51 protein-coding genes and 1 tRNA gene (2 of these 52 only partly in view) are annotated in these 57,671 nt (G+C 40.0%); 24 read left to right on the top strand and 28 right to left on the bottom strand.

Features of this window, described 5'->3' with window-relative positions:
- The 5 genes in view from OXIME_RS06985 to OXIME_RS06965 are tightly spaced (at most 20 nt apart) and all read right to left on the bottom strand, a layout consistent with a single transcriptional unit that may run on beyond the window.
- Positions 1-130: the beginning of a CBS domain-containing protein gene (locus OXIME_RS06985; RefSeq protein WP_393971129.1), read on the bottom strand. The gene continues 971 nt to the left of window position 1, outside the view; 130 of the gene's 1,101 nt are visible here — the first part of the coding sequence; the start codon lies at positions 128-130; its stop codon lies off the left edge, out of view.
- Entirely contained in the window at positions 127-255 is a 129-nt protein-coding gene (locus OXIME_RS06980) for a hypothetical protein (protein ID WP_393971128.1), read from the bottom strand. The genes OXIME_RS06985 and OXIME_RS06980 overlap by 4 nt, the downstream gene beginning before the upstream one ends.
- Before the next feature lie 20 nt (positions 256-275).
- Positions 276-1,043: a PmbA/TldA family metallopeptidase gene (locus OXIME_RS06975; protein ID WP_393971127.1), complete on the bottom strand. Its 768-nt coding sequence runs from the start codon at positions 1,041-1,043 to the stop codon at positions 276-278.
- A complete protein-coding gene (locus OXIME_RS06970) occupies positions 1,044-2,213 on the bottom strand; it encodes a CBS domain-containing protein (protein ID WP_393971126.1) in 1,170 nt (389 codons plus the stop codon).
- Entirely contained in the window at positions 2,210-3,391 is a 1,182-nt protein-coding gene (locus OXIME_RS06965; RefSeq protein WP_393971125.1) for a beta-eliminating lyase-related protein, read from the bottom strand. The genes OXIME_RS06970 and OXIME_RS06965 overlap by 4 nt, the downstream gene beginning before the upstream one ends.
- 400 nt (positions 3,392-3,791) lie before the next feature.
- Between OXIME_RS06965 and OXIME_RS06960 the strand changes: the two genes are divergently transcribed.
- Together OXIME_RS06960 and OXIME_RS06955 are read left to right on the top strand one after the other, a co-directional pair.
- The gene (locus OXIME_RS06960; RefSeq protein WP_393971124.1) at positions 3,792-3,929 is read left to right on the top strand and encodes a hypothetical protein; all 138 of its coding nucleotides are present in this window, start codon (positions 3,792-3,794) and stop codon (positions 3,927-3,929) included.
- A gap of 31 nt (positions 3,930-3,960) precedes the next feature.
- Complete coding sequence (locus OXIME_RS06955) at positions 3,961-6,330, top strand: DNA-directed DNA polymerase (protein WP_393971123.1); 2,370 nt, start codon at positions 3,961-3,963, stop codon at positions 6,328-6,330.
- 205 nt (positions 6,331-6,535) lie between these two features.
- Here the strand turns inward: OXIME_RS06955 and OXIME_RS06950 are convergent, their stop codons facing one another.
- Positions 6,536-8,008, bottom strand: coding sequence for an APC family permease (locus OXIME_RS06950; protein ID WP_393971122.1), 1,473 nt, complete (start codon positions 8,006-8,008; stop codon positions 6,536-6,538).
- Positions 8,009-8,127: 119 nt separating this feature from the next.
- Positions 8,128-9,003, bottom strand: coding sequence for a 2-hydroxyacid dehydrogenase (locus tag OXIME_RS06945; protein ID WP_393971121.1), 876 nt, complete (start codon positions 9,001-9,003; stop codon positions 8,128-8,130).
- 578 nt (positions 9,004-9,581) lie between these two features.
- On the opposite strand from OXIME_RS06945, the gene OXIME_RS06940 reads away from it, so the two are divergent.
- Together OXIME_RS06940 and OXIME_RS06935 are read left to right on the top strand one after the other, a co-directional pair.
- Positions 9,582-10,715 carry a geranylgeranyl reductase family protein gene (locus tag OXIME_RS06940; RefSeq protein ID WP_393971120.1) on the top strand — a complete coding sequence of 378 codons (1,134 nt, stop codon included), beginning with the start codon at positions 9,582-9,584 and terminating at the stop codon, positions 10,713-10,715.
- On the top strand, positions 10,715-11,632 hold the full coding sequence (locus OXIME_RS06935; RefSeq protein ID WP_393971119.1) for a DMT family transporter: 918 nt from the start codon (positions 10,715-10,717) through the stop codon (positions 11,630-11,632). Before OXIME_RS06940 ends, OXIME_RS06935 begins: the two co-directional genes overlap by 1 nt.
- Here OXIME_RS06935 and tgtA read toward each other — a convergent pair.
- The 3 genes from tgtA to OXIME_RS06920 form a co-directional block, all read right to left on the bottom strand.
- Positions 11,607-13,535: a tRNA guanosine(15) transglycosylase TgtA gene (tgtA, locus tag OXIME_RS06930; RefSeq protein WP_393971118.1), complete on the bottom strand. Its 1,929-nt coding sequence runs from the start codon at positions 13,533-13,535 to the stop codon at positions 11,607-11,609. The two genes, OXIME_RS06935 and tgtA, sit on opposite strands and share 26 nt — an antisense overlap.
- Before the next feature lie 80 nt (positions 13,536-13,615).
- Positions 13,616-14,545 carry an LD-carboxypeptidase gene (locus OXIME_RS06925; RefSeq protein ID WP_393971117.1) on the bottom strand — a complete coding sequence of 310 codons (930 nt, stop codon included), beginning with the start codon at positions 14,543-14,545 and terminating at the stop codon, positions 13,616-13,618.
- Positions 14,532-15,728 carry a M20 family metallopeptidase gene (locus OXIME_RS06920; RefSeq protein WP_393971116.1) on the bottom strand — a complete coding sequence of 399 codons (1,197 nt, stop codon included), beginning with the start codon at positions 15,726-15,728 and terminating at the stop codon, positions 14,532-14,534. Before OXIME_RS06920 ends, OXIME_RS06925 begins: the two co-directional genes overlap by 14 nt.
- Before the next feature lie 241 nt (positions 15,729-15,969).
- Here OXIME_RS06920 and OXIME_RS06915 point away from each other — a divergent pair, with 241 nt between their 5' ends.
- Complete coding sequence (locus OXIME_RS06915) at positions 15,970-17,046, top strand: MFS transporter (protein WP_393971115.1); 1,077 nt, start codon at positions 15,970-15,972, stop codon at positions 17,044-17,046.
- Between the two features lie 242 nt (positions 17,047-17,288).
- Here OXIME_RS06915 and OXIME_RS06910 read toward each other — a convergent pair whose 3' ends face one another.
- The gene (locus OXIME_RS06910; RefSeq protein ID WP_393971114.1) at positions 17,289-19,061 is read right to left on the bottom strand and encodes a ribosome biogenesis/translation initiation ATPase RLI; all 1,773 of its coding nucleotides are present in this window, start codon (positions 19,059-19,061) and stop codon (positions 17,289-17,291) included.
- A gap of 9 nt (positions 19,062-19,070) precedes the next feature.
- Entirely contained in the window at positions 19,071-19,499 is a 429-nt protein-coding gene (locus OXIME_RS06905; protein ID WP_393971113.1) for a DUF6015 family protein, read from the bottom strand.
- A gap of 369 nt (positions 19,500-19,868) precedes the next feature.
- On the opposite strand from OXIME_RS06905, the gene folP reads away from it, so the two are divergent.
- Entirely contained in the window at positions 19,869-20,849 is a 981-nt protein-coding gene (folP, locus tag OXIME_RS06900; RefSeq protein ID WP_393971112.1) for a dihydropteroate synthase, read from the top strand.
- 33 nt (positions 20,850-20,882) lie between these two features.
- Here the strand turns inward: folP and OXIME_RS06895 are convergent, their stop codons facing one another.
- The gene (locus OXIME_RS06895) at positions 20,883-21,311 is read right to left on the bottom strand and encodes a Fur family transcriptional regulator (RefSeq protein WP_393971111.1); all 429 of its coding nucleotides are present in this window, start codon (positions 21,309-21,311) and stop codon (positions 20,883-20,885) included.
- A gap of 227 nt (positions 21,312-21,538) precedes the next feature.
- Between OXIME_RS06895 and OXIME_RS06890 the strand changes: the two genes are divergently transcribed.
- Both OXIME_RS06890 and OXIME_RS06885 read left to right on the top strand, forming a co-directional pair.
- Positions 21,539-22,117, top strand: coding sequence for a DUF981 family protein (locus OXIME_RS06890; protein ID WP_393971110.1), 579 nt, complete (start codon positions 21,539-21,541; stop codon positions 22,115-22,117).
- A 109-nt stretch (positions 22,118-22,226) separates the two neighbouring features.
- Entirely contained in the window at positions 22,227-23,504 is a 1,278-nt protein-coding gene (locus tag OXIME_RS06885; protein ID WP_393971109.1) for a cobyrinate a,c-diamide synthase, read from the top strand.
- Positions 23,505-23,543: 39 nt separating this feature from the next.
- On the opposite strand, the gene OXIME_RS06880 is transcribed toward OXIME_RS06885, so the two are convergent.
- Positions 23,544-24,725, bottom strand: a complete 1,182-nt coding sequence (locus OXIME_RS06880; RefSeq protein ID WP_393971108.1) for an MFS transporter — start codon at positions 24,723-24,725, stop codon at positions 23,544-23,546.
- 272 nt (positions 24,726-24,997) lie between these two features.
- Between OXIME_RS06880 and OXIME_RS06875 the strand changes: the two genes are divergently transcribed.
- Entirely contained in the window at positions 24,998-25,552 is a 555-nt protein-coding gene (locus tag OXIME_RS06875) for a TATA-box-binding protein (RefSeq protein ID WP_393971107.1), read from the top strand.
- On the opposite strand, the gene truD is transcribed toward OXIME_RS06875, so the two are convergent.
- Positions 25,544-26,794 (bottom strand): tRNA pseudouridine(13) synthase TruD, encoded by a 1,251-nt coding sequence (gene truD, locus OXIME_RS06870; RefSeq protein ID WP_393971106.1) that lies wholly within the window; start codon positions 26,792-26,794, stop codon positions 25,544-25,546. The two genes, OXIME_RS06875 and truD, sit on opposite strands and share 9 nt — an antisense overlap.
- Positions 26,795-26,796: 2 nt before the next feature.
- A complete protein-coding gene (gene mqnC, locus OXIME_RS06865; protein ID WP_393971105.1) occupies positions 26,797-27,900 on the bottom strand; it encodes a cyclic dehypoxanthinyl futalosine synthase in 1,104 nt (367 codons plus the stop codon).
- A 260-nt stretch (positions 27,901-28,160) separates the two neighbouring features.
- On the opposite strand from mqnC, the gene OXIME_RS06860 reads away from it, so the two are divergent.
- The 3 genes from OXIME_RS06860 to guaB are packed head-to-tail and all read left to right on the top strand — an operon-like array spanning position 28,161 to position 31,539.
- Positions 28,161-29,276, top strand: coding sequence for a radical SAM protein (locus OXIME_RS06860; protein ID WP_393971104.1), 1,116 nt, complete (start codon positions 28,161-28,163; stop codon positions 29,274-29,276).
- A gap of 14 nt (positions 29,277-29,290) precedes the next feature.
- On the top strand, positions 29,291-30,031 hold the full coding sequence (locus OXIME_RS06855) for an MqnA/MqnD/SBP family protein (protein WP_393971103.1): 741 nt from the start codon (positions 29,291-29,293) through the stop codon (positions 30,029-30,031).
- Between the two features lie 41 nt (positions 30,032-30,072).
- The gene (gene guaB / locus OXIME_RS06850) at positions 30,073-31,539 is read left to right on the top strand and encodes an IMP dehydrogenase (protein WP_393971102.1); all 1,467 of its coding nucleotides are present in this window, start codon (positions 30,073-30,075) and stop codon (positions 31,537-31,539) included.
- A gap of 260 nt (positions 31,540-31,799) precedes the next feature.
- Here guaB and acs read toward each other — a convergent pair whose 3' ends face one another.
- Positions 31,800-33,737 carry an acetate--CoA ligase gene (acs, locus tag OXIME_RS06845; protein WP_393971101.1) on the bottom strand — a complete coding sequence of 646 codons (1,938 nt, stop codon included), beginning with the start codon at positions 33,735-33,737 and terminating at the stop codon, positions 31,800-31,802.
- A 505-nt stretch (positions 33,738-34,242) separates the two neighbouring features.
- Between acs and OXIME_RS06840 the strand changes: the two genes are divergently transcribed.
- The gene (locus tag OXIME_RS06840; RefSeq protein ID WP_393971100.1) at positions 34,243-35,130 is read left to right on the top strand and encodes a hypothetical protein; all 888 of its coding nucleotides are present in this window, start codon (positions 34,243-34,245) and stop codon (positions 35,128-35,130) included.
- Here OXIME_RS06840 and OXIME_RS06835 read toward each other — a convergent pair.
- The 4 genes from OXIME_RS06835 to OXIME_RS06820 form a co-directional block, all read right to left on the bottom strand.
- The gene (locus OXIME_RS06835) at positions 35,123-35,743 is read right to left on the bottom strand and encodes a uracil-DNA glycosylase (protein ID WP_393971099.1); all 621 of its coding nucleotides are present in this window, start codon (positions 35,741-35,743) and stop codon (positions 35,123-35,125) included. The two genes, OXIME_RS06840 and OXIME_RS06835, sit on opposite strands and share 8 nt — an antisense overlap.
- 51 nt (positions 35,744-35,794) lie before the next feature.
- The gene (locus OXIME_RS06830; protein ID WP_393971098.1) at positions 35,795-36,697 is read right to left on the bottom strand and encodes a DMT family transporter; all 903 of its coding nucleotides are present in this window, start codon (positions 36,695-36,697) and stop codon (positions 35,795-35,797) included.
- A 137-nt stretch (positions 36,698-36,834) separates the two neighbouring features.
- Entirely contained in the window at positions 36,835-37,068 is a 234-nt protein-coding gene (locus OXIME_RS06825) for a hypothetical protein (RefSeq protein WP_393971097.1), read from the bottom strand.
- Between the two features lie 153 nt (positions 37,069-37,221).
- Positions 37,222-37,404: a hypothetical protein gene (locus OXIME_RS06820; protein ID WP_393971096.1), complete on the bottom strand. Its 183-nt coding sequence runs from the start codon at positions 37,402-37,404 to the stop codon at positions 37,222-37,224.
- 595 nt (positions 37,405-37,999) lie between these two features.
- Between OXIME_RS06820 and OXIME_RS06815 the strand changes: the two genes are divergently transcribed.
- On the top strand, positions 38,000-39,403 hold the full coding sequence (locus OXIME_RS06815; RefSeq protein ID WP_393971095.1) for a DNA-directed DNA polymerase II small subunit: 1,404 nt from the start codon (positions 38,000-38,002) through the stop codon (positions 39,401-39,403).
- A 7-nt stretch (positions 39,404-39,410) separates the two neighbouring features.
- Here the strand turns inward: OXIME_RS06815 and OXIME_RS06810 are convergent, their stop codons facing one another.
- Positions 39,411-39,752: a nitrite reductase gene (locus tag OXIME_RS06810; RefSeq protein ID WP_393971094.1), complete on the bottom strand. Its 342-nt coding sequence runs from the start codon at positions 39,750-39,752 to the stop codon at positions 39,411-39,413.
- Positions 39,753-41,089: 1,337 nt separating this feature from the next.
- Between OXIME_RS06810 and OXIME_RS06805 the strand changes: the two genes are divergently transcribed.
- Both OXIME_RS06805 and OXIME_RS06800 read left to right on the top strand, forming a co-directional pair.
- Positions 41,090-41,893, top strand: a complete 804-nt coding sequence (locus OXIME_RS06805) for a hypothetical protein (RefSeq protein WP_393971093.1) — start codon at positions 41,090-41,092, stop codon at positions 41,891-41,893.
- A gap of 85 nt (positions 41,894-41,978) precedes the next feature.
- Positions 41,979-42,118 (top strand) — tRNA-Trp (locus OXIME_RS06800).
- Between the two features lie 1,117 nt (positions 42,119-43,235).
- Here the strand turns inward: OXIME_RS06800 and OXIME_RS06795 are convergent.
- From OXIME_RS06795 to istA, 4 genes are all read right to left on the bottom strand, one after another.
- Positions 43,236-44,228: a transposase gene (locus OXIME_RS06795; protein WP_393971092.1), complete on the bottom strand. Its 993-nt coding sequence runs from the start codon at positions 44,226-44,228 to the stop codon at positions 43,236-43,238.
- Positions 44,229-44,346: 118 nt separating this feature from the next.
- Entirely contained in the window at positions 44,347-45,108 is a 762-nt protein-coding gene (istB, locus tag OXIME_RS06790; protein ID WP_393971091.1) for an IS21-like element helper ATPase IstB, read from the bottom strand.
- Positions 45,108-45,398: a Mu transposase domain-containing protein gene (locus OXIME_RS06785; protein WP_393972262.1), complete on the bottom strand. Its 291-nt coding sequence runs from the start codon at positions 45,396-45,398 to the stop codon at positions 45,108-45,110. The genes istB and OXIME_RS06785 overlap by 1 nt, the downstream gene beginning before the upstream one ends.
- The gene (gene istA, locus OXIME_RS06780) at positions 45,399-46,277 is read right to left on the bottom strand and encodes an IS21 family transposase (protein WP_393971090.1); all 879 of its coding nucleotides are present in this window, start codon (positions 46,275-46,277) and stop codon (positions 45,399-45,401) included.
- Positions 46,278-46,356: 79 nt separating this feature from the next.
- Between istA and OXIME_RS06775 the strand changes: the two genes are divergently transcribed.
- From OXIME_RS06775 to OXIME_RS06750, 6 genes are all read left to right on the top strand, one after another.
- A complete protein-coding gene (locus tag OXIME_RS06775) occupies positions 46,357-46,626 on the top strand; it encodes a hypothetical protein (RefSeq protein ID WP_393971089.1) in 270 nt (89 codons plus the stop codon).
- A complete protein-coding gene (locus OXIME_RS06770) occupies positions 46,627-46,959 on the top strand; it encodes a hypothetical protein (RefSeq protein ID WP_393971088.1) in 333 nt (110 codons plus the stop codon).
- 873 nt (positions 46,960-47,832) lie between these two features.
- Complete coding sequence (locus tag OXIME_RS06765; protein WP_393971087.1) at positions 47,833-52,107, top strand: PEGA domain-containing protein; 4,275 nt, start codon at positions 47,833-47,835, stop codon at positions 52,105-52,107.
- Between the two features lie 2 nt (positions 52,108-52,109).
- A complete protein-coding gene (locus OXIME_RS06760) occupies positions 52,110-52,289 on the top strand; it encodes a hypothetical protein (RefSeq protein WP_393971086.1) in 180 nt (59 codons plus the stop codon).
- A 66-nt stretch (positions 52,290-52,355) separates the two neighbouring features.
- Entirely contained in the window at positions 52,356-52,505 is a 150-nt protein-coding gene (locus OXIME_RS06755; RefSeq protein WP_393971085.1) for a hypothetical protein, read from the top strand.
- 733 nt (positions 52,506-53,238) lie between these two features.
- Positions 53,239-53,409, top strand: coding sequence for a hypothetical protein (locus OXIME_RS06750; protein WP_393971084.1), 171 nt, complete (start codon positions 53,239-53,241; stop codon positions 53,407-53,409).
- Positions 53,410-54,373: 964 nt separating this feature from the next.
- Here the strand turns inward: OXIME_RS06750 and OXIME_RS06745 are convergent.
- Positions 54,374-54,886, bottom strand: coding sequence for a hypothetical protein (locus OXIME_RS06745; RefSeq protein ID WP_393971083.1), 513 nt, complete (start codon positions 54,884-54,886; stop codon positions 54,374-54,376).
- 537 nt (positions 54,887-55,423) lie between these two features.
- On the opposite strand from OXIME_RS06745, the gene OXIME_RS06740 reads away from it, so the two are divergent.
- Positions 55,424-56,371: an ATP-binding cassette domain-containing protein gene (locus tag OXIME_RS06740; protein ID WP_393971082.1), complete on the top strand. Its 948-nt coding sequence runs from the start codon at positions 55,424-55,426 to the stop codon at positions 56,369-56,371.
- The gene (locus tag OXIME_RS06735) at positions 56,371-57,144 is read left to right on the top strand and encodes an ABC transporter permease (protein ID WP_393971081.1); all 774 of its coding nucleotides are present in this window, start codon (positions 56,371-56,373) and stop codon (positions 57,142-57,144) included. Before OXIME_RS06740 ends, OXIME_RS06735 begins: the two co-directional genes overlap by 1 nt.
- Before the next feature lie 488 nt (positions 57,145-57,632).
- On the opposite strand, the gene OXIME_RS06730 is transcribed toward OXIME_RS06735, so the two are convergent.
- Positions 57,633-57,671: the final stretch of a gamma-glutamyltransferase family protein gene (locus OXIME_RS06730; RefSeq protein ID WP_393972261.1), read on the bottom strand. 1,569 nt of this gene lie beyond the right edge of the window; the window shows 39 of its 1,608 coding nt (coding positions 1,570-1,608); the start codon falls outside the window, past its right edge — the gene reads right to left on this strand; it ends in the stop codon at positions 57,633-57,635.

Below are 57,671 nucleotides of genomic sequence, written 5' to 3'. Positions count from 1 at the left end.
ATTTCCTGTTTTTTACAAGAGGAACCTGGTGGATTCCGGAATCCCTCATTTTTGACATTGCATCTGTCAATGTGGTATCTTCTGCTTCCATAACTATTGGATCAGCTGTCATTATGTCTTCTACTTTCATACATACCCCTTCCAATATCTCATTCTCAAATTCAAAGCTATGCTTTCCACATCTTTTCTGACCTTTTCACCTTCAAAAGCTTTGACTATGAGGTCTGCAAGTATTTCCATGTCATAAAGTCCCATTCTGGTTATTTCTGCTGTTCCTATCCTTCCCTCCCTATAATTCGATCGTATTCTGTTGGATGGCCGCAGGATTCATGTGCCACTATGCCAGATATCTCAGGACCTACAATCACGTCAAATTTTCCCGGTGTGATTCTTGGTGCAAGGCTGCTTTGCTTCAACGACTCCACATCGTTCTCTATCCTTTCAGGCAGGTGAAGAGTATCCAGATATTCATATCCCGACGTGGACCCGTACTCTTCAGTGGACTGTTCAAATTCACCATTTTCAGTAACACCCATCAGGTAGAAATAGAAGACTCTTGAGATGTCCCCTTCAATGTCAGATCCAACCGAATTCAGGTAATGTGATCTTATGTTCCTGTCGGCAACAACATTTATCCTTATTTTTGCCTCAAACCTCTCCATTATGCGGTCATAATCCCGAACTATGGCGATCTTTTCCTCCATGGGCATATCCTGTATTTTCTTTATTTGATCAGATTTCCATCTGTCCTTTATGGGCTTGCCTGTAAAAATCCTGTTCTTCCCCTCTACCATGGACCTCCTTACAGCAACGTCTATGTTTTCTTTTGCAGTATCCCAGGAATCATCATTGAAATATGCCATGCCTATTGATCTGTTTACCACTCTTACCGCATACCCAAGTTCGTGGGATGAAGATATCCCATCAAACTCCCCGTTCCTGTAGGATACCCGATTGTTCCTTATGTCCATGAACCTCGCTTCTGCAAAGCTGGATCTGGATTGTGCATAGTCCATGATCCTGTCAATAAGTTCTCCGGGCAACTATTTCACCGCCAACTTCCTCATTCTCTCCTCATAGGCATCAAATACCTCTAAAAGGGCTCTCTCGAAGTCCCAGCCAAAGTTGTTCACATTTAGATGGTAGTGATCGGTGGAGAGCCTGGTTCTTATGGAATATTTCACATTTCCTTCCGTCATGTACTTCGCAACGTGAATTCTCATTGAACCATGGGAAATTTTTCCATACATGGGAAGAAACATTGATACGAATATATCTGCATAGGGAGATGCCACATCATAAAGATCGTCATCCCAGGAATCGAGTCCCGATATCTTAACCAGAATGCCCTCTATCTCTTCTCCTGTATTTATGATATCAATTATATCAGAAATACCAACTATCCCAACAACTTTCTCATGTTCATCGACAATGGGTATTATGCGGGTATGATTTTTTATCAACTTCTCTGCAGAATCCAGTATGCTGGCTGTTTCAGTTGACATGACTGGATTTCCCATAACCGATCCGCATTTCACTTCGACTTTTTCTCTATTTCCGACAAGGTCCCCTTTAGCCATTTTCTGCTTTTCAGCAAGAATCATATTAAGGGTATATTCCTCACCCCTGAGCAACCCTTTCAGTTTGCCATTTTTGTCCACAACAGGGATTTCACTTTCATTAAGGCCTCTTACCTTCTCGGTTGCTGACTCCAGATCCTCATCTTCCTGCACTGTTATGGGTTCAGTGCTCATAATTGATATATTATTCACTGAATCTGCCTTTGTTAAATCTCTTATATGTGCAACAAGATCAGTCTCAGAGAGTATTCCAACTATTTTCTCCTTCTCTAAAACAGGAAGTGCAAAGAGTCCAGAATCCCTAAGAATTTCAACCGCTTCTAATACGTCCATGCCCTTATTCAGGTATGGAGTCAACACGGCGAAATGTCCAATTTTGGACTTCATCTGAAGGCTTCTTCTGCGGAGTATATCTCTGTAGTATTCTGATCTCTCCACTGTGATCACCTTAGGAGATACACTTCTTCTGCGGAGTATATCTCTGTAGTATACCATTCCATAATATTCCCTGTTTTTTACAAGAGGAACCTGGTGGATTCCGGAATCCCTCATTTTTGACATTGCATCTGTCAATGTGGTATCTTCTGCTTCCATAACTATTGGATCAGCTGTCATTATGTCTTCTACTTTCATACATACCCCTTCCAATATCTCATTCTCAAATTCAAAGCTATGCTTTCCACATCTTTTCTGACCTTTTCACCTTCAAAAGCTTTGACTATGAGGTCTGCAAGTATTTCCATGTCATAAAGTCCCATTCTGGTTATTTCTGCTGTTCCTATCCTTCCCTCCCTATCAATTATAATACCATTTTCCTCCAGTCTTTTACTCATCTGAAGAAATTCCTGAGGATTGTTTTTTTCCTTTTTTCCAATATGGATCTGATGTGAAAAGGAAAACCATGGATCATATAGCACTGGAAAGCCTCTTTCATGAAGAGATTTGCCAAGTTTTTGAGAATTTTCAACAACTGCATGGGCGTAATCTTTTCCAAAAGCCTTCATCTCTTCAAGCGCAGTTCCTATTGAGGCTACTCTTGATATATGATAATTGTCCATAGTTCTCCAAGTTACATTCTTCTCAATTTTTATGTAAATATCTTCATTATTTGTGAATATTAGACCTCCCTGTGGTCCGAAGAATGTCTTATGGGTTGAACCAAAGAAGATGTCTGAATATTTTGCTATATCTTCCTGGAATGCTTTTCCACCAACCAGCCCCAGTACATGAGAGGCATCGTATGCAACATGACTATCATTTTCATCGGCAATTTCCCTTACCATTTTCAGATTGTATGGTTTGAGGAAAAATGACTGGCCGAGCATTATTAGCTTTGGTTTGGTTGATTTCATCACCTTCTGAAGTTTTTCCAAGTCAATCTCTTGTTCTTCCTTATTATATGGGATTCTGTAGTTCTGAAAGCAGAACATTTCAGGCATGAAACCTGACTGGTAGCCGGTATACCCTCCATCGGACTCACTGATTGAAAGGATGTTCTCCTTCTTTTTCACTATTGACAGAAGGACCATCTGGGCTGCAATGTGACCTCCAAGTGGCCTTACCTCTGTGTACTTTGTTCCAAAAACCTCACGGGAAAGTTTTTCAGTTTCATGTAAAACATCTTCAGAATATCTCGTTCCACCGTAAGCATCTGAGTCTATTGTCGGTTCGTAGAGTGAATATCTGGATGCCATATCTGTTCCAAGGCATTTCAAAGCATCCGGGCTCATAATATTCTCAGATGCCTGAAGGTTGATACTCCTTTTCCGGTAAGCCTCATGCTGTTCTACAAGTTCCAAAAATTTACTCATTTTATGGGCACCTCAAAATTCTTATTGTTTTCAGATAAAAAGCACACATGGGACTATGAAATTAGAAATATTTAAGGTTTTCAGGTCAGTTTCACTAGTGATAATGAGCTTATTGATTTTTTGTCTCAGAAAATAAATTATTGAGAAAATTTGGAAAGGAAAAAATTCTCACTATCTTTCGCATAACTTTTACACTTTCCCTGTCAAGATCTGTTAACATTAACCAGGGGGTATAATACCAATGTCTGATAAAAATATGGCAAAATATTATTGTGCATTTACCCTCATTTCAACAGCAAACGGTAATTGCTAAACCGGCACTGGTTACAAAAGCTACTTAAAATGAAGGAATAATATTGTTTTCCTGCCCGAAACCGCATAACTCTTTATTGACCTTTTAATGATGAAGGCCATTCCAATAAAGAATGGCTTTCCCGAATATACGCCCATGGAGATTGGAGATCTGCCCAAAATTGGAACCTCCAGTCATACAAACGAGAAACCAACTGCGTTAGATGGGGGGATGGCGCTGAGATAGAGTTAATAAACCACGATGCATCTTGACATGAATGAAAATTGTAATGAGGCTTCTCACTGCATCATACAGAACATCGGATGTTACAGTTGAGCTTTACGGAAAGACTCAAGATGGGAAATCCGTAACCGCACTATATTCAGGCTTCAAACCGTATTTCGACATAGTTGAACCGACAGAATCATGTGTTATTAAATATAAAAGCAACCCTGAATTTTTAAAAATGGAAGATAAAACATTATGGGTTGAAGGGGAAAATAAAAAAATAAAGAGAATAACAGTCAAGTCACCATGGAAGGTACCGGAATTAAGACAGTTATGCGGTCCGGAAACGGTTGCAATGGCAGCAGACATACCTTTTCACCACAGATTCATTTACGATTTTGACCTGGGTTCCTGTGTTATGATTGAAGGGGAAGAATCCCCAGATGACAGGATGAAATACACCACAGATCTTATAATTAAAATTTCAAAAATAGAGAACGCTCCAGATTTCAACCCTGATCTAAAAATCTTAAGTTTCGACATTGAAAATGCAATAATGAAAGAAGATGGCGAGGACTACGGAAAAATTTTCGTTATAGGTTACACGATCTACAAGGGAGGTGAAATTCAAAAGGGATACATTGATGGTGAAGAGAAGGTTATTCTTCAGAACTTTTTGGACATCATGAAAAACCAAGATCCCGATGTGATCACAGGTTACAACATCGATGGTTATGATCTCCCAGTTATAGAATTCAGGATGAAGATCCATAAGATGTCTTTCAAGATTGGAAGAGATTTCTCAACCCCAACAAGAATTATGAACCAGTTCTGGAGAGTCCATGGAAGAATAATTTCAGATACCTGGTGGGGGGTTAAGAAGATTCTGCATCCCAAGCATGAAACATTAAATTATGTTTCAAAAGAGCTTCTGGGTGAGGGAAAGGACAACATAAACCGGCTTAAAATTGAAGAAGAATGGAAAAACCGAAGAGAAGAAGTCATCCAGTATTGCATAAAGGACTCCTATCTCACTCTTCTCATATACAACAGGTTGAGGGTTCTGGATAGGAACATGTTCATGTCGACAGTTACTAAACTTCCTCTTGAAGATGTTACAAACGGTGGGACAAGCAGCTATGTTGATTCTCTCCTCATAAGAAAAGCTGACAGGGAGAATATTGCTGTACCCATGACATTCAGGGTTAAAAAGTCAAATCCAATAGAAGGGGGATACGTTCATACACTTGGAGCTGGAATATATGATAACGTGATAGTGCTGGATTTCAAGAGTATGTATCCCTCCATGATCATGAAATATAACATATGTTTCACAACTCTGAGTCCTAAGGGAACAATAATCGCTCCCACTGGTATACGCTTTCTCGACAAATCAGTAAAGGAGGGGCTCGTCCCAAGGTTACTCAGACAGTTAATGGAGGAAAGAGATAAGGTAAAGAAAATCATGAGGGGTAGCAGCACCGAGGAAGAACATAACTATTACGACGGAGTTCAGGGAGCGTTGAAAATCCTTATGAACACATTTTACGGTGTTCTTGCCTCTTCATTTTACAGGTTTACAAACCTTGAGATCGGTGGAGCCATCACTTCATTTGCCAGGGAAACAATTACGAACCTTATATCAAGGCTGGAAAAGGAGGGCTACAAGGTTATTTATGGCGATACTGACAGCATCTTTATTGAATCTGGCCTTACCAAATACGAGGACATAGTTAAACTGGGAGAGGACCTGAGTAAGAAGATCTCTACTGAAGAAGGTGTCATTATTGAATTTGAAAAGGTAATCGATCCATTCTTCTCCCATGGTGCAAAGAAAAGATATGCCGGGAAAATAATATTCCCAGAGGATCAGGCAGGGGAAATCTTGGTAAGGGGATATGAGACCAGGAGAACTGATTCTTTTGACCTGCAAAGCGAGTCACTTACAAAAGTCTTTGATCTTATAATGGAAAGGAAAGTAGACGAAGCGGTTGAATATTCTAAGGAGATTGTAAAAAAAGTGCTTTCTGGAGACTCCAGCATACCTATGGAAAAACTTGTGATATCCAGGAGTGTGAAGCCTTTCAAGTCTTACGCTGATGAAAAATCTCTGGCTAATGTGAGGGTGGCAAAAAAATTGATGGAAATGGGAGAAACCTTTATTCCTGGAATGAAAGTCTCATGGATCGTCACCAATAGTAAGAAGACACCTCAGGAGGTGGAGCCATTTGTGGATGGATCCAGATTTGATCATGTTCCAGACTGGGAATACTATGCCAGAAGACTGGAAGAAACTCTGAACCGAGTGCTTGAAGGCATTAAATCAGAGATATCAATAACAGAGGAAAAATCAGGACAGGTTAAATTGGATTCCTACGAGTCTGGAAGGAAAAACCAGACACTAGACAGCTTCTTCTAAATTTAAACAATGCCATGAATTTTCCTTCGTGGAACAATATATGTACAGATTTAAAATTCCACATCTTAAGGAATTTAAAAGGTTTAATGTTAAAATGGAATTGGTGGCAGGCTGTCAAATGAATGAAATTTGATCAGATCTTTGTAAGTTTCGTTGATCCATCATATTATAAAATGCGAGATTTATATTTTTAGCATAAAATTATTCAATCCCATTTTATCTCAATGTGATCTGAATCATACGTACCGGCAGCAGTGGCAATCTTCGGTTTCCTCTTCACATAGTATACTGATAGAATCAACGCAAAGAGGGAAGACCAGATCAGACCGAACACTGCTGAAGACGCATATGCAAGGTTGCTGAAGGATGGTTTGACAAGCTCAGATAGAATATCCTGTTCAACTGTAAAGAAGATCACAACAAGTGCTATTGCCGACGAGACTATTGGCACAACTCCATGTACAATTGGCCTGAACACCTTTTGCGATCTTGTGTAAAGGGTAAGACTGATGTTAGCGTATACGTGGGTGAAAATGATCCCAATTCCGGCTCCGGTAAGAAGTATGAGTGCACCTGTCCTTGGTCCAAACAGAAATCCGAAGAGAAGGTTGATTATAAGCATAACAATCATGTACCCTCTTATTGCCTTATACGGGCTCTTGTATTTCTTATGCACCTCTGAGAAAGATTTTGGGAATATGATTTTGTCCCTGCTTGCAGAAAACCATACTCTGCTGACGGCATTTGTCTTGGCCACTCCATTTGAAAGGTAACTGTTTATAGTGAACACTATAAGCAGGATTGCACCTATTGGCCCCAGATAATGCGTGAAGACATAGAGTCCCGGATCTGGGGTGGTGGAGAAAGATCCAATGTTGGATATCCCGAATCCAACAGTGAGGGCATATGTTGCTGGTATGAGTGCAAGCCCTGAAAAAAGGTAGGAAAGGAGCAGTGAATTCTTTATCTTTTTCTTGGGTTCCTTAATCTCCTCTGAAATGGTGGTGGATATTCCTATGCCTGTAAAATCACTGATTGAGAATATCATGGAGAGGAAAAATATTGGCAGTATTCCCACTGGAAGTGTAAATGGAGCAAAGGAATTTCCTGGACCCACCTCAACGATAATTATCACGGCTGCAACAAAGAGGAAGAGAACCTCAGCAAGTCCAGTGATGAATGTGTATTGAACAGATGGCCTGATGCCAAGATAGGGGATCAGTGTAATGTAAACTATCATGCCAACTGCAAAGACCACCCACAAATACTTGAATGCAGATATCTGGGCAGAGAGCAGAAACAGGAAAGATGATATTCCCAGTATGGCGAAGGCTGAAGACGTTAGATTCTCGTAAAGCCATGAAAAAGCAGTTGCTGGACCATAAAACCCAGATTTTGTAGCTGCTGCGGCATAAGCATAATATCCCCCTGCATTCGATCTCAGTTTTGAGAACTCGTATGGGGTAATCATCCAGAGACCATAAATCAGCCATGCAACAATTATAGCGGTCACAGACCTGAAGCCAACATCAGCAAAAGTTCCTATCAGGAGTATGGCAATATCAGCAGCGGGGCCAACCTGAGCCAGTGAATAAAAGGCTCCCTGCCATGTTCCAACAGACCCTTTTTGCAGTTCATAAAGTTTTTTCCTTGGACCCTCAGTGGTTCCTTGGGGCATATACGCATTATTGGGTCATATTATTTAAGTGGTTCTGCGAACTTTTTTATACATCCGGTAATCTTTAAACATATTGGTCAGATGTCAACACTGACCAAAGTCATATTCTCATTCACAAATCATACATAATCTTCTCTTTTCACAATGTTTTCTGGATTGCCGTCCAGATACTTTCTGATGTTGTGACAGGCATGAATCATGGCTTCTTCAATTAAGTCAGGGGAAAGTCCGGCAACATGTGGCGTCAATACGACATTTTCCGGCAAATTTCCTTCTATCTTGGGTTCTCCCCACCAAACATCTGAAAGATACTCTTTTTCTGGATTTTTCTTGAGGAAATCAAGCATTGAAGCTTTATCCACTATATGGGATCTTGCAACATTAACAATTACACTTCCTCTGAAAAGAGAGAGAAGATGGGATCCAACATATCCTCTTGTCTCTTTTGTAAGTGGAAGGCCAATTATGACCACATCGCTTTCCCTGAATATTTCATCCGGGGTGTTCACAAACTTATCCACATTTGTTTTTTCACCTGGTGTTCTGGTAAATGCAAGAATCTTCATGCCAAATGCTTTGCCAAGTCTTGCACAGGACCTTCCAATGCCTCCGTAGCCAAGTATGCCCAAAGTTTTGTGTTTCAGTGAAGATACAGGAAGTTTCTTCCATGTCCCCTCTTTTGTCATTGAATCGAAAGTTGATATTTTCCTCATGTAGGATAGGATAAGGGCGAAGGCATGCTCTGCAACTGGATCGGAGAAAGCATCAGCATTACTGCAGAATGTAACATTTTTTGGAATTTCTGCTATTTTAACATGATCCACTCCGGCGGTTATTGTCTGAATCAGCTTTGTCTCAGGTCCAAGCATGTAATCTCCCTGTATTAGCTCTATCTCAGTAGGATAAACTGGCCTTATCTCAACCGGTACATCTGTGATCTCACGGCATCTGTCAGCCATTTCTTTTGTAACATCAAAATAAATTCCCACTTTCATCTATGAGTATTTTTGCCTTTTAATTAAGGTTTTTAGTCATAATTTTTAAAAGAATCCATTAACTTAAAATACAGTTTAAGACTAAGTTAAAGATCTAATTTACTCAAGATATTTACTCAAGATAAGAGAATATTCCCCCATTGTCCTGCCTTCACTTTCCATTATTCAAAAAGTTTTATTGTAACACATTGCTTATAATGTCATGTTAGTGTTTGTGAAATGCGGAAAAATGATGCAGAAAAGATTCATTTAATTGCGACACCCGCCAATTTAGAGGGATATTATGTGAAAGGAATGCGTTATAAAAATTATATCCTCTAGAATCATAATTTTCAGATCTTTATGTCCAAGTCTTAAGAAAGATCTAAATTTTAAGTTTTAATACGAAAATGCCATGAATCGTCTCATTTTTTTGTTCAACAAACATGTCATATTTCAGCCGTAGTTCAAAGTGCAATAATATTACATAATAAAAAGGATCAATTTATGGCACTCTTCTTTCGGCCTCTCGATGGATTCGTAAATGCATTTCATGATTGAATCCAATAAAATTAAATTACTGAAGCAATGAAGTAGGCGTGAGAGATGCCATTGTTGTGGGTGCCGGTCCTTCTGGGTCCTATCTGTCCTATTCTCTGTCAAAGATGGGGTACGATGTCCTCAACCTTGAGGAACACAATGAGGTTGGAAAACCCGTGGAGTGTACAGGTCTTGTTTCAGAAAGAGTTTTCAGGTATGTCAGAAGCAGGGCAAAGATCAATTCTGTCAGTGGTGCCCATATATATTTCCCAAACGGAGAGGAGATACATGTTGCAAAATCGGAAAAAACCATCGTTATGGAGAGGGATGTGTTCGACAGGGATGCAGCCGGACAGTCAATAGGTGCAGGAACAGACCTCAGACTTGGTTCAAAAGTTTCTAGAATAAAGATAGGAAATGATTCAGTGAAAGTGTCTTTCAGAGAAGACGGAAATCTGAAAGAAGAACAGTGCAGGGTGGTTATTGGTGCCGACGGCGTCAATAGTGTGGTAAGGAAAGAGGTTTTCAATACCCGCCCAGGCAGGATAATCTCCACATACCAGGTTGACAGTTCAGTGAGGATGGAAGATCAGGACAGCGTAGACGTATACCTTGGATCGGAAAGCTCCATGGGATTTTTTGGCTGGGCAACACCTTCAGGGGACATCTCAAGAATAGGCGTTGGTTCATATGGGCAGCCTTTCAACTATTTCAGGAATGTAAGCCGCAGATTTCCAGGAGAAAGAATACTGGGAATAAACGGTGGCGGCATACCAATAACCTACCTGAGAAGGACATACAGCGACAGATGCCTTCTTGTTGGAGATGCCGCAGGCATAGTGAAGCCTCTCACAGGGGGAGGAATTTATACGGGGATAGTGTCGGCATCCCATGCAGCCAGAACGCTGGAAAAGGCACTGGAAAGCAATAGCCTCTCCAGATCATCTCTATCATCTTATCAGCGGAGATGGAAAAGAGACATTGGTAAGGAGCTTTTCTTCGATGGGATAATACAGAGAATATTCGGCCATCTTTCAGACAGGTCACTGAATAAAATTTATGAGGTGATCTCGGACGAGAAGGTTATTGGAACAATTAACAGCAGGGGTGATATAGACTATCCGTCAAAGGTCATCATACCACTTCTGCTGAAGAATCCGGGACTCATCAAGCATCTTTTCAAGGTCTCATGATGAAGAACCAGAAAATACTCTATATGGGACTGATACTCCTGGTCACTTTCTTCTGGGGGATCACATTTCCACTGATCAAGTTGGCCCTGGAGTATATATCTCCAGTTGTGTTTCTGGCACTAAGATTCGCGGTTTCTTCCCTAATGCTAATGCCTTTCATATTCAGATCAGGAAAGCTGAAGGACAGAAGAATGGCAAGAATCGGAATGACCGCAGGTGTCTTCCTTTTCCTGGGATATTATTTCCAGACAGTGGGACTTGATTATACGACAGCTGCAAATTCCGGGATTATAACTGGCATATACGTTGTGATTCTTCCCTTTATCTCCTTTGCATACCTTAAAATGAAAGTGTCCAGGCTGGACGTCGCTGCTTCAGCCATTGCTTTTGCAGGCCTTTTCATAATGTCGGCATCATCTTTGGCAATTAGGAGCAGCACTGTGGAATTTGGGGATATCTTTACCTTGATATGCGGCGTTGCCTATGCCCTTCAGATAGCATATGTGGCCAGATATTCAGGTGGGCTGGATTCAACAGTCTTCACGTTCTACCAGATACTCACGGTGGCAATACTTTCAACCGTATTCATACCTACATATTCCACATCACTTTTTACCATAAACGCCCTTGTTGTCTTTGTAATAATTTTCACCGCCCTCTTTGGCGGGGTCCTTGCCTATTTTATAACAACCAAAGCTCTGATCTATGTTGAACCCACCTCAGCAGGAATTATATTTGTAGGTGAACCCATATTTGCCGCAATTTCAGCAGTAGTAATAGGTGGGGAAGTACTTGGCCCTCTTACCATCATTGGGGGAACAGTAATGGTATTTGCAATGTTTCTCACATCAATAGATAAATACTTGTCTCGCCGCAGGGAACTGAGTTCTGCTAAGAGGAGTCTAGGTGTGCACTAATGGCGTGGTGAACCTTGACTGCAACACCTTCCTTGTAAGATAAGAGTTCCTTACCGCTTACAGTGGCTTTGCCAACCGCAAGAAGCCTGTCATCTTGGTCAACAACAAGCACATCATTACCTGCAACTATATTCTCATCAGCCTCAAGGATAAACTTGAAGAATACATTGAACCCCTTAATGTTGTATTCAGCACTGTCTCTGCCCACAACAACTCTGTTCCCGGGGTATAGGGTGGCAGATCTCAGCATCTCCCCCCCATATGTAGTGAGCGTGAAGAATCCGTCCATTGTACGCATTGTTCCTGTAATTTTGCCATTGTATAGAATATTCCTTATCCTTCCGGTGCTGCGGGACTTAATTATTGTGGAATCTTCCGGAAACAGGGCTAAACCTGATCCAATCCCGAACTGGAAATCAGCCACAGTCCTGATCTTTTCAAGATCGAAGTTCCTTGCAGCCTTATTCTCTGGATCTACCACCATGTCCTTAAGATATCTCACCAAATGGGGCTTCACCAGAAAGGCTATGGAGTTGTAGTTTTCTATGAAGGTTTTTTCATCTGAATGTGATGATGTGAGATGCTGCTCCACCGGATAGGTCTCCTCCAGTTCCATGGGTATCAGCATGTCACACCATTCCAGCATAACATTGAGGGGGTTGCTCTCATAGAGCGCAAGAATCTCCTTCTTCAACGGAACTCCCGGTCTCCAGCTGTCTGCCGGCACTATGGCAGTATCACGCCTGTTTCTTTCAATATATCCAATTGAAAATTTCATCAGCCTGCTCAAGGAAGGATCAAGGAGAGACGTGCTCTCATAATAGAAGAAAGGGCTTTTCTTTGATATGTCCTGGAAATATGCAATATTTTCACGGTGATCCAGTATGCGCATGAATGCTCTGTATAGATACGGATGGGCTCTGCTTTTCTCCTGGATATAGTTGAATAGCGTCTCTTCATGAATTCTTTCCTTTATCTCCTCCAGCTCCATGAAGAGGGCTGCAAGGTTGTGCCTCGAAAGCAAAACGGTTTTCTCATCCTTTTCAAGCCTTTTCACCTCGGATGGGGAATATTTTCCAAAAAGTGGAGACCAGTATGGGAAGTCCCTTATTTTCGTTATATCTCGTGAACCTTCAGGATAGAGAAGTCTGCCGTCTCTTGCGTATTTCACATAGGAAGCTGAATCAAACAGATCAACCCCAAGATATACAGCCATGGCAAGAAACATGGGATGCCCCCCGCCGAAAAGGTGGATGGGTTTTCCCAGATTTGTGTTTATTCTGGCGCTAACTATTATGTCAACAAGTGTTTCATAATTGTAGTTTTCAAGCAGGGGCACCACTCCCCCTATGGGAAGATAGTCAGCCCTGCTCCCTCCCATGAGTTCGGCTGACTGCTTTCTCAGATCAGGATATACTGACCCCTGTATGGGTCCGGCTAGCATTGACCCGGAATAATCAGGAATCTCCTCCACTCTTCTGTACGTTTCCATCACGGCATTCCTCGCCTGATCGTATGTGTCATCCGGCTTGGAGAATATATCAAGTATGGTGGTTATATCGCTGCCTATGGACCTCTGGAATTCAACTATTTCCTGGTTGGTATATTCTACATCCCCATAAACATAGCTCTGGAATGTTCCCGAATCAGTCATTATTGGCCCGTCAAAGTCCATGAGGCTGTGAAGGCCGTCTTTCAGTGCTTTTTCCTTTAGAGTTGAACTTCTCCTGATTATGTAGCTGTTGGTTATTATGGCCTGGGCCCCGAATTTCTTCATCTCTTTCGGCGGTATGACCAAAAGATTGGGGTTTACAACAGGTAGGATTGTCGGCGTCTCAACCTTTCCGTGAAGAGTTGTAAATCTTCCTATCCTGGCAAGTCCGTCCCTGTGTATTATCTCCATATTTCCCGTAGCAGTTATGGTGTAATAAATTATGGTTTCATGAAAATTTTAACAAGCCCATTCCTGCATGCAGTGCCGTATTAGCTGACTATGTCCTCCTTAAGACTGATGTAAGGATCATCATCAGATATTTCTATTCTGGAATTTAGGGGTATGAGAAGCTGCTCCTCGCCATGCCCGAATGGTGCGCCGTAAAGTGACGGCTTGTTTGTCTCATTCATGAATTTCTGCACCACATCCTCGACAGAAGGTGTTGGTTCATCCTTATCCATGATGGCTTTGAAATCTCCGAATACATAACCTGAAAACTTATTGAGGTTGGCAAGCTTCATTGTGTAGAAGTATCTGTCAATATCTCCTGAGGTTATATTTGTATCCTCAATGAAAAATATCCTTCCATCTGTATCTGGAAGATAAGATGTTCCAAAAAGAGATGCGGCAACTGAAAGGTTTGTTCCCATTGACAATCCCTCCGCCTTTCCGGGTATTATGTACTTTATAAGGCGATCCTTGTTGATCATGCCTATATCCGTGGATTTTCCTGATAGGATATCAAGAAAATATTTGAAAGTGGGCTTTGAAAACTCGCCTACATCGGATGCCACCATTGGGCCATGGAAGGTAACAAGATTGGAAAACTTGTTTATGGCTAGATGCAGGGCAGTTATATCGCTGTAACCCATGAAAATCTTGGGATTGTCCCTGATCAGATCATAATCAAGCATTGGGAGTATATGTATGCTCCCATATCCACCTCTGGCGCAGAATATGGCCTTTACGCTGCTGTCCTTGAATGCTGCCATAATCTCCTCGGATCTCTCCTTTGCAGGCGCTGCAAGATCGTTTCTCTGCACAAGCTTCTTTATGTTCTTTCCAACAGAAACTTTGAATCCCATCTTTTTCAACCTGCCTAACCCTTCTGATAGCTGTTTTATATCCGGTGCACTGGCGGGTGCTATAATCCTGATTTCGTCGCCAGGGTTTAATTTTGGGGGTTTAATTTTTTCCATTTACATCACCAAATTCTCTTTTTATCTTATCCAGTATTGCAGGTTCCTTAATGATCTTGAGTGCTGAATTCGCCGTTGCTAATATTGCTTTCTTTAGATTTTCAATGTTTTTTTCAGGTTCAGACGCAATTCTGAACAGATCAGAATGGCCGGGGAGGTTATCACCCACTTTCATATCAATGTGCCCGGTTGGAACCTTAAGGCTTACGTTTGCCTCATCGGTGCTCCCAGATGCTATCTCTGTACTTCTGTCAAGGTTAATGACCTTCACTCCCATCTTTTCAAGATCCTCCTGAAGCATTTGGTCAATAACTGTGTTTGCAGAATATTCAGTATACATGGGTATGAGATCATTCACCTCAAGTTCGGTACCAAACCCCCGTGATATGGAAGCAACAAGATTTACTATTCTTTCCTTGAAAAGATTCAGGAATTCAGAGGATGTTGATCTAATGTCAACTTCCAGCACTGCCCTGTCGGGGATAACGTTTGAAGATCTCCCCCCATCCTTTATGATCATCCCCAAAACAAGATGCTTATCAACCCCAGCCCAGTCTCTTGAATTATTTATGGCCGCATAGGATGTTACCAGTGCATCCAGTGCATTTATACCTTCCCAAGGGGAGGCTGCCATATGTGCCGATTTTCCTTTAAAAGTGAACTCAAGCTGGAGATCGGCAAGAGCTTTGCACCCCACACACCATCTGTCATCAGGGTGCATCCCTAACATGAAATCTATTCCAGAAAAGCATCCCTTGTTGGCCATTATTATCTTGCTTCCTGCGTATGGCCCAATGCCTTCTTCAGATGGTGTTCCGAACAGTACTATCTTTCCTGAATCCATCAGGTCTTTCATAACAACTGCAGTGCCATAAGCCCAGGCAGAAATCAGGTTATGGCCGCACGAATGTCCGTTGGGAAGTGCGTCATATTCCATCAACAATCCAACAGTGGGGCATCCAGATCCATATTCTGCCCTGAAGGCAGTTTTCATGTCCATGAAATTTTCCTGGACATTAAAACCATTATTTCTCAGTTTTTCAATAATCGCTGATGATGATCTGAACTCCATGCTTCCCAGTTCAGCAAAATTGTAAATCTCTCTCGAAAGATCAATTATTTCCTCAATATGTTTTTCAATAGATTCATGTATGTCTGTCAAAAGCCCTTCCTCATTATGCATTAGGGCTGGCTTAAAATAATGTTTTCCATATTTTGATTATTCATCCTTATTATCAACAAATTTCATTTCAACCCACAGCGTTTTCCATTTTTCACTAATAGATTCAGGAATGCATAAGAATTCATTTCAAAGTGACAGGACCTGAAAAGCGATAAATTTAGTAGCCTAAAAGGCACAATTATCAGCCATTAATTAACTTTGTTAACGAGAAGGTTAATATTTGTTATATAAATCTCATTAAATGGAGGGGGATGAAAACCGGCAGAAATTGAGAGATAACCGGAGTTTTAATCTGTACCTTTCCAGGGTTGCATTTACAAGCCTGGCATTCAGTCTTTATTCCATTTTTATTCCCATCTTCGCCTACACCTATTCGGGAAACCTCATTTTTACAGGCCTTGTGCTATTTGCACAATATGGGGTTTATTCTCTTTCATTTCTCGCTGGGCCCATAGTTGACAGGGTGAGAAACAAGAGGATTATATTCGTCATGTCCTATTCAACCATAGCCGCATTATGGGCATTTATGGCTGAAATGGTGCATCTTAAATCGCTTTCACCGGAAATACTCATTGGGGTAGTGATAGCAATTGCATTTGCGGATAACTTTGCGTGGACAACAGGTCACATTATCCTCCCAATGCTGGTAAACAAATCCGATTTCTTCAAAGCGAATGGCTATGTGCGTCTGATCTCAGGTTCACATGAAGTGGGGGGCTTAGCCCTAGCCGGGGTAATTTTGATCTATCCTGGGGATGTATATTCCATCTTGCTTTATTCGGCAGCAATGTGGTGTGCAGCCTTTATAAGTCTCCACATACCATTATATACTGGAAACAGAGAATCAGAAGGAAATGAAGGGTTGGCAGAAGGCTGGAAATACCTTGCCAGAAATTATAAGCCAATGATCCTTACAGCAATATATCTTTCACTTATCTCTTTCTTCGGACTTGCACCTGCATTGCTTATACTGAATGGCACTTCAGGTTCTTTTTGGTACATAGTCCTCTACGCAGCATTCATGGTGGGAGGGATTATAGCCGGTCCACTGCTGGGGATATTAAACATGAGGAAAAGAGTCGGCCTGGGCATTGTGACCTCAGCAATGTCGTATGCTTTTTTAATAATGGCTTCTTCATATCTCTTTGCTGTTCCTATTTTTGAGATCCCGGTATGGATGGTTGCAGGGATTTCATTGGATACATGCATAACGCTTTTCAATGTGTATCTGCAAGGGACCGTAAAAAGGGAATTTCTGGGGAGATCGGCTTCTTCACTCTATACTTTTAGGAAGTATCAGTATCAGCTGGGAGCCTGATCATCCCTGTTATAATCCTTAATTTCGGATTAAAAATTACCTCACTTATACCGGTTCTCATAATTATTCCGGTTTCTATTGTCTTAATTGCTGCAGCTAAATCCATGTATAAAATTTCGTTCTAGAGATTTGAATCCTGTAGATATTATACGCTTACTGGCATTGAATCTAAAACAGGGTACAGATGATTATGGGTATTGCTTTGAATTCAAAGGGTCCTGAAACATAACAATATTTAAAAATCATGAGGAATAGTAATAATTTCCTGAAGTCTTCTGTTCCCTGTCCAGTGCGCTATCCAGCTTGTTTATCCTTGGTCTGTGGGTCGTTTCATCTCTCCTGAATGTTATCCCCACTTCAGACAGAAATCTGTTCATTCCATCTTTCATATTGGTAGGGCCGTATGTACTCCCATTCACTCCGGGAATTCCGGAGAAAACCATCAGGTTATCAGAAATGAGGTCTATGAGATATATGTCATGATCAACAATAAGGGCACTCTTCTTGTTGGCCTCCATGACTCTTCTTATGATCTTTGCAGCTGCCATCCTGTAAACGCTATCCAGATGTGCTGAGGGTTCATCCATGAGGTAAAGGTCCGCGTCTCTGCATAGTGTAAGGGCAATGGAAAGCCTCTGCAGCTCACCGCCGGAAAGATCGCCCACATTAAGGCTGTACATGTCCTCGATATCAAGTGGCTTTAAGATCTCATTCTTAACAAAACCGCTGGCTGCTAGTTCCTTCAGGGATGATAAAACCAGATCTTCAACTGTTCCATCAAAATCGGTTGATATGTATTGCGGCTTGTAGGCTATCCTTATATTTTCATCAACAGAGCCTGTATCAGGCTTGAGGACACCTGCCAATATTTTCATCATGGTTGTCTTTCCCAAAGCATTTCTGCCAAGCACACCAATGACCTGCCCGGATTTAATTTCTCCCGGATTGACATGAATAGTGAAATCTCCAAGCTTTTTTGTAAGATCCATCCATTTTATCAATGTCTGCCCTGTGCTGGTCCTCTTCTGGGATTTTTCCTGGAAATCTATGGCATAGTTCCTGATTCTTACGTTCTCTTCCCTGAGATAGCCGGAAAGAAATGAGTTTATTGCCTTGTTGGTTGTTTTCGGATCAACAATAACCCCAAAAACTCCGCTCTGACCGTAGACAAGATGGACGTTATCAGCCATCCAGTCAAGTATTGCAAGATCATGTTCCACTATCATAACAGTCTTCTTTGCGGCAAGTTTCTGTATGGTGTTTGCCACATTGACCCTTTCTCTGATATCCAGGTATGACGACATCTCATCCATAAGATAGATGTCCGCATCCTTTAGAAGTGCGGTGGCAATTGCAAATTTTTGCAGTTCACCACCCGAACAGCTTTCAACATCCTTTTCAAGTGATCCCTCGAGATTCAGCTGTGATGAAACCAGATCAAAATTCCCTGTCTGGTCATTCTTCTTCAGGATCTCTCCGATCTTCCCCCTGACTGCCTTTGGAATAAGGTCAATATACTGTGTTTTTATGACAGCCTTTTTCTCTCCGGAATAAAGGGCATCAAAGTAGTCTCCCATAACGGTCCCAGAAAGTCTATCTAGCAAATCCTCCTTGGAACCGCCTTTATCATAATTACCGAAATTTGGTACGGTTATCCCGGCCAGTATGTTTATTGTCGTGGTTTTCCCCATTCCATTGGGCCCGAGTATTGCCGTTACCTTCCCATGTGCTATTGTCGGGATGGAATAAAGCCTAAACGAGTTCATTCCGTATTGGTGGAATATCTCCTTGTTCATCTCATCGGGAACTGAGACGATCTTTATGGCCCCAAAGGGGCATCGGTGGACGCAGATTCCGCATCCTATGCAGAGCGCTTCAGTTATAACCGGCTGTTCGCTCTCTACAGGGAACTCTATTGTAGGGGTGCCACTTCTGACTGGAGGGCAGTAAAACTGGCATTCATGATGGCATTTTTTTGGATGGCACCTTTCCCTGTCAAGAACTGCAATATGCATAAAACACGCCTAATTCATTTTCCAGGATTCATCGGGAATATCCTCATAAATCTGGAATTCGTCAGAATCCTTCGCATGGGTCTCAACATTCTTCATCTGAGCAAGTTGTATTATTCGGTTTACGTTGAGAATCCAGTAATGTATCCTCCACTCGCGGCCATCATAAAGGGTGGTCTCCTCTCTTTCTGTCTGCAGCACCCCTATATCTTCCATGGTGTAAAAAGCATCCCTGTCTTCAGGTTCAAGCATATTGTCTATAACACGATCATTGTACCCAAAGAAGTTAATAAGATGTTCTGCGGCTTCTGCTGCTTCCTCCTGGCTCATCCGTCGCTGCTGGAGGCTGAGTCCTTTGCTGATTGCCTGTGATAGTTCAATCAGGTTGGTGTAGTTCCTATGGAACGTTACTGAATTCGTACCGTTGTTATTATTTTTCATATTAAGTCCATCTTTCTTTGTTATCGAAACAAGTAACCCTCATCGCAGATTCGTTAATAAGCTTATCCGGAAATAAGCATAATCTGCTCCCAGTTTGCTTTTTCAAAGCTTTTACTGCTGTTTTAGATACTAGTTTCAAGACCGTGGTATATATATGAAAATAACCGTTAATAAACATAGTGATTTTATAATAAGAAAGAAAGGTCTTAAAAAAAAGTTCAAAACAGATGGCAGAATGTATAAAGAATGAATAATTATCTTTGTAAGTAAAGTTCTGTAAAAAACAGAAGGGGATAATTCATGAACTCTCGATTTGCTGTATTTCCATCAAGGTTGAAGTATTTTTGCAATGAAATGGGAAAAATTCAGGTGGAAATATTCACTGAGTATGAAATGGAAAAAGCTGATAATGTGGGTGAAATCGGATATTCAAAGGAAAACCTGCACAGGTATGTTGCAACGGTTTCAGAGGAAGAGTTGAGGGAAATTTTTCACAAGGAAGGGTTATTTGAAGGGTATGAAAAGGATATATCTTCTATGTATTTTTCCTCCATTGAAAAATCCGGCATATCAACTAAAATCATGGGTATTTTAAATATAACTCCGGATTCTTTCTATCCGGGTTCAAGAGTAGAGGGCAGGAACATGTCCCAGGTAGACAGGATGCTGGATGAGAAACCTGACATCATAGATATTGGAGGTGAGAGTACAAGGCCAGGCAGTTCCCCTGTCAATCGTGAGAAAGAGACTGCAAGGATCCAGCCTGTATTGGAGTATATCTCAAACTGTTCAAACATTCCCATTTCAATTGACAGCAGGAATCCTGAAACCATATTAAAATGCCTGGACTTCAGGGTGAATTATATCAACGACATTAGCGGATTTACAAACAGGAAAATGATCAGAATAGCCTCTGAAACAGGCTTGAATGCCATCGTGATGCATATGAGGGGAACACCGGATAATATGCAGATGATGGCAGAATATGAGGACATTGTCATGGAAATCAATTCATTTCTCCTTGAGAGAATTTCTGAAATGATCTCTGCGGGAGTTAAACCTCATAATATAATCGTGGATCCCGGCTTAGGTTTCGCAAAGACATATCAGGGAAATATTGCAATACTCAGGAATATAGATTCATTCAGAGGGGCTTTTCCTCTCCTTGTGGGCACTTCAAGAAAAACATTCCTGGGCCATATAACCGGCAGGGACGTTAATGGAAGGCTAGCAGGAACTATAGCAACGTCTGTTTATCTCGCTGAAAAACATGTGGATATAGTCCGGGTTCACGATGTTGCGGAGAACAGGGATGCAATAAAAGTAACAGGAATACTTTCCGGAGAATGAATATTTAAAAGTGGGAAAGTGTGGGATTGGCAATCATGGCTTTACGCTCTGTATATTCGCGCATTTATCACACACGCCTGATAAGACAAGGCTGATATCTTCCACGCTGAATCCTTCAAGTGAGTTCATTTCTCGGATAAGATTCTGGCTTACTGGTATATCAAGGATCTCTCCACAGCTACGGCAGATAAAATTTCCATGAAATTCATGGTTTGTCTCAAACCATGTCGTTCCGTTTGCCTCAAAGGAGTTTATAGTCCCGGCGTCCTTCATTGCTTTCAGTATGTTATAAACCGTCGCCAGAGTTATTGTAGGTTCATTCTTTTTTACAGCCTTAAAAACATCCTCTGCTGTGAAATGCCCCGGAGTTTTACTATTTACAAACTTTATCACCTGGAGGCGCTGTGGTGTTATCTTGAATTTAGATTCCCTCAGTGCATTTACATAGTATTCCTTAGACATTTCACAAGTATATTAAGTAAAATCTAATAACATTTACTGATAATTCTCAGATCATCATTACAACCGTTTCGGGCACATCAGAATGTTTTTTTCTCTCTTATAAGGTCTCTTAAACATCTGAAATGGGGATATTTTTTATTAGATCTGCATTTTTGCTTAAATACAATGCCTGTTTATTAAGTGTATGCGTTTTTATCTTAACAATAATTAATAATATGGTGATAAAAATGACATATGTTGATCCATTGGCAGTAATGCTCATAGGACTGGGAATGGGGACTTTTCTCTCCGCCTTCTATTATTTTTTCAAGGCAAGAGGAAACGAGGAACAGATAAAAAATCTAATAGTTCCGGCTCTAGGTATAGGTATGTTTGATTTTATAAGTGGTTTTTACATGTCTTTTGCATGGCCAATGACCACTTACGCCACACCTTACAATATGCTGTTTGGTGATCCTCTGCTTCTGTTCGGGATCCTTCTCATGGTTTCAGCAGTGATGGTTTATAAGAACATGCATCTGGGCATGATTCCAATGCTTTTCGTGTTGCTTGGAATATATGTACTCGTAGGGGCCTACAGCATAGTTCAACTGAAACTTGAAACGGGAAACGATCTGATAACAGCTATGGGCCTCTATCTGTTCGATGGTATAGGGGCAATACTTGCACCTATTGCATATCTGAAACCTGAGGGGTCAAAGAAATCTGCTTACTATATTGAATGGATAATCCTGGGAGTGGGTACAATATTCGCCCTTGTCATAGGCTATATAGCTCTGAACGGGCATCTGGCTGCTCCGCCATAAAATCGCTCTTATTCTCTAATTTTTTTATCCAATTTAATTTTTTAAAATAGCCATCAGCAAAGCATAATTAGGGGAAAGAATAACATAAAACAATGCTATAATATACCCAATGAAAGTCATTGGAGTCACAGCACCATCCACAGGTTCCGGAAAAACAAGTGTTTCACTGGCTCTGTTAAGTAGTCTGAATAATTCAGTGTCTGTTAAGGTTGGACCTGATTACATTGACGGTTCCCTAGGATCTGCAGTGAGTGGAAAACCTGCCCATAACCTGGACAGATGGATTCAGGGGAGGGATTTTATGAGAAGATTCAGATGGCTTTCTTCAGTTTATGACTTTGCAGTGGTTGAAGGGGTCATGGGGATGTATGATTCCGGATCACCTGTTAACCTGAGCACTGACTACTATTTCAGAAAGATTGGCATTCCATACATCCTTGTTATAGATGTATCAAAACTTGCTGAATCAGCTTATTATATTGCAAAAGGTTTCATTGGTCGCAACTGCATAGGGGTTGTTATCAACAACTTTTATTCCGAAAAGCACCTGATCATTGTCAGAAAAGCCTTTTCAGATCATGGTGTTCCCATAATCGGGGAAATACCTCATGCGGAGGAACTGAAGATCCCGGAAAGGCATCTGGGGCTAAAGACGGCAGGAGAGATGCCTGATATCAGGGAAAAAGCAGTACATTTCTCCCAGTTCATTGATTTTTCATTCATTGATAAGCTGAAAGATATTCCTTTAATACCAGAAGACCGGAAACCTTTATTGGTGGGAGGGGGAAATATTTACGTGGCATACGACAACGCCTTCAATTTTTATTATGGTGAATCTCTTGATTTTCTGGGAAGGATAGGAAAACTTCACTATTTTTCACCACTAAAGGGAGAGATACCGGAGAATCCTCATATGATTTATCTTGGAGGAGGTTACCCGGAACTTTATGCCTCCAAACTTGCCGAAAAGTCTCATCTTAACCATGCCCTAAAGACATACTCGGATCAGGGGGTTCCAATTCTGGCCGAGTGCGGTGGGTTGATGTATCTGGAATCCACTTTTGAATCAAAGGAATCTTCACTGAAATTTCCCGGAATATTCGGAGGTTCGGTAAAGATGACCGGGAAACTTACCCTTGGTTACACAAAGCTCAATGTTCTGAAGGATAACTTACTATTCCGCAGAGGAGAAGTAGTTTATGGGCATGAGTACCATTACAGTGATATAGAGGACAGTTGGGAAAAGACCATGCAGAATGTTCTGGGAAAAGGGATACAGGGCTATGATGGCCTGTATTCTATGAATACACAGGGATCATACTCACATTTTGACCTTATGCGCTACGGAAAGAGGCTGTCAGGATCCATTGCGAAATTCATGCGGTAACTTTAATGATTTTAAAAATCCCATAGATCAAACCTGGTCTCAGGCATCCTTGCCCTTATTATTGTACTTCCTGAAGAAGAATACGTAGAGAATTGGATCAAACAGAGAAACAATGCCGGCAAATGTAAACATGAAGATAATAGAACCTGCAGAGAGAAGGAAGCTCCCAAAGGTGGTTGATACACCGTAAGGCAGCCTTCTTGCAATTCCAGTGAGGCTATTCCCCCTCGCTCTCTCTTCAGCGTTGAGGAGTCCCATCTGGAAACTCTGCCTTATGGGAAGTGCAAGCTGGTAAAATCCGGTTCTCAGCGCATAAACTCCGCCCGCGACCAGGGGAGGAACAAAAGGCATAACTATGAAGAGAACTGATCCTAGAGTCCTGAAAATACCTATTGCATAGATAGACCCGAATATATGCTCCATACTTAAAGAGAATATTACACCAACCCCGGCCGCTACATAAGAAGCAGTGAAAATGATTGAAATAATGTATGGCTGAAGACCTATTTCCAGAAACCATAGAGATATAATGGGTGTTATCACCCCAAGCCCTGCACTGCCAAGGGCACCCGAAAGCCCAATCTTAAGGATGTTTTTCCCTGATTTTTTAGGTATAACCTGTCTCTTTTCATCTTTTTCTCTTTTGCGTATTTTTGTATCCTCCAGCATGAAGGTAAGGGCAATGGAAGAAAGGTTGAGCAGAAGTGCAAGAAGGAAAAGGTAGGTGTAGAAATCAGAGATATATTTTTCAAAGACGGAAGAAACGAAACTGCCGGCAATGGCAGAGACAATTGAAACTATCATGAGCAAAGAGTAAATTCTTGTCCTCTTTGAAGAAGATACCTTATCAGCAACAAATGCAGTCATTATTGGTGCTACCGGGCCTCCACCTGCACCACCTCCAATGGCACTAAAAGATATTCCGAATATGGCAGTTATGAATGTTATGGCAAAATTATGGGTGAGAAGAAAAATAACGAAAATAAATGCCGGAAGTCCAGACATTATGATAAGTGTCTTCTTCTTGCTGTATAGATCACCCATGAAACCTGATACAAGAACCAGTGCAGCACTGGCTATGGTGGCAACAAGTGCATATACACCTACCTCAATGTCGGAATAGCCTATATGTTTAAGGAAGAGAGGGACAAGGAATGAAATATATCCAAAATAAAAACTTCTCAGTCCTCTTATTGTGCCGAGAATTGGAATCTGTCTCATTTCCCCTGATATAGACTTTAATTATTAAACTATTCAGGTTCATTCAGACAGTTCTAAAGGCTTCTGAACACCTTGAATCTAATGCAAAAGAGAATAAGGTAATAGTTGAAAACATGGACAAAGCATTTGACATGGCCATGCGTAAGAAGATGAAAGTGGTGACGGACACTAAACCATTTTTCATTATAATATGGGAAAAGGTATTAATATATGTAAGGATCAATGAATCATGTTTAAATACTCTATATATATAAACGACGAAAGGGTTTTTTATGAGTGAAAAAGAAAAGATTACCATAGAAAATATTGTTGCATCAACTTCACTGGCAGAACATCTCGATCTTAGCAAGATTGCTCTTGCCCTGGAAGGATCAGAATACGAACCAGAACAGTTCCCAGGGTTAATATACAGGCTACAGGACCCAAAGACGGCAGTTCTTATTTTTAGGAGCGGAAAGGTAAACTGTACAGGGGCAAAGAATCTGGCAAACGTAAGACTCACCATAGAGAAAATCATTCAGAAATTAAAGAAGGCAGGTATTGAAGTCTACGATAATCCTGATATAGTGGTACAGAACATTGTTGCAGTTTATGACCTTGAATCAGATCTGAACCTTACCGATATTGCAATGTCGCTTGGACTTGAAAACGTTGAATATGAACCGGAGCAGTTCCCCGGACTGGTTTATAGGGTGGAAGAGCCTAAGGTGGTTCTCCTTCTCTTCGGTTCCGGAAAAGTCGTGTGCACCGGTGCAAAGGAAGAGAGCGAAATAGAGCAGGCAGTGATAAAGGTTAAAAAGGAATTGCAGAAAGTAGGTTTAATCTGAATCCCTTAGTATCTCTCTGAGGAGAGAAGTGGCGTAAATGCCCCTTCCAAGGGAAAAATCAAGAGTATTTTTTTCCGGAATTTTTAAGTCAACAGGTTTTGCAGATATAATCCTCCTCTCTCCAGAAGAAGACATGGAAGGATCCGAGGCTATTCGGAACATTTCAGGTGAAACCTTCTCAATTTCCATTACGTGATTTTCTATGTCTCCCTGCACTCCTCCGGAAAAATTGGTTTCATATCCCACCAGAGGAGCTGTAACCCTTACTTTGTCCATAAGGGAGAGTCTTGATATCTTATCCAGATTGAATTTTGTAACCTTGATATACCCTTCACTGGCAACCGGATTGAAATATCTGTCAACAGGTATGGCAATATCTCCCTCAGACACCTCTGAAAGATTTCCAAGTCTTTTGAATCTTTCAGAGACCATTATATTGAAAAGATAGGACTGGTAGGCATGGACAAAGATCATTCTCAGGTTCAGAGGGAATTTGGAAAACGCAGACTTAAAGTCACCTGTTTCGGCTATATGACTCAACAACGATCTCTCAAAATTAAGGTGCATGGGAAAGGTCTTCAGCGCATCACCGGCATCAAGGGTTCTGTAGAACTCCAGCCGGAAGTTCTCATGGTCAATATCTGGATCTCCAATGTACCTTTTTACGGCCTCATCCAGATCTCCATTCACAATATACTTTCCAATTTTATGTGTATTTGTTCTTATGGAACCAAATCTCTGTATTCCAAAATAGTTGGGAAAACCTCCTTTTGATAAGATCTCATCATATGTCCCCATGATCTCTGTATTATGGTTTTTTTCATCTTCTATGCTTATTATAAAGCGATTTCCAAGGAGTTCACCCAGTTTCAGCATGTGGTCGCTCCTAAAAGTTTCGAGAATTTCCACGTCTCCCAGCCTGGATTTTTCCAGGCCGTAAGGGGTGTTGATGCAGAAATATTGTGTTGTCACAGCGGTCTTATCCTTTGTTCCGGCATACGTGATTCTCTTCCTGCTCACACCCAGTTCCCTGGAAAGTTTCATAAGAAAGCGGTTATTATCCCAGTTCCTCAACCTGATCCTAAGATAGAGATATTTCCCGTCTGGCTTTCTTGGAATATTCACCGGTATTTCATCGACAATAAAGTCCTCAGGTTCATTCTTTATTTTTCCAGGTATTCCAGCACTGGATGAAACCCGGGCGTATATGCCTATCTCTCTCTCTTTCTCCGTAAAAGGCATGCTCAGTAGTATTTTAAGACCTGGTACAGGTTGTCTCTTTCCACAGGGATCATGCCGATTGATTTCAAATTGTTTATTATTGATTCTTTCCTGAGGTTTCCAACACTCTTTCCTGTTGCCGGTATGACTTTCTCATCATAGATAGTTCCTCCCCAGTCATTAGCCCCGAAGAGTATGGCCATCTGCCCCATCTGAATCCCGTTTGTAAGCCATGAACTCTGTACAACAGGAATATGCCTGTTCAAAACAATCCTTGAGATTGCTATATTTCTCAATACGTCAAGCCCCCCGGCCCTGTAATTGACCTTTCCCTCTCTCTGGAGCTTTGTGTTGCCAGGTTCAAAATTCCATGGTGTGAACGAGAGGAAACCATTGTATTTTTTCTGCAGGTTGACCAGAGAAATAAGGTGATCTGCCTTGTGCCGGCTCTCCTCTACATGACCGAACATCATTGTCGCAGATGTCTTAATCCCCAGTTTATGAGCCTCTTCCATTATCTTTAGCCACTCTTCTCCGCTGTTAAGTGGCCTTCCAAGTTCCTTCCTTACATCGGCTGAAAATATCTCTGCGCCTGCCCCAGGAATGGTTTGCAATCCGCTCTCCCTGAGCTTTGAAATAACCTGAGCATAGGTCATCTTTTCTTTTCTTGATATGAACGAAATCTCTGAGGTTGAGAGGCCATGTATCCCAAGATTAGGAAATTTCTCCCTTATTGCATTGAACATATCTGTGTAATATGAGAGAGGAAGAGAGGGATTAACTCCACCCTGTATGAGGAGCTGCCTGATTCCGTACCTGGAATAGTACCGGTCAATTTCATCAATAACCTGTTCCTTTGTCATGGTATATGCATCATCTTCGCTACCGGTCCTGTAAAATGCGCAGAAATTGCATCTTACATTGCACACGTTTGTGTAATTGAGAATAAGGTTGGAAACAAAGGAGACGTATCTGCCTGTGATCCTATCAGTAACATTCCTGGCGATTCTCCCAAGCTGATACAGATCTGCTTCGTCATACATGTAGATTATCTCTTCCTGGCTGATTTCCTCGCCAGAAAGTGACTTTCGCTCTATCTCATAAAGAGGATCAGAATATTGAAACATGACGGCAGATTTTAATATATCTAATAAGGTTTGTTCATTGTAAGTTCCTGAGTTGCAGATGTATTGCAGAACAGATCACAGGTCCTTGAATCATTGTTGAGATACTCATACACCACAATAACAGAAAGAATGCTGTTCGTAATCCGGAATTGAGATAATCTGCCGACTGGTGGTATAGTTAATCTGCAGAATGTACCAGAGTATTTAAAAATTATAATCCCTTCATAAAACATTATTAGATAATATTGCATATTGAATACATGGAATTGATGGGTGGCTACCCAGAAGAATACTGGTTTGATGAACTTAACGCAGATAAGCCTATCACTTACAGTGAATCGCTGAAGTTGATGGAGGAACTTGATCTCTTTTCACTAATGGACTTGGGGAATCAACTTACCTCAAGACAGGTTGGAAATGTTGTAACCTACGCTGTATCATACAATATAAATTATTCAAATTACTGCGCGGCAAGCTGCCCCATCTGTGCATTTTATGTGCCCATGACTCTCAAGGGGAGAAGCAATAAGGGCTATGAACTTTCAGTTGACGATGTCAGGAAAGAGGTTGAGAAGGCAAAATCTTTAGGGTCAACAGAAATACATATTGTTGGGGGTTTCAACTCCGACCTGCCTGTGGAGTATTATGAGGAGATATTTTCTACTGTCAAGAAATATGATCCGGATATAACACTGAAGGCTCTCACAATACCTGAAATTGACTTTATAGCCAGGACAACCGGGAATTCAATTAAAGAACTTATATCAAGACTCAGGGCTGCAGGAATGGATGCCCATACAGGAGGCGGGGCTGAAATATTTAACCATGATGTCAGGGTACAGGTCTCCACAAAGGAGAAAATAAGCGGTGAAAAATGGCTTGAAGACGCCAAAATAATCCATTCCATGGGCGTAAAGGGGAATTCAACAATGACATACGGGCATGTGGAGAAGTGGGAGGATATAATCGATCATATTGTAAGAATAAGGGACAATCAGATTGAGGTTCCGGGATTTCTTTCTTTTATCCCTCTGAAATTCAGCTTGGAAAACACACCTCTCCAGAAAATGGGGAAAGTAACCACAGCTTCATCTGGCGAGAAGGATCTTAAGGTAATTTCACTTGCCAGGATCATAGCCGGGAAATATATCGGGAATATAAGCGTATACTGGGTTGCACTGGGAAAAGAAATCGCCCAACTTGCCATAAATGGAGGTGGTAGCGATCTTGTAGGTACGGCATACAGCGAGAAGGTATTCGGGGCAACCGACAGGAAGGAGGGTTCTTCAGTGGAAGAGCTTAACATGATGGTAAAGCAGGCAGGGAAGATACCAGCCCAGAGAGACACCTTCTATAACATAAAGCACTACTTCTGAGAGAAGTGTAAAAAATGATATCGCTCATAGACTTTACTCACAGTTTTCCTCTAATAGAAGCACTATCCTCACAGACAAAGATGTCAAGGGGCAGTCCAGGTGAGAACCTCATAGGTGTTCTGGATGGGAAATATTCAATGGCAATGGTTTCTCTGGTGTCATATCTTGAAAATAAGGATGATCTTTACCTTGTAAAAGGTGCAAACATCCACACAAAGGCACAGACACTTTCAACTCTCTTGGTTTCAAGGGAAAAGGATCTGAATAACCAAATGGGCATTGCGGTAACTGCACATACCAGAACAACAGAACTTTACATGGATCTTGTGCTTTCCAGGATGGGGATAAGCCCAAAAAAAATCTACAGCAAGAGCACCGAGGCCTCTGAGTTGCTTGAGGAGGCAGAATATGCACTTGTCATTGGAGATGAGGCACTAAGGTATTTTCAAGGAAACGGAAAGATAATACTTGATATTGGTTACGAAGTGTCACATTTCTTCAAACTTGAACCTCTCTATGCGGTTACAGTTGCTAGAAAGGATTCTGTAGACATGGAGGAGGCCAGGATTCTGGAAGAAAGCTTAAAACTAAGTGGCAATTTTATATTGGAGTCCATTGAGAAAGGATCAGTTGAGAGAGGAATAAGCAGGGATATTCTGGAATACTATTACAAACTGATCAGCTATGGCTACAGTATGCAACAGGACAGAACACTTGACTTTGTAAGGTATATGCTGGAACCCATAAAACACTGATTTGAAGCCTTCCTGTCAATGTATATATACATATTTGCCCTATGGGCAACATGTTTAAGGATAAATTTACCTCAATAAGGGAGGGATATACATTTGATGATGTCTTGCTTCTTCCTGCAAAAACATCTGTAGAACCTAAAGAGGTTGAAATTTTTTCGAAAGTTTCACGGAACATAAATGTTAGGGTACCAATAGTAAGCTCTCCTATGGACACAGTCACAGAGGCCGATATGGCCATTGCAATTGCAAGGTATGGTGGAATAGGGATTGTACACAGGAACATGACTGTAAATGAGCAGGCCAGGATAGTTGTAAAAGTAAAGAGATCAGAATCAACCATAATCAGGAACGTCCTCACAGTTTCCCCAGAGACTTCACTCGTAGAAGTACGGAGCATAATGAAAGCAAAGAATGTTAGCGGTTTTCCTGTTGTATCAGGAGAAAAACTGGTTGGCATTCTGACTAAAAGAGATTTGGAATTTGCTGGAAAATCAAGCAAAGTTGTAAATGAAGTAATGGTAAAGGACGTAGTTTCAGCTCCAGACAATATCAATATAGAAGATGCAAGAGAGATACTTTACAGGAACAGGATAGAAAAACTTCCTCTTGTTGATAAGGGAAATCGTGTGGTGGGCCTCATTACTGCAAAGGATATTGTCACACGTGAGAAGTTTCCCGACGCCACAAGGGACAGCAAGGGCCAGCTTATGGTTGGAGCGGCAGTCGGACCGTTTGATATAGAGAGGGCGCAGACCATGGAAAAAATGGGTGCTGACCTTATCGTCATCGATACTGCACATGCCCATAATGAAAACGTTCTCAATTCCCTAAAGAAAATGCGCAAAGGGATTTCCATTGACCTTGTAGCTGGGAACATTGCAACAGCCAAAGCCGCAGAGGACCTTATATCCACCGGTGTGGATGGCCTTAGAGTGGGAATTGGGCCAGGATCAATATGCACAACGAGAATAATAGCTGGAATCGGCGTCCCTCAGATTACTGCTATTTCAGATGTTGCGGAGGCTGCAAGCAGTGAGAATATACCTGTAATAGCAGACGGTGGAATCAGGTATTCAGGCGATATTGTAAAGGCACTGGCAGCTGGAGCAAACGTGGTTATGCTTGGATCACTTCTTGCCGGAACAGAGGAAAGTCCTGGCGTTGAGATGATCATAAACGGGAGAAAATACAAGTCGTACAGGGGAATGGGATCCATAGGTGCTATACAAACGGGCATATCGGACAGGTACGGAAAGATAGGTGCAAACAAGTTTGTGGCAGAAGGAGTGGAGGGTGCTGTTCCTTACAGGGGAAAGGTTGAAGAGGTCCTATTTCAGTTGATGGGCGGACTCAAATCTGGAATGGGATACGTTGGGGCAAGAACGGTTCAGGACCTCAGAGAAAATGGGGAATTTGTGAAAATTACTTCAAGTGGCCTCAGGGAGAGTCATCCCCATGATATCAGAATAATGATGGAACCCCCAAACTACCAGATTTACCAGACCTGAAACTGTTTTTAAGTTAAAGTAATGCGGTTTCCAGTGAATCAACAATTCAATCCATGCTAAGGTTCCATCTCCTGAATAGGGCATTGAGTAAATGGCGTGTTAAACAGTGAATAACTGGTTATTTACCTCCTTATTTATTGCAGTGCATCAGCCCTTCTTATTATAGGAGTATCTCGAAAAAAATGAAAAATTATGGTAATAATGCAGGCCGATTAGTATATCTGCCAGGTTTAAAAAAAAGAGAAGGAGAAAAGGGAAAGCTACTTTGATACTTTCCTGAACTCCTCTATGGCCTCCTTTACTTCTTCCACTGACGCAGTGTTTTCAAGGGTACTGATATCACCCGGAAACTGGTTAAGGGCCACTGCCTTGACTACTCTCCTCATGATCTTTCCGCTTCGAGTCTTAGGGAGTGTCTTGACTATATGTATCTCTTCAGGTACGTATATGGGTCCCAGGTTTTCCCGTATATTCTTCCTTATCTTTGCAATGACCTCACGATCGTTGACAAATTCGTCCTTTAAAACAACGAAAGCCACAATAACCTCGCCTTTTACGCTGTCGGGTTTTCCAAAGACTGCAGATTCTGCCACTTCACGAGAAGAAATTAGTGCGTCTTCAACCTCTATTGTCCCCAGCCTGTGTCCGGAAACGTTCAGTACCTCATCTGATCTCCCTAGAAGCCAGTAATAACCATCCTGATCCTTCATCGCATAGTCTGCGCAGAAGTACATTCCAGGATACTTTTCAAAATACACCTGCTTAAATCTCTCAGGATCGTTGTTCAAGGTCATCAGCATCCCCGGCCAAGGTCTCTTATAGGCAATATATCCTTTCTGCCCGGCTGGCACTTCTTTTCCATTTTCATCCAGCACCACGGGTTCAACACCTGGCATGGGAAATGTTCCGGATCCGGGTTTTAGTGGCGGAAGTCCCAGGCCCAATGAAGGAGCGATCATGCATCCTCCTGTTTCCGTCTGCCAGTAGGTGTCAATTATTGGGCATTTAGAATTTCCCACATTCTCATAATACCATTTCCAGGCCGCAGGATTAATCGGTTCTCCAACCGTTCCAAGAGTTTTTAGTGTGGAAAGGTCATGCATTTTGGGGTATCTGTCACCATACCTCATCAGCGTCCTTATTGCTGTGGGCGAGGTATAGAGGATGTTTACCCTGTATTTTTCAATGATTTCCCACATTCTGTCAGGTGCCGGGTAGGTTATCGCCCCTTCAAACATTATGGATGTTAGCCCAAGGATAAGGGGGGCAAAGACAATGTAACTGTGCCCAGTAACCCATCCAATATCCGCTGCACACCACCACCTATCGTCTTCCTGAGGATCGAATGCCCATTTGAGTGTGTTTGCTACCCATACGCTGTATCCTCCATTTCCATGGAGAACTCCCTTTGGTTTTCCTGTAGTTCCAGAACTGTAGAGCAAATAGAGAGGATCATTGGCGTCCATCCATTCAGGTTCCACATGAGTCTGTCCATCCTTCACTGTGTCATGCCACCATATATCCCTCCCCTCTTCCATGTTCACGGAAGTTCCAGTTCTTTTCACTACAATGACGGTTCCCACCGATGATGTCTCCTCAAGCGCCTCGTCTACTATCTTCTTGAGTTCCACAACCTTCCCATTCCTGTTGGCACCATCAGAGGTGACGATCAATTTTGCCCCAGAGTCCTTTATCCTGTCTGCAAGGGCACCTGCACCGTAACCTGCAAAAACGAAAGAGAACACAACTCCAATTCTGGCACATGCAAGCATCGCCACAGGAGCCTCAAGAATCATTGGAAGGTAAATAATGATCCTGTCACCTTTCTTCATTCCAAGATCAATCAGGGACCTAGCAAAATTGTTAACCCTTCTCAAAAGGCCATCATATGTGACAATTTTTTCTTCCCCGTTCTCTGCCACCCAGATATAAGCTGCCTTGTTTCGTCTGTGCATTTTAACATGCCTGTCAAGCGCATTGTAACTTACATTTAGCTTACCTCCCTTAAACCACTTGTAAAACGGGGGATTGCTGTCGTCGAGCATAACATCGTAATCTCTGTACCATTCAACAACCTTTGAAGCCTCCTTCCAAAATTTCTCCGGTTCCTCCATAGATTTTCTGTACACTTCCTCATAATTACTCTTTCTTGGATTATAGAACTCTTTTATGGGCAGTGCTTCATTCTCCTCTCTCATATTAAAGAGAATTTTTAACAACTCATTAAATTTTGCCTACCATTGATCTGAGAACCATGTTACGGAGGTCTCGGTTAAAAATGTGTCTGTCAGATTCCAGAATCTCTTATAATAATAAAAGATAAATCTCTTGAAACATTCCCTGATCTTATCCTGCCACTTGCAATATTCTTTTGGAAGGGAGATAGTCAATTTATAATTTATATCTGCCAGCAAGGGTCACATTATTTATCACTAGTATAATCTAAAAAGAGGGAACCAATAGCCTTGTTTCTTCTATTCATATCCATATGAATTCTTTTAAATTTTCCCATATTTTTCCATGATCCTGAAACTAAGTTCGGAAAAAAATATAATAACAGAGATCATATCTAAAACCGGAGTTAAATTCAAGTAAAGTAAGCATCCCTGCTTCCTCCATTCGTCAAAATTTATATCCCGACTCTGGTATTGATCCAAGCCCACTTTGTAAACGGCTAAATAGAAAGATTCAATTAGTAGGAATATGAAAAATTACAGGGCTCTTTCAATTGCCATTGCTGTTACTTTTCTCGCTGCGGCAATGATTGCTCCCATATCAACGGCAGGTACTGTCAACCTGGTTCTGGATCAGAAGGATAATTCTGCAAATCTCACTGAAAAGGCTAATTCCCAGTTAATGGTCAAAACCAATTCCACAACGGGGTTTAGCAATGGACTATTTTATACACTCGAAAAACTTTTTCCACATAACTACAGCTACAGCATGGTGTTGAACTCATCTTCAAACCATACTATGGGCAATATTAACGAATTATTCCATCATTTCAATTCAAATATATCTGTAAACTATTTTCAGATGAATATCACTGGAAAACAGACCATGGCTAACAGCACTGAGTTCGTTGATAACTATTCCAGCAGCATGATCCTGAACATTACAGGCATATTTAATGGAAGAAGCGCAAATCTATCCTGGAGGCATGCCATATCTGATAGCAACATCAGCAAATGGTCCAATGGAAACGGATCTATATCAGTTAGCAACCAAAAGAACGTTACAAGTTTCGGAATTTATAATTTTACAGTTTTCCATAAGTCTCTCTCTTCATGGAACAGAACCTATAATGCATCTACAAATATAACCACATTCACCACACAGTCATCATCAGTGACACAGGTAAGCTTTTTCAACATGACTTCCAATCTGACCATAAGATACACAAGTGATCCGGTCTACACAATAACGGTCCATGGGAATGCTATAGCAAGGGGAAACTCGCTTCTTATTGAAAATGCACCACATAGTACTACACCATATGGTACTTTCACAATCTGGTACATAGTAGTTGCAGTTGTAATAGTGGCAGGCGCAATGGTTTCCATGAGTTTTAGAAAAAGAAGACTCAACTGATTTTTATAATCCCATATTTTTCACTCATATACTCCCTTGTTTTATTATTTCTATACTCCTTCCTGAAATCACGTATAAGATCAAACCTGTTCTTCATTGTATGAAAAAGCTTAGGGTTCCTGAGTATTGCGGCTGGATGGAACTGTGGAAATATAAACATTTCATCAATCTGATATATATTCTTCCAGGCCTCAGAAATCCTTCCAAAATCAATCTTTAGGACAAATCCTAAAGATTTCAGCGCTGAGTTCCCCATTGGAATGATGAATTTCGGTTCAATCAAATCCATCTCATCTTTCAGAAAGGGTGAACATTTTCTGATTTCAGTTATCTTTGGTGCTCTCCCTATTTTGGGTCTGCACCTCACGGCATTTGAGATATAGACACTTTCTCTGGGCATATTTGTGTCCTTGAGCATTTTGTCAAGCAGTTTGCCGCTCCTCCCGACAAACGGAACCCCCGTTTGGTCTTCGGTTGATCCAGGTGCCTCTCCCAAAACCAGAGTATCTGCAAACTGTAAACCAACCCCACACACCGCTGTTTTTCTTGAGAAATAAAGGTCGCACTTTTTGCATCCCTTGATTTCATTGCAAATGGAAGAAAGGCTTTGCATATCACATGGAAATATTCATTTTATTATTTATTGGTATTGTTGTTACTGGAGTTAATCAGGATCGCTGTCATTAATGGCCTTATTTCCAGCTTCACGGCTCTTCCTGGCAGTTAGGTATATCCCTATTGATATCATAACCAGTCCCAGGTATGTGAAATATGTGTTCACTTCCCCGAGAATAAGGTAACTAAAAAGAACTGAAAGAGCAGGAACAGTAAAAAAAAGTCCTGAAATGGATGATACGCGGTATTTCCTGAAGAGAAAGAGAAATATGAAATATGCCACAGCAGTCCCCAGGCTTCCCATGAAGAGGGTTACCAGAATAAAGACTGCATTCAGACCTGAAAAAGAAAAGGTCCCATCAAGGAAGGCCCAGAGAGCTATAACAGGCAGTGCATAGGCAAACTGCAGGGAATTGACTGCAAAAACATCTGTGCCAATAGATAGATATTTCTTAAAGTAAATGGTGCTTAAAGACCAGCAAACTGCTGCAATAAGAAGAAGGAACAATCCTATCCCGGGTTTGATGTATATCTGGTCTGCAAAAATTGTTATAAGCCCGGCAAAACCTAATGCAGTGCCCGCAATCTTGTATATGTCCAGCTTTTCCCCTATTATAAGGAATGAAAAAACAAGCATGAGAATTGGGTATGAATAGATTATAAGGCTTGATAGGGAAGCACTGACAGACTGCTCTCCCGTAAACCACAGCCCCATGAATATTGTAATGTTAAGCAGCGAAAACAAGAATATCTTGAGGTGAGTTTTAAAGTCTTTTGGTATCTTCATGATTCTGAAGAAAATGGCAAATGAAAATACAAGGGCAAAAATAACTCTGAAAAGCAGCACCATCATGGGGGGTTCGTATCCCAGAGCAATTTTCACAAAGGGGTAATTGACTGCCCAGAAGGAAGCCATTGCCATAAATGCAATGCCGTCGGAAAGCTTTGCCATGCGTTGGTCATGTTGGTCACAATTAAAATCTTATGTAATATTTTACCAAACAAATTTCATTCAATAGTTCGTATCAAAAATTAATGATTCCAAACAAAAGAGGTGAAAGATCACGATGGAAAAATTAACTCTTTAAATTATGAATCCTGGCAATGCAAAACATTCCATTGGAAAATTACTTTATCGCCGTTCTGGGATATGAGAATTGCCAAGTCGTAGCCAAAGTTACTGTCCGGAAGCGGTCTTATAACAATATTATCCACATTTTCACAGGGCAACCAAAAAATTTCAAATTTTTCCATATGATTAGAAAATTCTCTTATGGTCTTTCCTTTGAAAGAATCATCTATAGAAATATCTTCAAACCTCATCCTTCCATTTTTACTCAGAAATTCACTTTATATCTTCGAGATGCCCGGATTCATCACAGCATTGGATATGAGAAGTGAAGATAAATTGCCCCTAAGGATTATCTTATATGCTCCTGCAGTCCTTGCGGCATCCTGGTCATCTCTGTACAGCAGTTAGGCAATGAGATAGACATCCCGATCCACCTTTTTGAGATTGAATATTGAAACAATTGTCTTTGCATTCAACGCAGAGATCTCTTCACATTCATTCCTTCTGTCCGCAAGGATGGCTGCTGTTTTGCACTTTGATATCCCAGGGCCTTCCAGATCCTTTGTATTTCTGGCTGTACTGTTCACATAGTCAACATGTGGATCTTCTATACGGGGCTTTGTTAGGGGCAGGATTAGTACGAATATTTCCTCCCAGCTATGTTATGGGCTATTTCCACCGCCTGGTCATCAAAATTGCAGATTATGATGTACTTCTTCATCTCAGTCCTGCCCACTCCTGGCTTTCTGGCCATTCCGTTTTCTATAAGCTTAGAAACGAGATTGGCAAGCAGAAAGTTTGCGCTTCAAATTCCTGCCATCATTATGGATATTCCGCTTATTCTGACATAAAGCCCCACAACCGGGAGTCACCGTAACCCATTGTTGTAACGGTCTGCATAACCCCCAATAAGCTTGTGAAAAGAGAATGTATCTCTAATTGGGACTTCCCTCTATGAAGCAAATATTCTGAGAAAGCCCCGTATGTGATAATTGTAAGGGAGGATGCAGCGGAATTCAGGAGAACTCTCTTAAAACTCTCTTGAACTTTTTTTTGGGGCGGGGGGAATAAAACCGCGAGACGAAATCCCACACTAACTTGAAAACATCATTCAGATCTTAAATAGAATTGGTTGACAGTGACCTCACAAATGTTAAATCAATATCATGTTATACCAATGACATGGTCATGTTATTTCAGGATAAACCTGGGATTTTAAAATATTTCAACGAACATGGCATTCTCGTTTCACCAGAGGCGCTTCAGGTTATACTCGACAGAAGCATGGGGGATCTTATCCCGAAGATGTTATCACCGGAGATACTTCAGGCAGGCTACCTTGACGAAGGGACAGTCAGGAAACTTCTCAGAGGCGATACAGGGGTTAAAGACCAGGATTTTGAAGTTTACTTTCCGGATATAAGGATAAACAGTTCAGTTGAAGACTTCAGGCAGATGTTTGTGAGCAAATATACTAAACTGAAGAAAATTGTGATGGCTTCATCCACCATGAGGGGATCTGTGGATATCAAAAAGGCAAAACTCAGCATAGGGGAGGTCAAGGTTATTGGTATGGTCTCATCAGTGGACGTGACGAAGAACGGCCACAAGAGGATTGTCATTGAAGACATGGAGGAGAGCATACAGGCCATACTGATGAAAGATAGAAATGCCGATGAACTGATTCTCCAGGACGAAGTAATAGGCGTTGTGGGTAGCGTTAGCAAAGGAAAGGGCGACCCGGTAATATTTGTAAAGGAAATTGTCAGACCTGACATACCTTACAGGATGATTGATGAAACCAAAAGGGACCCTGTTTATGTAGCATCTCTTTCAGATATACATGTCGGAAGCAAGACGTTCAGGAAGGATGACTTCAGGGCAATGATTAATTGGATTAAATCGTCAAGAGAGGAGGCTGAGAAGCTGAAATATCTCATCCTGAGCGGAGATGTCGTTGACGGCATTGGTGTCTACCCGGGACAGGATGAAGATCTGGAGATTCTGAATCCCATGGAACAGTATGCAAAGCTGGGAGAATACCTCGTGGAAGTACCAGAGGATATACATGTGTTTGTAATGCCTGGAAATCATGACAGTGTCAGGCTTGCCGAGCCTCAACCTCTTTTCTCAGAAAAAATCAAGTCCATGTTTCAAAGAAATGTAACCCTAATTCCAAATCCATACAACCTAAGGATTGATAAGAAAAACATACTGATATATCATGGAATGTCCCTAAACGACATGGTTGAGTTGGTGCCTGGAGCAAATTTTGAAACTATTGGGAAAGCAATAGAAGAAATACTGAGGAGAAGGCACCTTGCTCCAAAATATGGAGGTAAGACACCGCTCATTCCCTCAAAGAATGACTATCATGTCATAGAAGAAGTTCCGGACATATTCATAACGGGCCACATCCACTCCCACTATCTTGGAAACTATAAGGGTGTAAGGTATGTAAACTCTTCAACATGGCAGAGCCAGACTGATTATCAGAAAATGATGAATTTTGCACCCAACCCTTCAAAGATCACACTGTTCGATCTTTACTCAAAAACCACCATAATCAAGGATTTCAAGAGCTGAATAGAATTTAGAACGTCCTTTTTATGATCTCTTCTATCTCTTTTCTGAACATGTTTGTAAAGTCAGTAACTGCCTGATCCTTAATGCTTTCAGGAGTCGTCAGCAGGCCAATTTTTGCTGTAACCTTGGCCATCCTCGCCATGGAATCATATTCCTTGATCTTACTTTCCATGAAATCCTGAAGAACCTGTGCAATTTCACTTTTAAGTTCCTGGTTTTTGTTAATCATTTTCCTTATGTATTCTTTTATCAGATCCTTCATTATTTCCCTGATTGCTTCAAAATAAAGCTCTTCGGAAGGCATAGTTCTCAGAATGTCTTTAAGGTATTTTTCCACGTCACTTGGCACGTAGTATACAGTAGTTTCTAATAGATAAGAACTTTGGTATGGAATGAAACAAAATGGAGTTTCCATTTAGGCTTTCCTAATGGTTTTTAGTAGTCCAATTTTCCCCAGGTCACAATATTTAGGTTCGCAAATTCATCTTCTTTTGAAACACCCCAGTATTGGATCTGCACCTTTGACAGAATTGATAGGTTTTAATTCCAATTTCAGATTTCAGGTGTTCAACTAATTTGCAGTGTTAGATTTCTATGAACTTCCCGTTATATTTGAATAATGTAGATTTGTGTCTATCTTGAAAAGGTCCATCTTCTGAATAGTGGCATAAGTCAAGATCCCTCTATTTGGATCTAAATTCATAATCACAAACACAACCTGTGGATCAATTTGCTATTTCGACATAATTTCTCTAATTTGCCTTTGTGTTCATGATATCTCTGGTCAGGGTTTGAATTCAACTCCCTTCAGATCAATGCAAATCAACTATGACTGCAAATTATGATGGACCATAATCTTATACTTAGATGCATTTTCCTTCGTCACAATTAGGTTCAAGAAGAATGACAGAGTGCAATTAAACGCTGTATGAAGTAGTTTTTTATAATCAGAATTAATGTCAGGGTATCAGTTTCATATTATGGCTGATTAATGTTAGGTTAAAACCTTTATATCCAAACAAATAATGAGGTGAAACATTGAAAAGAAGTTCAAGAGATTGGAAAAAACGAGGAAACATGCGATGGAAATGGAGAAAGAAAAAGATAAGAAGACTGAAGAGAGAAAGAAGAGCCAATAAGGAGTAACATTATTTCTTTTTAATTTTGAAATTTCTAGCATAAGTCCTATATCCTAATCTATTCTTATATGGTATGTAAGGGCTAAACCTTAATTAATTAAGGTTCACCCTACAATATTGTGGATATAATAATTCTCAATCCATATTTCTCAGCATGGCTTCATATTTCAGCTTTTCATAAACCTTGATCTGGTTGGTGCCTCTCATTAGATATGTGAAAAAATAGTGGTTACATATCCTTATTCTCATAATATGGAAGGGGATTGCCATTTAATGTGTTATTAACATGCATCATCTATAATTTAAGTTGTGTTTTTAAGAATTAAGAATAAAGTCTCCTTGTAACATGAAAAATATCTTAATTCATTAGGGGGATTCATATTGTAGAGAAAGGACCTTTGAATTAGATATATAGAAAATATATACATCCAAAAATGTAAAAAAACTTTAATTAATAATACGTTTACCTTATTATTAATAGGACCATTTGATTCATGTTTAGTATGGAACTTGAGGGATAGTCCAATAAAATTGGAGATGTAATAGATTGGCTAACAAGCAACAAAAGATACAGGACCTCGAAAACCAGATTGAAAGTGACAGGATACTTTCCGGTGATGGGACAAACTGTACACGTCTGGCAACAAAACAGCTAAGATTGGCCAGATTGTACCGGCAGACAGGAGACATGGCAAAAGCCAGTGAGCTGATGGCAGATGCAAAGAAGACATTGGATGACCCATTGTGTCCAAACTCCAGGGAAAAAATTAGGCTCCAGAATGCAATGGCATATATGGGGATGGGAACACCAGGGGCGCAGCAGCAATCAATCAACTCAATGATGATGAACAGAGGTCAGAGAATGCCCGCAATATACAGATTTGCCGGAATTTTGATTCTGTTTGTGGGTTATGGTATACTGTATATATCAGAGTTTCTTGGAATACTCACCAGCACAACAGAATTTGGCATTGGCATATTTGTGGTTTTTGGATTAAGTATTGCTGTAAGCACAATTCTTAGAGGAAGATACATGAGATCAATAAACTCCGGACCAGTAATGGTAAACACCGGGGGTATGGACCCAGCTACAGCAGTTGAGAAACTCGAATCAAAACTGAGAGAAGATCAGTCCTCAATAGATCCAAAAAGGATTCTGGATGCCGCCCAGACAGAACTAGCACTTGCTTCATTGTATTACCAGTCCAAAGACATGGACAAGGCAGCGCAGGCTCTAGACGGTGCCCAGAAGTTTCTTAACGATCCAATCTGCGAACAGGGCTTTGAAAGAGAAAGACTCCTGAGGACTGTGGAACAGATGAAGGGGATGATATCTCGGAATCAACAGTAAAAGTTCACCTCTATAATTCTGTAAACAGCAAAATCATGCAAAGAAAATTTAAGGTAGCTGTTATTTAGGAAGGTAACCAAATAATGGGGATATGGGGTAGTCAGGTATCCTAGCGGGCTCCAGTCAGGGTGTGATTAGCTATGGGTCAACTGATTAAATGATGAGTGACTGGAACTATGAACCGGAAGAGACCCGTAGATCTGGGTTCAAATCCCAGTGTCCCCATCGGTTTTGTGGGGATATATATAACAACAAAAAAATGTCTGAATTTACTTTTTAATATAAAATTTATTGGATAATACAACCCATGTCTAACCTTTACGATAATTATTTAGATTTAACAATATAAAAAAACTTTAACTGGTTATAATTTTGTTTTCAAAATAATTTTCATTAATCTTTTTAACAAAACCCTCGTGTAATGTATTATAAGATATTCCTAACATAACACTCTCTGATTTTACATGACCATCGATGACCAATTCATATCATATTACATGGTGTAAATTAATAAAAGAATTACCTCTTGAATTAAACCCCATTAACTCAATTGATTACTTGTAATTTCTTTTTTAAATGAGTGGTAAATAAAAATCGTGTCGTCTTTAATGATAAAAGGATAGACCATGACCATAATACTGTAAATGGATAAACCAGGACTATAAAATGTAGAATGAAAAAACATTTCAATTACAACATACAAAATTGCAAACATTCAAAACCGATGACACAACGATGACAAACATTAGACCATACCAGACAACCATAATTCCATATTAGACCAGACAAGACAACCTAATTCCGTATAAGAGAAATAAAGACAACATAAGTTCAGTTAAGACAACTCAAAGACCATACAACACAAGACAAAAACAAAGAAAAACGATGATATAACAAGGATAAAATGTATAGTTATTATTTTGAAATTAAGAAAAAGATAAGAAAATAAGATGACAAAATGATAAAAGGATAAATAGATAAATAGACAAATTGGCAAAATGATAAAATAAAAGTAAAAAGAGTAAAAAATAATCTTAAATTAAGTAAAAATAAGAAGATAAAATGATAAAACCAGGATAAAAAGGATAAAAACGGTATAAAACTGTGATAAAAAAGGATAAAACCTTGGTAAAAAGGTAAAATTAGTAAAGAAAAAGTTATTGCCTTAAAATTAAGAGAATTTAGAAGGAATTTGATTTAGATCTCTTCACTATTTATTTTTAAATTCATGGTAAATGTTTTTTAAACTTTTACTGGTATACGTGACTTTACATCATTCTTAATTATCAGCAATGCAAACTCAATAAAATATAAAATTTCTGTTAACCTGACTGTGGGTACATTAATCTCTTACTATGGATTCAAGTTTCATAACTCCATTTATGGTCTCAGACACCTGAGACTTACATTCTATTTTTTCTACAACTCTCTTTCCTCTTGCTGCATAGTTCAGTTTTATATCTTTTAGGTATTCAGTAGTCTTTTTGAGTGATACATCCTTTTGAAATTCCCTTACCTCGTTGTATATCAGTGCAAGAAAGAGATATGCAATATGTGAAAAGAACATGTGCACACTTATCTTTTGAGTAGTCCAGTGATACAATGGAAATGCAATATCCATTGTATTGATTGTTCTGAAACAGTGTTCAACTCTGTTTCTTTTCCTGTACAGATCAATGATCTCTTCCCCTTTCATATCTGAAATATTGGTGAATATGGCATTCTTACCAAACATGTTGAATCTCTCATCCATCCTTTCACTGTTGATCGCCATGGATGGTAACTCTATGGTTTCATTGAGTTTCTCCTGTTCAAGATACAATCTTGCCTTTTCCATTGCATCAGAATCTCCAGTTTCAATGATTCTTTTTGCCTTTACATATACTTTTTTGAATCTCTTCATGAATGTTATCACTCTTTTCTTTTCCAAAACAGAACTGTGATAAACAATGATTCTGTGATCTTTACCATATACATTCTTGCTTGTTTCAATGAATGAATCTTTTTCAATATTCAATTTAATGAGATCTTTATGATCTGATTGGATCAATGCACCTATGTATTTCCTGTCATGAAGAAGTTCTATGTTACTTTTTGAGTTGTATCCCCTGTCAAATATCACTGTTGAATTATCAGGTATGTTCTTTATGATTGATTCAAAGGTCTTTGAATCATGTACATTTCCCGGATATGCTTCACCATACAGTGGAATGTAATCATAATTTGCTGCAATGTAATATGAAATCTGATTCAGATCATATCTCTGTTTCTTGTTATGACCTTTCTTAGCCATGTCATTCTCATCCATGAATGTATACATATTGGATGCATCCACAAAGATTCTGGAGAAATCATAACCAAGAGATATGAGTTTGTCCCTTAGTAAACGCCAAGTGAAAATTGATCACTTTCGCCAAAGTAAAATTGATCCACCCTATTTATACATTCCATTTTCAGATCACCTTCTTCGGTTCGACTATTCCAGTCTTCCTCCTGTCCTTTAGCCGGTAGGATTCCTTTCTTATGATTATGACAGTGCAGTGGTGCAGTATCCGATCAAGAACGGCAGATGGCATTACCTGATCCCCGAGTATTTCGCCCCATTCCGAAAAAGACTTGTTAGATGTGTATATCGTTGATTTTTTCTCATACCGGGATGAGACGAACTGGAAGAACAGGTTCGATTCCTCTCTCGTTAATGGAAGGTATCCGATCTCATCCACGATCATGATTCGGAATCTTGAATATGCCTTGATCCTGTATTCCAGTCTTTTCAGATCGTAATCCCTTTTCATTATCTGGACAAGCTTCACAGACGGGATGTAATATGCAGGTATATCATTCATAATGGCGGCTATTCCCAGTGCCAATGAGAGATGCGTCTTGCCAACACCAGGTGGACCCAGGAACACGACATTCTCAGTGCTGTACAGGAATCGCATGGTCATGAGATCATCGATCACGGATCTGTCGATTGAAGGCTGGAATGAGAAATCGAATTCATCCATGGTTTTTCGGAAGGGAAAGCCTGACCAGTTCAGCATGTTCTCAGTCTTCTTAGAAACCTTGATCTTCATCTCCTCTGAGAGAAGGTGATCGAGTATGTCCATGAAGGATCTATCATGTGCCTTCTCAAGATAGTTGTCTGTGGTTTTCTCGATAACAGAGAGACCTAATTTCCCGAGATTCGCATGAACCCTTTCATACGCATCCATCATGCCACCTCCTCGTATTTCTTAAGATCACGTTTCTCCACAATCTGCTGGTACTGTTCCATGTTTTCGGATCTTATTGCCTTCAGGAGGCCTTCGAAATGATCCTTCTTCCTTGAGATACGGCTGGATCCTGGAGGGATGTCATGATCCACGATTTCGGAATCCACAGTTATAAGTATCTTTCCGTTATCCTCCTTGACTGTGCATTCCCTTTCCGCATATTTCCATGGAAAAAAATATCGATTGCCCTTATACCATACATAACATTCCCTTGAGACCTTTCTTGTTATTCACACATGCGGTATGTATTCAGGTATTGCATTTAATGGGTTGAGGTTCTCCTCCTTTAGCATCTCCATGGGAACCCTTCCAGTTGTTCCATGCACCTTCGAATTGACATTTCTCATCCATTCAGATGCCTGTGCATTCACATCCGAAAGAGATTCGAATATCCTGCCATTGAAGAAATTGCCCTTTACATACTTGATTGTATTCTCAATTTTTCCCTTTGTTTGAGGGCGATATGGCAAGCAGAGTCTCGTTGTAATCCCGTAATACGAAGTAAAATCCATGAACTGCTTGTTGAATTCGGAATCCGATGCCTTGATCCTGCGTTCAAGAACGACCTGCTTCATGTTGTCGTATAGTATTGTATCGGTATACCCGCCGAAGTACCTGAATGCATTCATGTGCATCTTTATGGTATTCTCAACGGAAATGTCCATCGTGAATTCCACATATCTCATACGGGAATATCCAAGTATCATGGAGAATGCATAGATCTTCTTCCTCATGCCATCTATAACTATGTAACCAAACTCACCAAAATCCACCTGTGACTGCTTTCCAGGTTTCGTTTCGTATGGATATACGGCGATTATGGATCTATCATTCCTGATCTCATGCCTGCATGATTTGACAAGGCTGTAGCTTCCCGTGAAGCCAAGCTTCCTTATCTCTTCCAGGATGCGTACAGCACTCAAATCGTATTTGTTTATGAGATCACGTACATTCTCCCTGTAAGGATCGATCTTTGACGGACGTGGATTCCTCGCATATACTAGGGGCTTATTCCCATCCACATATTTCCTGACTGTATTCCTGCTAACTCCATACTTTTCTGCAATTGCCCTGTTGCTCATCCCCTGATCCTTCAGTTTTCTAAACATGTAACATTTCTCCATAGTTTTCAATGCGTTCTTGCCTCCGTAAAGGCAAGCCACATGAATCAATTTTACTTTGGCGATTATGCACAAAATTCAACTGGCGTTTACACTTACAAAGTATGCGAAAACACTGGATGAAATAATCTCACCATATACAACTGAGAAGAAAAAGGAAGAGACCAAGAGAAAGAAAAGGGAGACGGAAGAGGAGAGAAAGAGTGCAAGGACAAGAAGATCAAAGGATGGATCATGGGCAGTGAAGAATAAGAGATTACACTTCGGATACAAACTTCACACAATACAGGATGCCCATAATGACATGATAATCAATTATTCAACCATAAAGGCTTAAGTGCATGATTCACAGATGGATCTATACATGCTTGGGATTGTCAACTACAAAAAAAAGAGATATTTTTGCGTTTCGTGCATGGTAATAGATGCAACTATGGATCGCTCTGTAAAAGATCACAAACTTACAATTGAAAGCATAAGGCGAAATCTCCGGATAAAAAGGAAACGATCAAGGGGCGAAAGACCACATTCTGTTATCAAGGGGATATTCCATGGAGGCCATATATTTGTAACAACAGTATCAAGGGTGAGGGTTAAGAACATGTTCATGTGTTTTGGTCACAATCTGATCTGCATGATGAGAATAAAAAAGAAGAGATCCATAGCGTGATCTATCGGAAATTAATGAAAATAATAGAAAAAAACAGATCAATATTGGGAATTCGGGCAAGTTTAGAAGTGCAAATTCATGTCATTGGATAAAATAGGGAGAAATATGGCGAATTTCAGTAGTTATTCGAAAATGTAAATAATAACACTCAATAATATCATATATATTTTACCATTAACTGTTAGAGCGCTTCGCAACAAGATTCGCTTTATAGAAAAGGTTCGGTTTACTCAGTACGCTTCAGGATGGTGGTTTTGAGATCATTGCCAAATTTGGAAACATTAACGTTCTTATGAGAAAATTTGTTCAACCGTCATTAAAGAATGGTTGGACTCGATTATTAGCTAGTTCTTCACCGCACTCATCACTGTCTTGAAAAAAGGATTTGAGACAAGTTTTGATAATTCGTCTATAATAGATACTATTCTCGCGTCGGAATTAAATTCGAAACAGGCCATAGTTTTTCAACAGTTAATCTGTTCCAAACGAAAATATAAAGGTACCAGACAGGGACAAAGAGAGATCTCATTGGTATGTGAAAATGAACATTATAAACCTTTCTTCTTAAATTAGACAATGCCTGTTTCCTATTGATAGATATCTGTGCTTCAATATCCATGACTGTACTGAGAATCGCTTTTGATCCCCTTCCAATATCTCCTTCGCTTCTGGATTGTCAAGACACTCTAATGCTTCAATTTACGTGCCTCTTTACAAAGGCAAGATAGGCTGATAACATGCTGTTAACTCCACAGAATGTCTCGACCTTACACTTACCTTAAGTCCTCTGGCATTAGTCAACTAGAAACTAACTAAAAACTGATAGTGAGAATAAATAAAAAGCTTTAATTATATGCTGAAACTTATTCAACAATGCTTATTATAAATTGCAAAGCAAAAGCTATAATTGTTATATGCGCATTGATTTTTTCAGGTTTTGCGGTAGTATTCAGCCAAACAGATCATTTGCTGAGTAACAGGGTTCAATCTAATACATCATCAGTTTCCCCATCAGTTTCCCAGAATAGCCCAATAGGGGAGTATCAGGATGGACCCGATGCTATGTCTGGTGCATATAATCCTCACAATCAGGAGCTTTATTTTACAGATTCCGAGAACAATAATGTCACCGCTGTTAATTCATTTCTAAATACTTCAGTTGCAAACATAAGCGTAGGAACAGCACCGATGGGGATAACTTATGTCCCCTACAATCATGATATGTACGTCGAAAATTCAAATTCGAAAAACATTAGCGTAATTGATTCAACGAAAAATACCGTAATAGCAACAATCAAACTTTCAGGGTCGCCACAATTCGGCGCGTATGACCCACAACACCAAACTCTCTATGTATCCGGGCAGAATCCCGGCAACATAGGTGTGATCTGGGTGATAAATGTATCCACGAATAGCTTAGTTTCTAATTTTTCATTACCTTATTTAAACGCAGATCCGCAGGGAATGGCCTATGATCCTTTCAATGGATATATGTACGTTGCCGACCTTGCGAATAATATTGTATTTGCAGTCTCATCTAATGGTAGCATTCAAGCTCTTATTTCTGTAGGCCAGCAACCCTATGGTGTCGCATTTGACCCCATAAACAGGATGCTATACGTAACAGATTCTGATTCTAATAGTGAAATCCAAGGATATCCTCAAGAGAGCAACGTTTCCATAATAAATACAATGACAAATTCAGTGGTTAAGAATGTTGTCCCTGGAAGGTTGCCCGAGGGGATAGCATACGATCCTGCCGATGGATATATATACGTATCTAATTATTTATCCGGAAACGTTTCTGTTCTCAATCCCGCAAATGAGTCTATAATCGCATCACTACCTTCAATAATAAATGGCCAAAAAGGCTCGATTGACATGGTATACGATCCGGTATTACAACAAATGATATCCATAAATGAAATTTCAGCTCAAGACCAGACCATAAATTATAACAGTGCTTCAGGGTATGCTGCTCCTTTCATTTATTCAGGCGGATCACCAAATGATATTGCTTATGATTCCATGAACAACCAAATATATGTAGCAGATAAAACCAATAATATTTTGGTATATTCCATAAACGGTTCAATGATCACATCTATATCAATGCCCAGTTCTGTCCTTTCAACCCTTTATGTGAGAGGCGACAATAAACTGTTTGCAACATTGACCCAAGGGGCGGTGGCTTTGATCAACCCTTCTACACACATAGTTTCTCATATAGTAAATCTCACTGGTGCCTGTCCAGATGGTCTGGCATACGACAGCATCAATAACACCCTTTTTGTTGCATCTGAGGCAGACAACTCTATTGACGTGGTAAGTCTCAATACAATGTTACAGGTAAATCAGGTTAGCGTAGGCTCCCAGCCCTCAGCTCTAACGTACAGCAACATAACGAACCAGGTCTACGTCTCACAGGATGATGCTAACATCAATATAATAAATGCAAGTAGTTATATTGTCACCGTTCCATATTTCATATTAGGATCTGATCCATCACAGGCAGTATATGACAGATATAGCAATTCTATTTATATTGCAAACTCCGGCAATCATAGTTTGTATATCATAAACGAATCGAACATAAATTATGGTAATAGTAATACCCCATTTACTACAATTCCATTGGGAAGTAACCAGACGGGTATCACCATAGACCCATCAAACGGGTTGGTTTATGTTATGCAACCTGGGACAGATAACGTTACTGTGTTCAATCCAAAATTAAATAAAACAGTAGCATCCATTAGTTCGAGTTCATTGGCGGGAGGGGGATATATGAATTATATATCTGGTGGGCAGATCCTTCTGGCTGCAGACTCAAAAGGTTATCTCGAGGCAATATCTCCGTCGCAGGACTATAAAGTGAATATATCAGTTGGAAACCTAATTCCAAATACAAGCAGATGGAACCTGCAGATACAACCATCAATCGACAGCACACTTGCACAGGTCTACAACTCTACTCAGACAGCCAGTCAGAGCGTATCTTTACCTCTGCCAGACGGCACTTATGACCTGAACATATCTTCAAGCTACACTGGCGTTTCACCAATCCATTCTTACTTTGTCGTTAATGGTTCCACACAGAACATGTTATTTTATTCAAAGTACACATTTTCGGAACACGGTTTACCATCCGGCATGAAATGGTCTGTCACCATCGGTTCAAAGGAATATAATTCCTCTTCAAATGTCATGGGAATCACGTTTTCAAGGGAAGGATTATATGTAGCGAATATTAGCGGACCAAGAAACTATCAGGCCTACCCGTCAAGCCTTACTGTAAGGGTAGATCGCACCAATACCTCATATAACATATTTTTCCAGTCTCAAGAGAACCAGACATTTGGAGCCATTACCAAAACAATCGGTGAATATGACAACACCTCGTATAATGGAGATTCATACATTCCTGTATCATACAGAAATAGTTCGTTTTATAGCGCATATGACCCGTCGAACGGATTACTTTTCACACCAGTGAACTCTTCTTCTTCGAATTCGTCGATCAATGTATACAATATTTCGAGTGGATCACTAATCAAAACAAACTACACACCAATGTGCGGTTTACCATTTTCAACGTATTATGATCCAATAAACTCCTTGGTTTATGTCACGTTTTTATCTTCGAATTACATTGCTTCCTTTTACCCATCGAACCTTACTTTGGATAAAAAAGTTGAGTTGAAGGGTGAGCTGGGACCAGCTATGACTAGCATTGGTAACTATATCTACGTTGCAAATTCGACAGGAACAGTTTTCGGAATAAATACACTCACAGATCAGGTTACCAATTACTCAGTATCAGGCTTTCTTCCTTCTCCAATCGCAATGGTTCATTACGGTTCCAATCTTATAATGCTAAACTACTCTGGGAAAAGCCTCATTGAGCTTAACTTATCAACAAAGTCTGCCAATAACCTGGCGTTTCCTTCAGGATTCATGTCCTTGCAGATCATTTCCGGAAAACCAGGGACTCTCTACATCTCGTCAAATGATACGGATTATGTGGAAATATTCAACGAAAGCAGTGACGCTTTCACAGGATCTATTCATCTAAACGGGACTGCAGGCGGAAACATATTCTCCGGTAACAATGCCACGGGGGGCGTATACGATCCCCTCAACGGGTACATGTACTTCAGCTCAGGATCATCAGGTTCCTTTCTAAACATTAACAATCATGGCAATTTCACGGTTGTCAATCCTTCAAATAACAGCGTAGTCAGCAGTTTCCCCGGTCTAAACTCATCTTCAGATTTTTCAATGTTCTTAGTTCCTAAAACACAGAAAATATATTCTGTGAGTTTGATGGGAGATATAATTTCAGTTATTTCACCACAAAAATACTATAACATGACAATAAACGAAATAGGTCTTCCTGCTGGAACTACCTGGAAGATCATCCTGAGCAATGGTAAGACTTACACATCATCCGGTACCATGATAGAATTCCTGGCTGAAAATAATACCCTATATACGTATACGCTTATCAGTGGAAACAGTTCTTATGAAGGAACTCCAGGAAGCTTCATCCTTTCTGGTGGTCCGACACAGTCTCAGGCAATTTTTTCATTACCAACATATAAAGTAACTTTCACAGAATCCGGATTACCATCAGGCACAACATGGTACGTGAACTCATCAACCATGTCTGAACACTCATTAGCTCCGTCAAACGTATCTTTCAACCTTGCCAATGGAACCTATTCTTTTACAGTAACAAATCTTAGCACCTATTACACTGTAACAGATCATTTCAAGGTTACTGTAGATGGAAAGAACGTCACTGAGACTGTAAAATATTACCATTGGGCATACATTGTTGGAACGATTTCACCCACCAACGCAACACTGACAGTAAACGGAAATGCAATCCAAGTCTCATCTTCTGGTTCATTCAATGTTTCAGTTGCAAATGGAACATACAGTGTGGTTGCATCTCTCTCTGGCTATCATACATACTACAGTAACTTCAGTCTTAAACAAGGTTCAGTGAAAAACCTGACCATAAATCTGAAGCAAAACTCTCATCCCTCAGCAATTTCACTAGTTGAAATATATGTAATAATAGTTGCCATAGTTGCAATAGCAGTTATTGCAGCCCTGCTAATCTTTAAGAGGAGGAAATGAAAATGAACGGAGAAAGTAAAGTACCTTCTATCTTAGGACTGGTTGGTGGAATAATCTGGTTTCTGGTGAGCATAGCATTAGTGTTCACTGCTGCCGATATTGGTGGGTTTGCCTCTGGTGTTGGCTCATCCTCTGTACTACATGATGCAAACTCCACCAATTACCTCTCTGGTCCATTGTAGGTATAATTGGTGCAGCAATCTTTTTTTTCTTTAAGAATATTTATATCAATAATTGTATGGATTGTAATGCTTGTGGCTGCGTTTGGCATACTTCTTGGCGGTGTAGGTCTATTCTGTGGGCTTTCCTTCATACTGCTATTTATTGGGGGCTATACTCGACTTCATAAAGAAAAATGTGAAAACCCCAAAAGTTTTGGAAACAACATGAATGCTTGAATCATAAAGCTAACTATAGCACATTTTTCTCGCTTTTGAGATGCTCTCAGCACAAAAACCTTTGATTCGAATCCAATACAGACCCAGATGAGATATCCTTTTTGTGTTGCAAATATAATTTTTTAGACCGTTAAATCCATACTGTAGATGTAGGAATGTTTAAAATAGAAAATGACGACAATAAAAACCATATGATAATGTAATGTTTTATAGTATATCAGCAAAGAGATACTGTTTATATGATGACACAGAGAACATAAGGAAATATTCCAATCACAATCTTAAACATCTAAAGTATATAGACGGAAAGTATGTATGGTGTTTAATACTTACTAACAATTATGATAATTGGGATAGTAAAATTGGGGTATCTCAGATCACCATAACTAAACCTTCTATCTTCAATAGTTTAGGAAAATTAAATATAACAACGAAATAGATAAGAGAATAAGACCATTCAACTTCATACTTGTGGGAAACGCTGTAAGCGATTTTATAACATGCTTATTTTATCCAAAATATATATATATATATCAGGCATCCTGTATCAAGAATTCATAGATTACAGGACGGGAACATATTCAAAGGATTTAGAATTGCCAGAAATGGCTTACTGGAAATTTTTTATAATGTTCTAAAAGAATACGTAAGGCATTCTGATAACAAGTCTAACTACATCGATAACAGGGCTGTAAGGAATCACATAACACCGGATAGGATAAGATGCATCGGAATGGAATCTAATAACCTTGACGAATCCATGATATTTGGGATTTACGATTATTTGTATTTGGAATATGTAAATGATAAGAAACTCAAGGAATGGATATTGACCCTGAAACCTAGGGTTCTTAAGGATAAGGGAAGATCCAAAACAACTTTGTGGAAGGTAAAAAACTTATAAAGGAAGATAAACGTTTAAACTCGGAGATGAAAACTGTTAGAACTCTTATTCAAATTTATCAAACAAGAAATTTGTAATTATTTACACAAAACTTTCTATTTTTTTTCCATCTATATTTCTTGATAATTTTGTACTTCACTTCTCTCTAAACGCAATAGTATCAGGCCGTTTCACAAATTGTCAGGATGAAGAACGATGTTCAAAATTCACTTGCGAGTAACTCCAGCTTAGTTCCATGAAATCTCTGCCCTAACAGCCCTAATTGAAGCCCTGAATTTTTCCTTTCTAATTCACGATACTTTCCCATCTCAAACTTTGCATTTGGCATTCATTCTCTTCCGAGTTGGTTTTAAAATATATCCCTCTCTTCTCATGTCTATGAAACTTAGCCCTATTCCATCAGGACTTTCATCAAAACCATACATTTTCCCTTCTTTTGTAATAATTTCTTCAGATATTGTAACTTTTCCAGATTCATGAAAGTGAGATTGCTGTGTAGGTTCTCTTTTCCATTAACCTATCTGAATCATGTCTACCGCTTATACTCACTTTTCGCATCTTATCAATTCTATATTCACCCATATCATCCCTCTCAAAAAGATAATTCGAAAGGAGATTGATGGAAGATGAGGAATTCAGAAAGGAATTCCTAAAAGAGAGAAAAAGAAAGTCAAAAATCAAAATTGAAAAAAGAGGTTAAAGGGAAATTTTTCATTGGAAAACGGAATCTATGTCTAATATCGATAGGGAGGGGTAATAACAGATCAATCCTTTTCCATCAGAGAATGGTGTAATAAAGATCATAAATCGGGAATTAGCTGATATAAAGGGGAAATAATCTCTAAAACAATAAGGGATATCACGGACGCTATGGCGATATGATATGCCCGTTTTAAGAGAAGTTATCCCTGCATAAGTATACAGGTTCTGAAACACAATGTTTTATGGAGGTTCAGTGAAATTTTCATAACTTTTCTGTTAAATTGGTTACAGGGGTTAATGTTTGGTTAGAGATATTGAGATTTCTAGCAATTTCGAAACTAAACAGAAGATTAACTGTAGTTCCTCCTGTAAGGTTCAAATCCAAGCTGTTTTTGGTATAATTTGGGGTAAGAGTCACTTTTTTATATACTCCTGAAACCTCAATATAAGCAGAAGAGAGATAAAGCTTGAAGTATGTATAGGTATGGTGAGGTAGACTAATTTCAGCTATGATTCCCGGATGTGAAAAATTATCAAGGTACAGGTCAGTTGTCTTGTCTACTGAGTGATTTGACCACATATATCCATTGTATACGCCTATATCAGACACTGTGATGTATATATTACTAACATTTGGGGCCTCATCGGATGCAATGTAAAAATCTATTTTACCAAAAGTTTTACTTTCATAATTTCTGTAAATCAGAACTCCTGCTGCTGAAATAACTATTATTATTGATAAGATGATTGAGATTACTTTGAAACTGAATTGCATTTTTAAGTAAATGCAAATTTAACTAATTAACCTTTCAAACTAAAGATCACAATCTAAGAACTGACAATAATTCATTAAAAAATTCTGTAAGAGATGAATATAAGATGATAATCACCTAATCCAGATCTGAAACCTCTTCTGACCACGGACTGCGTAACTTCAATGAAGTTTTTCCTCTTATTTTCCTCTTAATTTTTATATGAAATAACAGGATACGACTTTGGTTTCAACTACCTTAGTCTCATATATAACTTTAAAGATCTACTCAGTGTTGAAGAATTCTTCTCAAATTCAAGTTTGCATCCTGACGATTGCAATTTGGCTTTCCGGAATTCTCGCGGCAAAGCATAAATTTTTCCAGCATCGTCTAATCACAAAGAATCTAGGGGTGGAAGTCTAATGTTCTGTTAATATCCGGTATTCATCATTTATGAACCTTTACCCTCATAACAATGCATCTGCAAAGAAATATAAAACAAAGAACTGTACTTTTACAACATCTCTAAAATTTCTTATACATCACTATAATGCGGTCTGATGAAAAGCGACTTTGCGATTTACACAAAGGATCTGGTTAAGGTATATGATGGTGGAAAAGTTGCTGTTGATAAACTTAACCTTGGAATTAATTATAATGAAATTTACGGGTTTCTGGGAAAGAATGGGGCCGGTAAATCAACCACCATTAAAATACTCACTACACTTATGAATCCAACATCGGGCGAAGCACAAGTTCTGGGAATGGATGTAAGAAAAAAGGCAAACGCAATAAGAAAGCGAATAGGTGTGGTCCAGCAGGACGAATCCTTCGACTTCACAACAGTTGAAAACAACCTCAAGGTATATTCAATGCTGTGGGAAGTGGACGGGGAAACTGCGAAGACAAGGATAAACGAGATGATGGACCTTTTCGACCTTGAGGAGGTGAGAAAAAAGAGAGCTTTCGAGATATCCGGAGGACAGAAAAAGCGGTTACAGGTTGCAAGGGAATTTCTTCATGACATGGATCTTGTCTTTCTGGACGAACCTACAGTTGGAATGGATCCGGAAATGAGGAGAAGAGTCCTTGACTATATCACTCACAGAGCACGAGGAGGGCTCACAGTATTATTCACAACGCAGATACTGGAAGAGGCAGATTACATATGTGATCGGATAGGTATAATGGTTAATGGAAGTATAAGGGCCGAGGGGACTTCCAGCTTCCTCAAAGAAAAATTCGGAAAGCTCAAGGAGATTCATGTGAAGCTTTCAGGCAACAGCGATAAGGATCTAAAAAGAAAAGTAATTGACGAGCTTTCCTCCATAGAGGGAGTGGAGGAGGCAAGACTGGATGGTGATTCAGTTTTCGTGCTTGGATATGAAATACCCAAAAAAATTGCAAAAATAGCCATGGTTTTTGAGAGGCACGATCTTGGAATAGAATCTATGGAGAGTTCTGAACCTTCTCTGGACGATGTATTCCTTAAAGTGGTGAATTCCTGATGAAAGCTCCTGCATTCATAAGGCTGGCAATAAGGAATATAGTGGTCAACACAGATCCTGGTACAATATTCTTTATGCTTGGTCTCCCTGCATTTTATTTTCTTGTTCTCGGTACAATGTTTCAGAGTATAGTTCCTGGTGTACAAGTGAACGGAAGCCTAGTGAGTTACACCAAATTCCTTGCTCCCGGTATAGTTGGCATGCAAGCTCTCACAGCTGGAAATATTGGGGGTAGCATGCTCTGGTCTGATAGGAGATGGCATATGTTTGAGCAATTGATGGTTGGTCCCTTCAGGAGGCTGGACTATCTCCTGGGAATATTGGTAATTTCCACCGTTTTTACATTTGGGGGGAGTGCAATTATGCTAATTTTGGCTCATTTCGTCTCAGGGTCATTCATTCTAACAGTTCCATCTCTTGCTTTCACTTTTCTGGCCCTTATTCTTGGTTCATTTCTTTTCACTTCTCTATTTCTCATAATCGCAATTCTTGTCAGGACTCTTCAGACCTATAACGTACTGACAATCCTGATCTACTTCTTCCTTGATTTTGCAAGTACGGCTTTCTATCCCATAACAAATTCTACACCTGTTGTTCTGAGGTATATCTCAATGGTAAATCCCCTCAGTTACATTACGAATATTATCAGATCATCAATAGATTACGGATATGTGAACTCGATTCTCACAGAATCTCTGATTCTGTTTGCAATAACATTAGTCATAATGATCATCTCTCTGAGAATGTACAGCAGGTTGAAAACTGTTGCTTGATCCCAAAAGAGATGGGATCTCTCAATTTATTACATTGTGATGAGGATATAGGGCAATGAAATGAAAACACATTATCAATATTTCGTTCATTTTTATATTATATGCAATTCGTAATGCGAAAATGGCAAAATTAAAAGCATTATCCAGTTTGTAAATAGATAGTAATTAATTTTCCCTGCACTATTTCATTCCAGAACTAATAAAGTTCCTAAACTTTCGGAACAGCATTCCCTCATACAGTCAAGGCTTAAAGCGGCGGTTCAAGACATAGTCGTTGTTGATGGAATCATCATATTGGGAAAGCAGGTACTTATCAAATGGATCTTGATAATGTCAAAAAATGGAGACGCTTTCAACGGCATTCATGGAAACCTTAGTGTATGGAACGTTGTGGAATTCTTCAAAAAATAAACCGTTGAGTTTAATGATCCATTATTGTACTTAATAAAGACTTAGTTTTTATAAAATGATTTTACCAAAAGGCAAAATCAGAGAACGGGAATTGCCACGCCATCTCCTCTGGGATC

Origin of the sequence: Oxyplasma meridianum (genome assembly GCF_038024865.1) — an archaeon.
GTDB lineage: Archaea > Thermoplasmatota > Thermoplasmata > Thermoplasmatales > Thermoplasmataceae > Oxyplasma > Oxyplasma meridianum.
This window is presented reverse-complemented; position numbering and strand designations above follow the sequence as displayed.

Excerpts from the sequence above, each read along its gene's own strand:
- OXIME_RS06890 (WP_393971110.1), top strand. The coding sequence starts at position 21,539 with ATGACATATGTTGATCCATTGGCAGTAATGCTCATAGGACTGGGAATG.
- OXIME_RS06935 (WP_393971119.1), top strand. The coding sequence starts at position 10,715 with ATGAAGAACCAGAAAATACTCTATATGGGACTGATACTCCTGGTCACT.
- OXIME_RS06860 (WP_393971104.1), top strand. The coding sequence starts at position 28,161 with ATGGAATTGATGGGTGGCTACCCAGAAGAATACTGGTTTGATGAACTT.
- OXIME_RS06885 (WP_393971109.1), top strand. The coding sequence starts at position 22,227 with ATGAAAGTCATTGGAGTCACAGCACCATCCACAGGTTCCGGAAAAACA.
- OXIME_RS06925 (WP_393971117.1), bottom strand. The coding sequence starts at position 14,545 with ATGGAAAAAATTAAACCCCCAAAATTAAACCCTGGCGACGAAATCAGG.
- OXIME_RS06980 (WP_393971128.1), bottom strand. The coding sequence starts at position 255 with ATGGGACTTTATGACATGGAAATACTTGCAGACCTCATAGTCAAAGCT.
- OXIME_RS06950 (WP_393971122.1), bottom strand. The coding sequence starts at position 8,008 with ATGCCCCAAGGAACCACTGAGGGTCCAAGGAAAAAACTTTATGAACTG.
- OXIME_RS06965 (WP_393971125.1), bottom strand. The coding sequence starts at position 3,391 with ATGAGTAAATTTTTGGAACTTGTAGAACAGCATGAGGCTTACCGGAAA.
- OXIME_RS06740 (WP_393971082.1), top strand. The coding sequence starts at position 55,424 with ATGAAAAGCGACTTTGCGATTTACACAAAGGATCTGGTTAAGGTATAT.
- mqnC (WP_393971105.1), bottom strand. The coding sequence starts at position 27,900 with ATGTTTCAATATTCTGATCCTCTTTATGAGATAGAGCGAAAGTCACTT.
- OXIME_RS06960 (WP_393971124.1), top strand. The coding sequence starts at position 3,792 with ATGATGAAGGCCATTCCAATAAAGAATGGCTTTCCCGAATATACGCCC.
- OXIME_RS06735 (WP_393971081.1), top strand. The coding sequence starts at position 56,371 with ATGAAAGCTCCTGCATTCATAAGGCTGGCAATAAGGAATATAGTGGTC.
- OXIME_RS06955 (WP_393971123.1), top strand. The coding sequence starts at position 3,961 with ATGAAAATTGTAATGAGGCTTCTCACTGCATCATACAGAACATCGGAT.
- OXIME_RS06815 (WP_393971095.1), top strand. The coding sequence starts at position 38,000 with ATGGTCATGTTATTTCAGGATAAACCTGGGATTTTAAAATATTTCAAC.
- OXIME_RS06745 (WP_393971083.1), bottom strand. The coding sequence starts at position 54,886 with ATGCAATTCAGTTTCAAAGTAATCTCAATCATCTTATCAATAATAATA.
- OXIME_RS06920 (WP_393971116.1), bottom strand. The coding sequence starts at position 15,728 with ATGCATAATGAGGAAGGGCTTTTGACAGACATACATGAATCTATTGAA.
- istA (WP_393971090.1), bottom strand. The coding sequence starts at position 46,277 with ATGTTTAGAAAACTGAAGGATCAGGGGATGAGCAACAGGGCAATTGCA.
- OXIME_RS06945 (WP_393971121.1), bottom strand. The coding sequence starts at position 9,003 with ATGAAAGTGGGAATTTATTTTGATGTTACAAAAGAAATGGCTGACAGA.
- OXIME_RS06895 (WP_393971111.1), bottom strand. The coding sequence starts at position 21,311 with ATGTCTAAGGAATACTATGTAAATGCACTGAGGGAATCTAAATTCAAG.
- OXIME_RS06970 (WP_393971126.1), bottom strand. The coding sequence starts at position 2,213 with ATGAAAGTAGAAGACATAATGACAGCTGATCCAATAGTTATGGAAGCA.
- guaB (WP_393971102.1), top strand. The coding sequence starts at position 30,073 with ATGGGCAACATGTTTAAGGATAAATTTACCTCAATAAGGGAGGGATAT.
- istB (WP_393971091.1), bottom strand. The coding sequence starts at position 45,108 with ATGGATGCGTATGAAAGGGTTCATGCGAATCTCGGGAAATTAGGTCTC.
- OXIME_RS06750 (WP_393971084.1), top strand. The coding sequence starts at position 53,239 with ATGGAATCTAATAACCTTGACGAATCCATGATATTTGGGATTTACGAT.
- OXIME_RS06855 (WP_393971103.1), top strand. The coding sequence starts at position 29,291 with ATGATATCGCTCATAGACTTTACTCACAGTTTTCCTCTAATAGAAGCA.
- OXIME_RS06875 (WP_393971107.1), top strand. The coding sequence starts at position 24,998 with ATGAGTGAAAAAGAAAAGATTACCATAGAAAATATTGTTGCATCAACT.
- truD (WP_393971106.1), bottom strand. The coding sequence starts at position 26,794 with ATGCCTTTTACGGAGAAAGAGAGAGAGATAGGCATATACGCCCGGGTT.
- tgtA (WP_393971118.1), bottom strand. The coding sequence starts at position 13,535 with ATGGAGATAATACACAGGGACGGACTTGCCAGGATAGGAAGATTTACA.
- OXIME_RS06825 (WP_393971097.1), bottom strand. The coding sequence starts at position 37,068 with ATGAGGTTTGAAGATATTTCTATAGATGATTCTTTCAAAGGAAAGACC.
- OXIME_RS06835 (WP_393971099.1), bottom strand. The coding sequence starts at position 35,743 with ATGCAAAGCCTTTCTTCCATTTGCAATGAAATCAAGGGATGCAAAAAG.
- acs (WP_393971101.1), bottom strand. The coding sequence starts at position 33,737 with ATGAGAGAGGAGAATGAAGCACTGCCCATAAAAGAGTTCTATAATCCA.
- OXIME_RS06905 (WP_393971113.1), bottom strand. The coding sequence starts at position 19,499 with ATGAAAAATAATAACAACGGTACGAATTCAGTAACGTTCCATAGGAAC.
- OXIME_RS06840 (WP_393971100.1), top strand. The coding sequence starts at position 34,243 with ATGAAAAATTACAGGGCTCTTTCAATTGCCATTGCTGTTACTTTTCTC.
- OXIME_RS06915 (WP_393971115.1), top strand. The coding sequence starts at position 15,970 with ATGGAGGGGGATGAAAACCGGCAGAAATTGAGAGATAACCGGAGTTTT.
- OXIME_RS06775 (WP_393971089.1), top strand. The coding sequence starts at position 46,357 with ATGCACAAAATTCAACTGGCGTTTACACTTACAAAGTATGCGAAAACA.
- OXIME_RS06765 (WP_393971087.1), top strand. The coding sequence starts at position 47,833 with ATGCTTATTATAAATTGCAAAGCAAAAGCTATAATTGTTATATGCGCA.
- OXIME_RS06910 (WP_393971114.1), bottom strand. The coding sequence starts at position 19,061 with ATGCATATTGCAGTTCTTGACAGGGAAAGGTGCCATCCAAAAAAATGC.
- OXIME_RS06760 (WP_393971086.1), top strand. The coding sequence starts at position 52,110 with ATGAACGGAGAAAGTAAAGTACCTTCTATCTTAGGACTGGTTGGTGGA.
- OXIME_RS06880 (WP_393971108.1), bottom strand. The coding sequence starts at position 24,725 with ATGAGACAGATTCCAATTCTCGGCACAATAAGAGGACTGAGAAGTTTT.
- OXIME_RS06830 (WP_393971098.1), bottom strand. The coding sequence starts at position 36,697 with ATGGCAAAGCTTTCCGACGGCATTGCATTTATGGCAATGGCTTCCTTC.
- OXIME_RS06755 (WP_393971085.1), top strand. The coding sequence starts at position 52,356 with ATGCTTGTGGCTGCGTTTGGCATACTTCTTGGCGGTGTAGGTCTATTC.